General features: G+C 60.0%; 41 protein-coding genes and 1 tRNA gene (1 of these 42 running past the window's edge). 30 read left to right on the plus strand and 12 right to left on the minus strand.

What is annotated here, in order from left to right; all coding sequences use genetic code 11:
• Positions 1-191 precede the first annotated feature (191 nt).
• Positions 192-659, minus strand: coding sequence for a hypothetical protein (locus I1M21_RS05305; RefSeq protein WP_195192728.1), 468 nt, complete (start codon positions 657-659; stop codon positions 192-194).
• A 277-nt stretch (positions 660-936) separates the two neighbouring features.
• On the opposite strand from I1M21_RS05305, the gene I1M21_RS05310 reads away from it, so the two are divergent.
• Complete coding sequence (locus I1M21_RS05310; protein ID WP_195192729.1) at positions 937-1,368, plus strand: Hsp20/alpha crystallin family protein; 432 nt, start codon at positions 937-939, stop codon at positions 1,366-1,368.
• Between the two features lie 82 nt (positions 1,369-1,450).
• Here I1M21_RS05310 and I1M21_RS05315 read toward each other — a convergent pair whose 3' ends face one another.
• Positions 1,451-2,260, minus strand: coding sequence for an MBL fold metallo-hydrolase (locus I1M21_RS05315; protein ID WP_195192730.1), 810 nt, complete (start codon positions 2,258-2,260; stop codon positions 1,451-1,453).
• Positions 2,261-2,308: 48 nt separating this feature from the next.
• Here I1M21_RS05315 and tilS point away from each other — a divergent pair, with 48 nt between their 5' ends.
• The 5 genes from tilS to I1M21_RS05340 all read left to right on the plus strand — a co-directional run bounded on the left by tilS (position 2,309) and on the right by I1M21_RS05340 (position 9,032).
• Positions 2,309-3,850, plus strand: coding sequence for a tRNA lysidine(34) synthetase TilS (gene tilS, locus I1M21_RS05320; protein WP_195192731.1), 1,542 nt, complete (start codon positions 2,309-2,311; stop codon positions 3,848-3,850).
• Between the two features lie 147 nt (positions 3,851-3,997).
• The gene (gene hpt / locus I1M21_RS05325; RefSeq protein WP_117774133.1) at positions 3,998-4,546 is read left to right on the plus strand and encodes a hypoxanthine phosphoribosyltransferase; all 549 of its coding nucleotides are present in this window, start codon (positions 3,998-4,000) and stop codon (positions 4,544-4,546) included.
• 61 nt (positions 4,547-4,607) lie between these two features.
• Positions 4,608-6,671, plus strand: coding sequence for an ATP-dependent zinc metalloprotease FtsH (gene ftsH, locus I1M21_RS05330; RefSeq protein ID WP_271762926.1), 2,064 nt, complete (start codon positions 4,608-4,610; stop codon positions 6,669-6,671).
• 189 nt (positions 6,672-6,860) lie between these two features.
• Positions 6,861-8,045 (plus strand): pyridoxal phosphate-dependent aminotransferase, encoded by a 1,185-nt coding sequence (locus tag I1M21_RS05335; protein WP_195192733.1) that lies wholly within the window; start codon positions 6,861-6,863, stop codon positions 8,043-8,045.
• Positions 8,046-8,210: 165 nt separating this feature from the next.
• Positions 8,211-9,032, plus strand: coding sequence for a phosphatase (locus I1M21_RS05340; RefSeq protein ID WP_195192734.1), 822 nt, complete (start codon positions 8,211-8,213; stop codon positions 9,030-9,032).
• A 78-nt stretch (positions 9,033-9,110) separates the two neighbouring features.
• Here the strand turns inward: I1M21_RS05340 and rlmD are convergent, their stop codons facing one another.
• Complete coding sequence (gene rlmD / locus I1M21_RS05345; RefSeq protein WP_195192735.1) at positions 9,111-10,559, minus strand: 23S rRNA (uracil(1939)-C(5))-methyltransferase RlmD; 1,449 nt, start codon at positions 10,557-10,559, stop codon at positions 9,111-9,113.
• A 434-nt stretch (positions 10,560-10,993) separates the two neighbouring features.
• Between rlmD and I1M21_RS05350 the strand changes: the two genes are divergently transcribed.
• The 4 genes from I1M21_RS05350 (at position 10,994) to I1M21_RS05365 (ending at position 15,650) form a co-directional block, all read left to right on the plus strand.
• A complete protein-coding gene (locus tag I1M21_RS05350; RefSeq protein WP_195192736.1) occupies positions 10,994-11,854 on the plus strand; it encodes a transporter substrate-binding domain-containing protein in 861 nt (286 codons plus the stop codon).
• On the plus strand, positions 11,854-12,507 hold the full coding sequence (locus I1M21_RS05355) for an amino acid ABC transporter permease (RefSeq protein WP_006235606.1): 654 nt from the start codon (positions 11,854-11,856) through the stop codon (positions 12,505-12,507). The genes I1M21_RS05350 and I1M21_RS05355 overlap by 1 nt, the downstream gene beginning before the upstream one ends.
• On the plus strand, positions 12,500-13,264 hold the full coding sequence (locus I1M21_RS05360) for an amino acid ABC transporter ATP-binding protein (protein ID WP_229025627.1): 765 nt from the start codon (positions 12,500-12,502) through the stop codon (positions 13,262-13,264). Before I1M21_RS05355 ends, I1M21_RS05360 begins: the two co-directional genes overlap by 8 nt.
• A gap of 310 nt (positions 13,265-13,574) precedes the next feature.
• On the plus strand, positions 13,575-15,650 hold the full coding sequence (locus I1M21_RS05365) for an elongation factor G (RefSeq protein ID WP_195192737.1): 2,076 nt from the start codon (positions 13,575-13,577) through the stop codon (positions 15,648-15,650).
• 114 nt (positions 15,651-15,764) lie between these two features.
• Here I1M21_RS05365 and I1M21_RS05370 read toward each other — a convergent pair whose 3' ends face one another.
• Both I1M21_RS05370 and I1M21_RS05375 read right to left on the minus strand, forming a co-directional pair.
• The gene (locus I1M21_RS05370) at positions 15,765-16,730 is read right to left on the minus strand and encodes a DNA/RNA non-specific endonuclease (protein WP_195192738.1); all 966 of its coding nucleotides are present in this window, start codon (positions 16,728-16,730) and stop codon (positions 15,765-15,767) included.
• 119 nt (positions 16,731-16,849) lie between these two features.
• Positions 16,850-17,860: a LacI family DNA-binding transcriptional regulator gene (locus I1M21_RS05375; protein ID WP_271759525.1), complete on the minus strand. Its 1,011-nt coding sequence runs from the start codon at positions 17,858-17,860 to the stop codon at positions 16,850-16,852.
• Between the two features lie 415 nt (positions 17,861-18,275).
• On the opposite strand from I1M21_RS05375, the gene I1M21_RS05380 reads away from it, so the two are divergent.
• The 6 genes from I1M21_RS05380 to I1M21_RS05405 all read left to right on the plus strand — a co-directional run bounded on the left by I1M21_RS05380 (position 18,276) and on the right by I1M21_RS05405 (position 24,271).
• The gene (locus I1M21_RS05380; RefSeq protein ID WP_006235614.1) at positions 18,276-19,748 is read left to right on the plus strand and encodes a PTS fructose transporter subunit IIC; all 1,473 of its coding nucleotides are present in this window, start codon (positions 18,276-18,278) and stop codon (positions 19,746-19,748) included.
• Positions 19,749-19,892: 144 nt separating this feature from the next.
• Positions 19,893-21,167 carry a class II D-tagatose-bisphosphate aldolase non-catalytic subunit gene (locus I1M21_RS05385; protein ID WP_195192740.1) on the plus strand — a complete coding sequence of 425 codons (1,275 nt, stop codon included), beginning with the start codon at positions 19,893-19,895 and terminating at the stop codon, positions 21,165-21,167.
• Positions 21,168-21,291: 124 nt separating this feature from the next.
• A complete protein-coding gene (gene fsa, locus I1M21_RS05390) occupies positions 21,292-21,975 on the plus strand; it encodes a fructose-6-phosphate aldolase (RefSeq protein ID WP_006235616.1) in 684 nt (227 codons plus the stop codon).
• Positions 21,976-22,038: 63 nt separating this feature from the next.
• Positions 22,039-22,869, plus strand: coding sequence for a transketolase (locus tag I1M21_RS05395; RefSeq protein ID WP_117746489.1), 831 nt, complete (start codon positions 22,039-22,041; stop codon positions 22,867-22,869).
• On the plus strand, positions 22,869-23,807 hold the full coding sequence (locus I1M21_RS05400) for a transketolase family protein (RefSeq protein WP_195192741.1): 939 nt from the start codon (positions 22,869-22,871) through the stop codon (positions 23,805-23,807). Before I1M21_RS05395 ends, I1M21_RS05400 begins: the two co-directional genes overlap by 1 nt.
• Positions 23,808-23,818: 11 nt before the next feature.
• Entirely contained in the window at positions 23,819-24,271 is a 453-nt protein-coding gene (locus I1M21_RS05405) for a PTS sugar transporter subunit IIA (protein ID WP_195192742.1), read from the plus strand.
• Between the two features lie 307 nt (positions 24,272-24,578).
• Here I1M21_RS05405 and larE read toward each other — a convergent pair whose 3' ends face one another.
• A complete protein-coding gene (gene larE, locus I1M21_RS05410; protein WP_195192743.1) occupies positions 24,579-25,457 on the minus strand; it encodes an ATP-dependent sacrificial sulfur transferase LarE in 879 nt (292 codons plus the stop codon).
• A gap of 172 nt (positions 25,458-25,629) precedes the next feature.
• Here larE and I1M21_RS05415 point away from each other — a divergent pair, with 172 nt between their 5' ends.
• Positions 25,630-26,280, plus strand: a complete 651-nt coding sequence (locus I1M21_RS05415; protein WP_195192744.1) for an HAD family hydrolase — start codon at positions 25,630-25,632, stop codon at positions 26,278-26,280.
• Between the two features lie 113 nt (positions 26,281-26,393).
• Here the strand turns inward: I1M21_RS05415 and I1M21_RS05420 are convergent, their stop codons facing one another.
• Positions 26,394-27,506, minus strand: coding sequence for a LacI family DNA-binding transcriptional regulator (locus I1M21_RS05420; RefSeq protein WP_229025628.1), 1,113 nt, complete (start codon positions 27,504-27,506; stop codon positions 26,394-26,396).
• Positions 27,507-27,818: 312 nt separating this feature from the next.
• Between I1M21_RS05420 and glmS the strand changes: the two genes are divergently transcribed.
• Entirely contained in the window at positions 27,819-29,666 is a 1,848-nt protein-coding gene (gene glmS, locus I1M21_RS05425; RefSeq protein ID WP_195192746.1) for a glutamine--fructose-6-phosphate transaminase (isomerizing), read from the plus strand.
• Between the two features lie 115 nt (positions 29,667-29,781).
• Here glmS and I1M21_RS05430 read toward each other — a convergent pair whose 3' ends face one another.
• Positions 29,782-30,483: a GntR family transcriptional regulator gene (locus tag I1M21_RS05430; protein ID WP_226790702.1), complete on the minus strand. Its 702-nt coding sequence runs from the start codon at positions 30,481-30,483 to the stop codon at positions 29,782-29,784.
• A 193-nt stretch (positions 30,484-30,676) separates the two neighbouring features.
• Here I1M21_RS05430 and I1M21_RS05435 point away from each other — a divergent pair, with 193 nt between their 5' ends.
• The 3 genes from I1M21_RS05435 to I1M21_RS05445 all read left to right on the plus strand — a co-directional run bounded on the left by I1M21_RS05435 (position 30,677) and on the right by I1M21_RS05445 (position 33,862).
• On the plus strand, positions 30,677-31,711 hold the full coding sequence (locus tag I1M21_RS05435; protein WP_195192747.1) for a YeiH family protein: 1,035 nt from the start codon (positions 30,677-30,679) through the stop codon (positions 31,709-31,711).
• Positions 31,712-31,984: 273 nt separating this feature from the next.
• Complete coding sequence (locus I1M21_RS05440) at positions 31,985-33,202, plus strand: helix-turn-helix domain-containing protein (protein WP_195192748.1); 1,218 nt, start codon at positions 31,985-31,987, stop codon at positions 33,200-33,202.
• A gap of 84 nt (positions 33,203-33,286) precedes the next feature.
• Positions 33,287-33,862, plus strand: a complete 576-nt coding sequence (locus I1M21_RS05445) for a hypothetical protein (protein ID WP_195192749.1) — start codon at positions 33,287-33,289, stop codon at positions 33,860-33,862.
• A 128-nt stretch (positions 33,863-33,990) separates the two neighbouring features.
• Here the strand turns inward: I1M21_RS05445 and I1M21_RS05450 are convergent, their stop codons facing one another.
• On the minus strand, positions 33,991-34,512 hold the full coding sequence (locus tag I1M21_RS05450) for a nitroreductase family protein (protein ID WP_195192750.1): 522 nt from the start codon (positions 34,510-34,512) through the stop codon (positions 33,991-33,993).
• Between the two features lie 294 nt (positions 34,513-34,806).
• Here I1M21_RS05450 and I1M21_RS05455 point away from each other — a divergent pair, with 294 nt between their 5' ends.
• The 4 genes from I1M21_RS05455 (at position 34,807) to I1M21_RS05470 (ending at position 39,510) form a co-directional block, all read left to right on the plus strand.
• Entirely contained in the window at positions 34,807-35,097 is a 291-nt protein-coding gene (locus tag I1M21_RS05455) for a hypothetical protein (protein ID WP_006235631.1), read from the plus strand.
• Positions 35,098-35,277: 180 nt separating this feature from the next.
• Positions 35,278-35,781 (plus strand): MarR family winged helix-turn-helix transcriptional regulator, encoded by a 504-nt coding sequence (locus I1M21_RS05460; RefSeq protein WP_195192751.1) that lies wholly within the window; start codon positions 35,278-35,280, stop codon positions 35,779-35,781.
• Entirely contained in the window at positions 35,781-37,505 is a 1,725-nt protein-coding gene (locus tag I1M21_RS05465) for an ABC transporter ATP-binding protein (protein ID WP_195192752.1), read from the plus strand. Before I1M21_RS05460 ends, I1M21_RS05465 begins: the two co-directional genes overlap by 1 nt.
• Before the next feature lies 1 nt (position 37,506).
• Entirely contained in the window at positions 37,507-39,510 is a 2,004-nt protein-coding gene (locus I1M21_RS05470) for an ABC transporter ATP-binding protein (RefSeq protein ID WP_195192753.1), read from the plus strand.
• A gap of 110 nt (positions 39,511-39,620) precedes the next feature.
• Here I1M21_RS05470 and cysE read toward each other — a convergent pair whose 3' ends face one another.
• On the minus strand, positions 39,621-40,325 hold the full coding sequence (gene cysE / locus I1M21_RS05475; protein WP_195192754.1) for a serine O-acetyltransferase: 705 nt from the start codon (positions 40,323-40,325) through the stop codon (positions 39,621-39,623).
• Positions 40,326-40,548: 223 nt separating this feature from the next.
• Between cysE and I1M21_RS05480 the strand changes: the two genes are divergently transcribed.
• Positions 40,549-41,196, plus strand: coding sequence for a VTT domain-containing protein (locus I1M21_RS05480; protein ID WP_195192755.1), 648 nt, complete (start codon positions 40,549-40,551; stop codon positions 41,194-41,196).
• 290 nt (positions 41,197-41,486) lie between these two features.
• A complete protein-coding gene (locus I1M21_RS05485; protein ID WP_195192756.1) occupies positions 41,487-42,539 on the plus strand; it encodes a branched-chain amino acid aminotransferase in 1,053 nt (350 codons plus the stop codon).
• 300 nt (positions 42,540-42,839) lie between these two features.
• On the opposite strand, the gene I1M21_RS05490 is transcribed toward I1M21_RS05485, so the two are convergent.
• On the minus strand, positions 42,840-43,391 hold the full coding sequence (locus tag I1M21_RS05490; RefSeq protein WP_082421874.1) for a LemA family protein: 552 nt from the start codon (positions 43,389-43,391) through the stop codon (positions 42,840-42,842).
• Positions 43,392-43,602: 211 nt separating this feature from the next.
• Between I1M21_RS05490 and I1M21_RS05495 the strand changes: the two genes are divergently transcribed.
• Positions 43,603-44,187: a TetR/AcrR family transcriptional regulator gene (locus tag I1M21_RS05495; protein ID WP_055286259.1), complete on the plus strand. Its 585-nt coding sequence runs from the start codon at positions 43,603-43,605 to the stop codon at positions 44,185-44,187.
• Positions 44,188-44,189: 2 nt separating this feature from the next.
• On the opposite strand, the gene I1M21_RS05500 is transcribed toward I1M21_RS05495, so the two are convergent.
• Positions 44,190-44,279, minus strand: a tRNA-Ser gene (locus I1M21_RS05500).
• A 51-nt stretch (positions 44,280-44,330) separates the two neighbouring features.
• Here I1M21_RS05500 and tadA point away from each other — a divergent pair.
• Together tadA and I1M21_RS05510 are read left to right on the plus strand one after the other, a co-directional pair.
• The gene (tadA, locus tag I1M21_RS05505) at positions 44,331-46,112 is read left to right on the plus strand and encodes a tRNA adenosine(34) deaminase TadA (RefSeq protein ID WP_195192757.1); all 1,782 of its coding nucleotides are present in this window, start codon (positions 44,331-44,333) and stop codon (positions 46,110-46,112) included.
• A 462-nt stretch (positions 46,113-46,574) separates the two neighbouring features.
• Positions 46,575-57,671, plus strand: the 5' portion of a protein-coding gene (locus tag I1M21_RS05510) for a Spy0128 family protein (RefSeq protein WP_229025630.1). The gene runs 2,226 nt beyond the window's last position; the window shows 11,097 of its 13,323 coding nt (coding positions 1-11,097); its start codon is at positions 46,575-46,577; the stop codon falls past the right edge of the window.

The raw sequence follows: 57,671 nt of genomic DNA on the forward strand, positions 1-57,671 counted from the left end.
CCATCGCGCCGAGAGTACTGCGGGGTCAGCCCGTGGGAGGCCAGGGCGCCGCTGACCGGTGGACGGCACCGAGCCGTCGCAACGGACTGAAGAAGGGGGAGGCCTCGCGGCCTCCCCCTTTTTTGCGTTTACACTTCACAATGTCGTTGCATTTCACCTGTAACCCGGTTGGGCTTATGTGTAATGAGCTTTTATTTAAAGACAATAAATCGAATCACAAGTGCAACTGCTATGACCACAATGATCAAAAGCAGGATTGTCAGTCGATGCTGCTTGCGTCGTTTATTTGACGAAACGAAGATTGATTTTCCCTGTTTTGGCGTTTCGAGATAACGAGCCGAATGCGTTAAGGTTTGCTTAGGTCGGGGACCTCTTTGCTGCCGAGTTATGGGCGTTTTCGTCGGGTCGTCATTGATTGCGCTGTTTTTTGATAACGGTGCATCTTTTAGATATACGGGATCGCCCGATGCGACGCCCATATGCTTACGTCCCGTTTGGGCATCCTCGAGCGTTTGATATCGATTTCTCGTCACATATTCGGGCTCTGCATCATTAATGGGCTCTTGCGAGATGTGGGGTCGATGGAACCGTGGCGGCTGCGTGGAAATATCTTCCCCCTGCGTCGGCATAAACATATTGTTCTGGTTTTGGTCGTCCATGATGCCCTTTAGCTCGTTACCAACAACGTGTACGCGCTCATTGTAAGCCCCTTGTTATTTGTAGCTGTGGACATACTCGTTATTTAAGCTCTGGTTCAAAGAACCTTAACCTTCCTAAAACCTTAGTGCTACACACTTAGATATGCTTATAGTACTGGACTCAAAAAACTTTATAGTCGATGTATATATGAGTATCGGGTGGGCATATATAAGAGCGTCAAAAGAAGTCCCAGTCACCTAGAAGATGACTCGGCAGTCCTATAAAGGAGTGGTAAACATGGCAAGCATGGTTCCTTATCGTTCGGTTTTTGGCGTTCGTCCCTCTGCAAGCTCGCTGTTCGATCTGTTTGATGATATGAGTGACCTAGCGAACGGCTCGATTGCCTCTAAGGCGTTCCCCGTTGACGTTGAGGATAAGGGCGATGGCTATGAGGTCAAGGCTTATCTTACCGGCGTCGCCAAGGACGATATCGATGTCGAGCTTAACGAGGGCCGTCTCTCCATTAGCGTGAATGTCGAGGAAGACGAGGAGAACGAGGGCAAGAACTTCCTGCAGAAGGAGTTCAGCTCGTACAGCGCGACGCGCGGTGTGTATCTCAAGGATGCTTCGAGCGAGGGGCTCTCGGCTAAGTACGCCGACGGCATCCTTACCGTTACGGTTCCCAAGATCGTCGAGAAGAAGAACGTTACGAAGATCTCCATCGACTAACTTCGTTGGTGTTCTGCGCTATTAAAAGATAACAAAAGGGGCTGGGAAGCGATTCCCGGCCCCTTTTGCTGTCTAGGACAGTCTATTGAATGCTTGCTGGCCGATACTGGCTTGCGGGGCGTATCGAGAGTTTTCGCAATCCTTGGAGAAGGGTGGCGGAGCTGCCGACCTCGTCATCTAGGGTTGCGGCTAGAGCTTTGGCATAGCTTTTGACGGTAAGGCTCGGACGATTGTTGTCTTGGCTGATATGCATGGCAATGAGCTGTTCGGTGCGATCGGTAACAAGTTCGCGCGCGGCTTCGGCGGCCTGATCGTTGGACAGATGCCCTTTTGTAGATAGGATGCGCTCCTGAAGAAAGCGGGGATATTCTCCCTCGCGCAGCATGGTCACATCGTGGTTGCTTTCGAGCGCGAGGACTCGACAATCTTTGAGGGTGTTCATAGCCTGGCTCGATAGCTCTCCGGTGTCGGTGGCAAAGCCAATGGAATCTTCGGGGGCGTCGAATCGAAAGCCGACTGGATTGATGACATCGTGTGATGTTGAGTAGGTTTGCACGTGGATGCCGGCAATGGATAGGGTGTCACCGGGATCGAATTCCTCGACAGGCATATGCGAAAGATTTTCTTTGCTCGAAAGTGTGCCCCTGCTGGCAAAGAGGGGGCCGTGCCAATGCTTGCACCAGACATCGAGACCTTTGATGTGATCGCTATGCTCATGCGTAATGAGAAGAGCCGAGACGTTGTCTGCCGAGAGTCCCAGTTCTGCCATGCGCTTTAATGTCTCGCGGCGAGAAAGACCGTCGTCAATCATGATGAGCCCCCGGGGGCCTTCGATGAGCGCGCAGTTGCCTTTTGAGCCGCTGCCAAGGATATGAAGGTGCAGACGAGACATAAGATTCCAAAGGATACAATGGGTGCGAACGAATAGAGGAGGAAGCAAATGCCAACGGTATCTCAGCATTATGGACACCATGCTGCATCGCGGGCTGATGATAAGGCCCTGGCAACGCGGCAGACGGCTGCCCCCGTGGTGCTCATGGTATCAGGTGGTGCGGACTCGACGGCTTTGCTCCTTATGGCGTGCACATCAAAGTTGGATATTCAGGATGGGCGTGGTGTAGCTCCCATCGCGCGCGAGCGACTGCACGTGCTGCATGTGAACCATCATCTGCGCGGTGAGGCATCCGATGGCGACGAGGCCTTTGTGCGCGGCCTATGCGCACAATATGGCTTGCCGCTGTGTGTTGAGCATGCCTATTTTGATGATGAATCGGGCAATATCGAGGCGGCTGCCCGCGAGGTGCGCTATGCCGCGGCGCGGAGGTATGTCCGCGAGCTCTGCGCCCAGACGGGGGCACCGCGAACGGCGGCTCGTATCTGCACCGCGCACACGTCTTCGGATCGCGCGGAAACGTTTTTGATGAACGCGATTAAGGGTTCGGGGCCCGCTGGTCTATCGAGCATTCCTCGCCGGAGGAATATCGTGGTGCGTCCCTTGCTCGACCTGACTCATGATGAGCTCGTGGGCTATCTGCAGGTGCATGGTCAGCCGTGGCGAGAGGACGAGAGCAACGAGGACGTGTCGTACTTGCGTAACTACGTGCGCCATCGGGTGATGCCGGTGGTGGCGCAGCGCAACGCGAGCGTCTGTAAGACGATTGGCGCCGCCTGCGAGATCTTAGGCGATGAGGACGCCTTTCTTTCCCAGCTTTCCGCGCAGGCGTTTCGAAGCTGCCTGCGTAAGGAGGCGGCGGGTGCACTGGTCCTTGACGCTCGCCGACTGGCCGCGGCCGAGGTGGTGATTGCTCGGCGCATGGTGCGACTGGCAATTAAGCGTATCGACCCCGACGCTCGCCCGGAGATGCGGCATGTGGAGCGCGTGCTCGCCTGTGTCGCCGAAGGCTCGGGTTCGGTCACGCTGCCGGCGGGAATCGATGCGCGCGTGGAGTTTGGCATGCTGTCATTCAAGGCCCCGGCGGCGCGCGAGGGGTTAGTTGCCGATTGGGTCACCATTCCCGGTCGATTGCCGCTGGGGGCGGGCCGCATCCTGGTGGCAGAGACGATGGCCGTCGAGCCGGGGTGCGATATTGTGCGCCGTGCCCGTGAACTCGCGGGTGCCGGAGGGGTGGCCGCTATGGTGGATGCCGCGACGCTGGGCTTTGCCGATCGCGATAGCGAACGGATGCTCGCCGGCTCGCGCGGGGAGATTCCCGCCGAGGCGCGTTTGGCGCGTCTGTGGGTAGACGGTCCCGCGCCGGGGGATGTGATGTGTCCGTTGGGCATGAGTGGGCGAAGCAAGAAGGTATCCGACCTGCTCAATGAGGCCCGTATTCCCGTTTCTGAGCGCGCAGGCGTTCCTGTGGTGAGAACGGCTCCGGGAGGTGCCGTGGTATGGGTCGCAGGCGTTCGCACGGACGAGCGTTTTAAATGCACGGCCGCAACGCGCGTGGCGTATCTGCTTCGTGTGGTCGATGCGGAATAGCGTCCCACGCCAGCTATTCTGTGCGACGTTGACGGTATTCCCGCGCTGATGGCGTACGGGCTGGAAAATATACCCCGTGCGCTGCTAGAATGTGAAGTTCGCGTCCATACGGCGGTGTGTGGGCGATAAGCACAAGAAAGGGTTGTCATGGCTTCTCAACATCCGGATATCGAGAAGGTTCTGTTTACGCAGGAGGATATCGACGGTATCGTCTCTCGCCTAGGCGAGCAGATTACTCGCGACTACGCGGGTAAGGATCTGGTGCTGATTGCGGTCCTGCGCGGCGCCGTGGTCTTTATGGGCGACCTGATGCGCAAGATCGAGCTGCCGACCAACATCGATTTCATGGCTGTTTCGAGCTATGGCGACGGCGTGAAGTCCTCGGGTATCGTGCGTATCATTAAGGACCTGGATATCGACATCCGCGGTCGCGACGTGCTGATCGTCGAGGACATTCTGGACTCGGGCCTGACGCTCAAGTATCTGATGAAGAACCTCGAGAGCCGCAAGCCCGCTTCTCTGGAGGTCGCCGCCTTCCTGTGGAAGGACGTTGAGGACCGTACCTCGGCCATCACGCCCAAGTATGTTGGAACCCATTGCCCCGATGCCTTTGTGGTGGGCTACGGCCTCGACTATGCCGAGCGCTATCGTAACCTTCCGTATCTGGGCATTTTGAAACCGGAGGTTTATTCGTAAGATGCCCGACGACCGTAACGATAACAATTCCCAGACTCCCCGGGAGCCTAAGATCCCGGGGATGCCCGGAGGCAAGAAGCCCACGCGTACGGGCTGGCTGTATTTTATTTTGGCTTGCGCGCTCCTGGGCTACGCCTTCTTTAACATGGGCTCCGGCTTTGCCAATTCCAGCAATACCGTTAAGCTCGCGACGAGCGAGATGGTGAGTGCCATCAAGCAGGATCGCGTCGAGGATCTGACCTATACGGTTCAAGACGGAAGCGTGACGGGGCATTACTGGAAGACGAAGAAGGACAAGGGCGATACGAGCGAGCTCAAGAGCTTCTCCTCGACCTATGTCGGCTCCGATTCGCTTGCCGACCTTATGGCGGAGCACCCCGATACCAAGTACATCGTCAACACCAACGATCCCGATTTTTGGGGCGACCTGGCGATGAGCGTGCTGCCGACGATTGCCCTGATTGCCATCATGTTCTACTTTATGCGCCAGATGATGGGCGCCAACAACAGGAACATGCAGTTTGGCAAGACCAACGCCAAGACCAACGAGGCCACGCGCCCCAAGGTCAAGTTTGAAGACGTTGCCGGCGTGGACGAGGCCGTCGAGGAGCTCGAGGAGATCCGTGACTTTTTGAGCGATCCGGATCGCTATCGCAAGCTGGGCGCCAAGATCCCGCGCGGCGTGTTGCTGGTGGGCCCTCCGGGCACCGGTAAAACGCTGTTGGCCAAGGCCGTTGCCGGCGAGGCGGGCGTGCCGTTCTTTAGCATCTCGGGTTCCGACTTTGTCGAGATGTTCGTGGGTGTCGGCGCCAGCCGTGTGCGTGACCTCTTTAAGGAGGCCAAGTCCCAGGCTCCGTCGATTATCTTCATCGATGAGATCGATGCCGTGGGACGTCAGCGCGGAGCCGGCCTGGGCGGCGGCCACGACGAGCGCGAGCAGACGCTCAACCAGCTGCTGGTCGAGATGGACGGTTTTGAGGAGAGCGAGTCGGTCATCCTGATCGCTGCGACCAACCGTCCTGACATCTTGGATCCGGCATTACTGCGTCCCGGTCGTTTTGACCGTCAGGTCACGGTCGACCGTCCGGATGTGAAGGGCCGCGAGCAGATCTTGCGCGTGCATGCCGAGAACAAGCCGATGGACGAGGACGTGAAGTTTGAGAAGCTCGCCCAGATGACCGTTGGCTTCACCGGCGCCGATCTGGCAAATCTGCTCAACGAGTCTGCGCTGCTGGCTGCCCGCCGCCATCGTTCCGTGATCTCGATGGACGAGGTCGAGGAATCGATGGAACGCGTGATTGCCGGTCCGCAGCGCAAGGGTCGCGTGATGACCGAGGCCGAGCGCACCACGATTGCCTACCACGAGAGCGGTCACGCCCTGGTGGGTCACATCCTGGAGCATTCCGATCCGGTTCACAAGATCTCGATTGTCAGCCGCGGCCAGGCGCTGGGCTACACGCTGCAGCTTCCGCAGGAGGACCACTTCCTCAAGACCAAGAATGAGATGCTCGACGAGCTCGCCGTGTTCTTGGGTGGTCGCGTTGCCGAGGAACTCATGTGCGACGACATCACGTCGGGCGCGAGCAACGACCTGGAGCGCGCGACCAAGATGGCGCGCGAGATGGTCACGCGCCTTGGCATGAGCGAGGAGCTTGGAACGCAGGTGTTTGGTGAGGCGCAGCATCAGGTATTCCTGGGCCGCGATTACGCCGATCACCAGGATTACTCTGAGGAGACGGCGCGTCGCATCGACATTGAGGTCCAGCGCATTATGCGTGAGGCCCATCGTCGTGCGGTCGAGATTTTGGATGCCCGTCGCGATCAGCTCGACCTGATGGCCAAGGTGCTGCTTGAGCGCGAGACCGTCGAAGGCGACGCCGTGAACGCCCTGCTCGACAACGAGTGGGATGCCTACCTTGAGCGCGAGGGCGATATCCTGGCAGCCAAGGAGGAGCGCAATGCCAAGGCAGCCGGCATGCCGACCAAGAAGCGCGCGCCTCGTATGAGCGAGGAGGAGCTGGCGGCTGATGCCGCAGCCTTTGCGCAGGCGGCTATGCAGGAGGATGCAGAAGCCGCATCCGAGACTGCCGATGATGCCGGTGCCGACACCGACGCCGACAAATAGTCTTTGTGGTGAAAGCCTCCGCGGGGAAACCTGCGGAGGCTTTTTCTTTTGAGCGATATGGGGCCGTCTGTTGATTGGGGACAGACTTAAATGAGCGTTTTCACGCATTTAAGTCTGTCCCCAATCAACATTGCTGCGGCACTTTGCTCGGCTAAAGCGTACAATAGCGCCTATGCGAAAGGGGAACAGATGATCAACGAAACTATGTATGCTCGCGGTGCGGAAAGCTCCATCATCCGCGAGATCTTTAGCTATGGTCTTGAGCGCAAGGCACAGATCGGTGCGGAGAACGTATTCGATTTTTCGCTGGGCAATCCGAGCGTTCCGGCGCCCGCTGCTGTGGCTGAGTCGATTAAGAAGGCCTTGGGGCTGCCGAGTGACCAGTTGCACGGCTACACCCCCGCTCCGGGCCTGCCGCAATGTCGAGCAGCCGTCGCCGAATCGCTCAACCGCCGCTTTGGAACGAACTATGAGGGCAAAGACGTCTTTATGACGGTGGGTGCCGCGGCTTCGCTCACCTGCACGCTCAACGCCGTTACGAACCCGGGCGACGAGGTTATTGTTATCGCCCCATACTTTCCGGAGTATCGCGTTTGGATTGAGAAGGCCGGCTGCACGTGTGTTGAGTCGCCTGCTGATGAAGACACGTTCCAGCTGAGCGTGGACAACGTGCTCAAGGCGATCACCGACAAGACGGCAGCCGTCATTATCGACTCGCCCAACAACCCGACCGGTGCCGTATATACGCGCGACACGCTGACGCGACTGGCCAATGTTCTGCGCGAGGCCAACGCTCAGCGCGATCCTGAGAATCCGATTATGCTCATCTCGGATGAGCCGTACCGCGAGATCGTGTACGGTGCCGAGGTGCCTTGGGTGCCCTCGATCTACGAGCACACCATCGTGTGCTACTCGTATTCCAAGTCGCTGTCGCTGCCTGGTGAGCGCGTGGGTTGGATCTTGGTTCCCAACACCAATCCGCAGGCTGCCCGTCTGATGCCGGCTGTTGCGGGTGCTGCCCGCACGCTGGGCTTCGTGTGCGCGCCGGCGCTCTTTCAGCGCGTAATTATCGACTGCATCGATGAGCCGAGTGACGTTGAGGCCTATGCACGTAACCGCACCGCGCTTACCGACGCACTAGCGGAGTATGGCTACACCTATGTTGAGCCGGATGGCGCGTTCTACCTATGGGTGAAAGCGTTGGAGTCCGATGCGAATGCGTTTTGCGAGCGCGCAAAGAAGTATGAGTTGCTTGCGGTTCCCTCGGACAGCTTTGGTATGCCGGGTTGGTTCCGCCTGGGCTATTGCGTGAGCTACGAAACGATTGTCAATTCGCTACCCGCTTGGAAACAGTTGGCGGACGAGTATCGTTAAAAGTAAAGCGCTCTGCCTACAATGTTTTACGTGAAACGGGGTTTGGTGTTAAGCCGGACCCCGTTGTCATGGACGTTGTGTCTTTGGGATGGAGTGGTTTTACGACTATCGAAGGCTATGCGTACAATGAATATAAGCGACGGCCGTGCCAGATAAGGAGACCTGATGCCCTACCTGCTTTCTTGTGACATTCATACCCATACGATGTTCTCTGCGCATGCATATTCGACCATTGAGGAGAATGTGTACTGGGCGGCAGAGCGTGGTCTGCAGGTGCTCGGATCTGCCGACCATTTGAGCTCTATGGTTACGGCTTGCCCCAATGACCTGCGCAGTTACCAGTTCTTTATCAACCAGGATATCTGGCCGCGCATTTGGAGCGGCGTGCTGGTGCTGCGTGGTGCCGAGGCCGATATCGTTTCGCTGGACGGAAGCCTGTTTGGCGAGGACACTCCTGTCACGCTCGATATTGCCGGCGATTCGTACAGCCGTCAGCATTCGCTGTTCGATTTGGTTACGCGTAATTTGGATTATTTGGTTGCGAGCGTGCATAATCCGCAGATTGCTGAAGGCGCGACGCTGGCCCAGACGACCGAGATGTATATCAATGCCCTGGAGCACCCCAAGGTGTTCATGCTGGGTCACACGGGGCGTTCGGGCGTGCCGTTCGATATCGACGAGGTGCTGTTGGCGGCTAAGGCCAAGCACAAGATTATCGAGATCAACAACCATAGTCTTGAACACGGTGTCGACACTGAGCATTGGGTCGTATGCCGCAAGATCGCCGAGCGCTGCGCCGAGCTGGGCGTGGGCATTGGCGTTTCGACCGATGCGCACATTGGCATGGCAATTGGTAAGCTCGATTACGCTCGCAAGATGCTCGACGAGATTCACTTCCCGTTGGATCTGATCGTGACGCGCGATCGCGAGACGCTGCTGCGCGAGATGGCGGCAGCCGGCGTGTGCGACCTGCGCAAGGGGATATAGCGGAATTTTTAAACCAAGCGAAGGGGGCGGCCCAGACGGGTCGCCCCCTTTCTTGTCCCAAAAATCTACTGAGGTTGGTTAGCGGCGTTCGAGGACCGCTACGGTTTCGGTGTGGTCGGTATGGGGGAACATGTCGACTGGCGTGATCTTGAGCAGGCGATAGCCTCCGTCGAGGAGCTGGTGCAGGTCGCGCTCTTGGGTCACGGGGTTGCAGCTGATATAGGTGATGCGGCGCGGCTTAAGTGCGCAGGCAGCTTCGAGGAACTCGGGGGTGGAGCCGGCACGCGGCGGGTCGATGGAAAGGACATCGATCTGCTCGTTGTTGTCGGCGGCATCTAGGATGTAATCGGTGGCATCGTCGGCCATAAACCAAGCGCTGCGGGTGAGGCCGTTGAGCTCGGCATTGCGGCGTGCGTCGGCAATGCCCGCCGGGTTGCGCTCCACGCCGAGCAGCATAATGCCGATCCCCTTGTTCTGGGCATCTTTAGCTGCGCAAAGACCGATGGTACCGCTACCGCAGTAAGCATCCATAAGCACATCGCCCTGCTGCAGGTCCATGCCGTCAATCGCGAGCTGATAGAGCTGCTCGGTCTGCTGCGGATTGGTCTGATAGAACGCGGTGGGGGAGATATCGAATTCGCAACCGAGCAGCTGGTCGCGCATGCACTCGGCGCCATAGACGATACGAGTCTCCTCGCCCAAGATGGCGTTACCGGGACGGCCATTGATATTTTGGGCAACGGTGACGATATGCGGATCGAGTGCCGCCACGGCTTCAAAGAACTCCTGTGCATGCGGTAAGTCACGCTGGGCGGTCACGAGCGTAACCATGACCTGGTCGGTACGCCAACCGCAGCGGACGACGGCATAGCGGAGCAAGCCCAGATGCTTGTCCTCGTTAAAGGCGGGAATGTGCAGGCGCTCAGCTTCACGCGCGATGCCGTTAAGAATTTGTCGGGCGCCCGGTGCCTCGACGGGGCATTCGGGTACGGCAACGATCTTGTGCGTGCCGCGCTCAAAGAAACCGCAACGGACGGCGCCCTCCTTACCGGGAGCAAAGGGAGTGGCAGCCTTATGACGAAAGCCACGCGGCGCAGGATATTTGCCCGGGTCGCCCAGGGTGACGCCCATACCGCGAATGGGGTCGACGCTAATACCCTCACGCTCGCAAAGAGCAGCAAAAAGCTCCTCCATAGCAGCCTGCTTGGCGGCGAGCTGCTTCTTATAAGGACGATTGAGCGCCGTACACCCACCGCAAGCTTTCATGATCGAACAGGGAGACTTGGGGTCCACAGCCTTACGCGCAGACGAAACCTGATCTTTATGCGAGCGCTTGGAGCGAGTCTGAGATGCCTTATCCTCGTTCCGACGAGAGCCGGGACGCTTGGCCTTAGCCTTGCCCTTGGCCGACTTACCCTTTGCGCCCTGAGACGACTTGGATTTCTTAGAAGATTTTTTCTCTTCCGACCCCTCAGCTGCCTCGATCAAAGCACGACGAGCCTTACGCTCCGCACGAGATTCTGCCATGAATTAACTCCACTATTAAATAAAAGAAAAGTCCGAAGTAATTGTACCGTGCATTCAACGTGCCCGATTGGAGGGGACGCCTATTTAAGTCCCGAGCACGTTGTCTCCCGGAATGCCGGCAGCCGTCACGGTATTTTATTTGTCGCGAGTTCCGCACGAACAGGAGGCCACTTAATGTGGCCTCCGTCGTGAGCAGGACTGTAGAGCAGCAAATTAAATACCGTGACGGCTGCCGGCATTCCGGGTGCACCAACCTTGTGCTCCATGCGTGCTTTCCGTCTTGCGCAGGACTGTAGAGCAGGAAACTTAATTACGCGCCGCTCCCCGCCCACGCCGGGCAACCTCTCCCTTGTACTTTATCAAGGTAGAGTGTATGATTCTGAACGTTACATGACTCACTTTACCTAACTAAAGTACCATCAAGGGGGAATGCCATGAATACCGATATGTCTCGTCGTCAGTTTGTTGGTCTAGCCGGTTCGCTCGCTACGGTTCTAGGCCTTGGCCTGGTAGGCTGCGGTGGTGGTGCCGGTAAGGGTTCCGCTGCCGGTTCTGCTGCAGCCAAGGACATGAAGGGCGCTGCGGAGTCCAAGAAGCTCGTGGTGGGCTTTGATAAGTCCTATCCTCCGTACGGCTTTGTGGGCGACGATGGCGAGTACACCGGCTTTGATCTCGATCTGGCCAAGGCTGTTGCCGATAAGCAGGGCTGGGAGGTCAAATACGAGGCCATCGACTGGGACGCCAAGGATACGCTGCTCAACTCCGGCGCCATCAACTGCATCTGGAACGGCTTTACCATGGAGGGCCGTGAGGACGACTACACGTTCTCCGAGCCGTACATGCTCAACGAGCAGGTGCTGGTGGTCAAGAAGGATGCGGGCATCAAGGGCTGGGACGATCTTGCCGGCAAGACTGTGATTACCCAGACTGATTCCGCTGCGCAGGACGTGCTTGAGGGTGACCAGAAGGATCTGGCGGCGACGTTTGCCACGCTCGACACGATCGGCGAGTACAACACGGCCTTTATGCAGCTCGAGAGCGGCGCGGTCGATGCCGTGGCTTGCGACCTTTCGATTGCCCAGTATCAGCTTGCCGCCAAGCCCGATGCCTATACGCAGCTTGATGAGCCGCTGTCCAGCGAGCACTACGCCGTCGGCTTTAAGAAGGGCGACACCAAGTCGGCCGACGCCGTGACCGAGTCGCTCAAGGCGCTCTACGAGGACGGCACGGTTAAGGACCTGTGCGACAAGTATTCAAGCTATGGTCTATCTTTCGATAATTGGGTGCTCAAGTAATGTCTATTCAGGTCATGATGCAGATGCTTGGCCAGGGTTTCTTGGTCAGTTTGCAGTTGTTTGTGCTGACGCTGTTGGGGTCGATTCCGCTGGGAATCCCCGTGGCGTTTATGCGCATGAGCAAAATTGCGCCGCTCCGCTGGATTGCGCGCATCTATATCTCGGTCATGCGCGGTACGCCGCTCATGCTGCAGATGTTTGCCATCTACTTTGCCCCGTATTACGTGTTTGGTATTTCGCTCACGCCCGATTCCAAGTGGACGGCGTGCGTTGTGGCGTTCATCATCAACTACGCCGGTTACTTTGCCGAGATCTATCGCTCGGGCCTGCAGTCAATTCCGCGCGGTCAATACGAGGCTGCCGAGGTGCTGGGCTACTCGCGCGTGCAGACGTTTCTGTATATCGTGATGCCGCAGGTCGCCAAGCGTATTCTGCCGGCGATGGGCAACGAGATCATCACGCTGGTCAAGGACACGTCGCTGGCGTTTGCCATTGGCGTGGGCGAGATGTTCTCGACGGCCAAGGCGCTGGTCGCCTCGCAGGTGAGCATGGTGCCGTTTGCGATCGCGGCGCTGATTTACTGGGTCTTTAACTTTGTGGTCGAGATGCTGCTGGGCGCCGCCGAAAAGAAGCTGGACTATTATCATGACTAACTCAGTGATGAAAATCGAAAGCGCACGTAAGGCGTTTGGCGGCAATGAGGTGCTCAAGGATATCTCGCTTGAGGTGAAGCGTGGCGAGGTTGTGGCGATTATCGGACCTTCGGGTGGCGGTAAGTCCACGCTGCTGCGCTGCGCCACGCTGCTCGAGACACTCGACGGAGGCTCACTCTCGTTTGGCGACCTTGCCGTTGCGACGGATGCGGGTTCGGGCGCGGTCTATGCGAAGGGCGATGTGCCCAAGCAAACGCGCTCGCGATTCGGCCTGGTGTTCCAAAATTACAACCTGTTCCCGCACTATACCGTGATGAAAAACATCACCGATGCTCCGATTCGCGTGCTCAAGCGTCCGCGCGAGCAGGCGGAAGCCCGCGCTCACGAGCTGATTGCGCAAATGGGGCTGACGGGAAACGAGAACAAGGTGCCGTGTGAGCTTTCGGGCGGTCAGCAGCAGCGCGTGAGTATTGCCCGCGCCTTGGCGCTCGACCCGGAGATCCTGTTCTTTGACGAGCCGACCTCGGCACTCGATCCCGAGCTGACGGCCGAGGTGCTGCGTGTCATTAAGGACCTTGCCGCGCAGAATATGACGATGGTGATTGTGACCCACGCAATGCAGTTTGCGCGCGATGTTGCCGACCGCGTGGTCTTTATGGATGGCGGTCGTATTGTCGAGGAGGGTCCTGCCGAGCAGGTCATCGACCATCCGCGCGAGCAGCGCACCCGTGAGTTCTTGAGCCGTATCGAGGGATAGGCTCAGGTATTTACTCAACTATTAATTGAGGCGAAGCCGCCGCAGGTCTTACGGTCTGTGGCGGCTTTTTGTTTGCATCGACGGGGTTCAATAATCGCCTCACAAGCTTGTCTCTTCCTCTCGCCGCCTGTATTCATACGTGCGCCGAAAGGTATGCATGGACAGCCGCCCGTGAGGGTAGGGTGGTGGCATAGGACATTTGGAGGGTGAGTCGGCTCGGCTGCCGACCATGCTGCTCCCGGGACGGCACCGACCGCGAACTCTCCCCGTTGGCGTCGCGCAATGCGCGCGGCCCTGCAAGGAGGTCATCATGGGTGCTCCCAAGACCGGTAACGTAAGGAACGTGGTGCTCGTAGGCCAAGGCGGGGTGGGCAAGACTTCACTCGCCGAGGCCATGCTCCACCTTTCCGGCAAGACCGCCCGCCTGGGCGGCCACGACGGCACCAAGCCCACGCTCGACTATGACCCCGAAGAGGTCAAGCGTTCATTTTCTATCTCGACGACCATCGCGCCGATCGATTGGAAGGGCGCCCGCATCAACGTGCTCGATGCCCCGTGCTACCCCGATTTTATCGGCGACGCCTTTGCCGCGATGAGCGTCTGCGAGACGGCGCTGTTCGTGGTCGACGCCGAGGCCGGCCCGCAGCCGACGACGGTTAAGCTTTGGTACGCCGCCGAGGACCTGCGCCTGGCGCGCGCGGTGTTCGTAAACCGCCTGTCGCGTCCCGAGGCCAGCTTTACGACCACGATGGGCCTGCTGCAGGAACGTTTTGGTACGCGTTTGGGTGCCGTGACCCTCCCCTGGGGCGAGGGCGAGGACTTTGACGGCATTATCGACCTGGTGCGTATGAAGGCGCGCCACTGCAACGGCGCCGAGGCAGTTGAGTCGGAGATTCCCGAGGAGTATCGTGCCCAGGCCGAGGAAGCCCACGACCATCTGTGCGAGCTGGTGGCCGAGGCTGACGACGAACTGATGATGAAGTACCTGGAAGGCGAGGAGACGCTGACGCAGGAGGAGCTTGAAGGCCTGCTGTCGAAGGCGATCGCCGAGCGCATCTTTGTGCCGGTTTTTGCGGGCGATTGCATTAAGGAGCAGGGCGTCAACTCGCTGATGGACGACATCGCCACGTACTTCCCGGCGCCGACGGACTACGGCGAGATGCCGCTCATCGACGGCGATTCGCTTAAGATCTCGAGTGACGATGACCGTCCGGTGGCATTTGTGTTTAAGACGCTGGCCGATCCGCAGCAGGGTCGCATCAGCTTTATCAAGGTGCTGACGGGCACGCTTGAGCCGGGTCTTGAGCTGATCAACGCGCGTACCCGCAAGGGCGACCGTCTGGCTCACCTGTATGTGATGTGCGGCCGCGACATGACCGAGGTCGGTCACGCCTATGCCGGCGACATTATCGTGGCACCCAAGCTGGCGGCCGAGACGGGCGATACGCTCTCGATTACCGGCAAGGTCGAGGCTGCGGCGTTTAAGTTCCCCAACTCGCAGTACCGCATTGCCATCGAGGCCGAGAATCGCGGCGACGAAGAGAAGCTCTACACGTTTATCGAGAAGGCCTGCAAGGCCGATCCGACCATGAGCATCGACCGCGACGAGGAGACGGGCCAGACTATCATCTCCGCCGTGGGTGAGGCACAGGTTTCGGTGCTGCTCAACCGTCTGGAGGACCGCACCAAGGTTGCCGCCAAGAGCGTGCCGATCCGTATTCCGTATCGTGAGACCATTCGCCGCACGGCAAGTGCCCAGGGCCGCCACAAGAAGCAGACAGGCGGTGCCGGTCAGTACGGCGACTGCTGGCTGCGCGTGGAGCCGCTCATTGGGCCCGACGGCACGAGCGACGGCTATGAGTTTGTGGACGAGGTCGTGGGCGGCCGCATTCCGCGCTCGCTGATTCCCGCCGTGGACAAGGGCGTCCAGGAGACCATGAAGGACGGTATTATTGCCGGCTATCCGCTCACGGGCATTCGTGTCGCGGTGTATGACGGCTCGTATCACAGCGTCGACTCCAACGAGATGGCGTTCCGCGCGGCGGCTCGCATCGGCCTGCGCAAGGCATGCGCCGATGCCGACCCGGTGGTGCTGGAGCCCATCGAGGAAATCACGGTGACTATCCCCGAGAGCTACGCCGGCGCCGTGATGGGCGACATCTCGGCATCGCGCGGTCGCGTGACGGGCATGGAGACCGATGAGCGCGGCGACACCGTGGTCATCGCCCAGGCACCTCTCGCCGAGCTGACGGATTACTCGACGCGCCTGCGCTCTATCACGCGCGGCACAGGCGACTTTACCATGAAGCCCGCCGGCTACGAGCAGGTACCTTATGACGTTCAGGCCAAGCTGGTCGAGCGCTATGAGGAGGGCCGCGCCAAGTAGCGTGTGGCTTTGCCTGCAACATGCATGCCGATGCAAGGGCTGCTCTGGGCAATCCAGGGCGGCCCTTTTTGGTCCCCGGTGGGGTTGCAAATCGGTTCTTGTCGTGGCTTGGGGCTAGTTCCCCGAGGCCTGGTTGCGGCCGGTGACGTAGTCGATCCGAACGTGCGGCTGTAGGTTATAGCAGTACACGTGGAAGCACAGGGTCTTGCCGTGGTCCTCGACCGATTGCGCCTCAAGGCGCACACCGCGGCAGACAAGTTCCTCTTCGTTATACATGGGCGTGACGCGGTAGAGCACATGGTTGCCCGTGTCGCGGATGTAGCCGAGAATCTGCTCCTCAAACGGCAGCATGCTCGTTTCGTTGAGATAGCGCGTGCCGGTGAGGAGATTTTTGCGGTTGGCGTTTTCGCCGCAGAGCGACCAGGCGATAAGGTGGCAGCGGTTGTAGAGGCTCTGGCCCGGAATAAAGTCGTAGCGCTGCTGGTGCCAACCGGCAGGATGGATACGCGAGATATCGCCGCGCTCGCCTTGACCGAGTGATTCGGGGCCCACGCAGGCGAGTGCTTTGCGGGTGCGGCCCAGGCTGTCGAGCTTGGAGAACTTCTTAAAGCAGCCCTCTTCTGTAGCGCGCTCGTATTCATCGAGCGTGAATGATGGTGTGCCGAGCGGGTGCGTGCTGTCGGCGCGAAGGGCAACGTAGGGGTTGCCGGCATAGTCGGGAATGCTGCTGAGATAAACACCGCGGGCGCGGTTGAGGTCGGGGTTTTCGACCTCGTCGATGGGGGTGGCGGCGCTGTTCTCGGCAACGTTGCCGTTGGTGTTGGTCGTGGTGGATTCGGAGCCATCGCCGGAGTCCTCGGAGCTCGCTGTTCCCGATTCGAGCCGGGCGACCAAGTCCGCTTCGTCGTCGGTGCGGTTGGGGCTCTCGCTTTGCTTCTCGGCCAGAGCCACCGCCTGTTCATCGCTTTGCGGCGACAGCAGCTTGGGCGCTCCGTCGAGTGATCCCGTAAACAGCGCAAACCCCAGCACCACGGCGGTGCCGATGGAAAGTACTTGCTTGTAGGTGGACTTGCGCGACATTGAGGCTCCTGGATGGACGGTTGGGAATCTACCAGTCTAGCAGGAGCCGGCAGGGGTCGTTCTATCGAACAAATACTCAAGATTTGGGATAGACGCTACTGATTCATTTGTCCCGCAGCCTAGATCGAGGTGGAGCCGAGCCAGTTGAGCTTGCACTCGAGAATGCGCTGCTCGCCGGGTTCGCCGCTGCCGTCAAGTAGGGCGAGCAGCATCTCGGCTGCTTCGCGACCTTCCTGGTCGACGGGCTCGATGATGGTGGAGACGGTCGGCGTGGTGAGATTAGTCCAGTCTTCGCAGTTGAGTCCCAAAAGGCCGATTTGCTGCGGAAGCAGATGGGCCATGGGCTGAAGCGCCTTGTAGACGCGGGGGAGCGCCCATTGGTTTTGGACAAAGATGAGCGTACGCTTGGCGGGATTGAACTTGAATTTAAAGTACTCGGTAAGCTCGTTGATTGACGGCTTGTTGTGATCGATGGGAATCGCTTTGTAGAGCTGCCCATTCGCGGCCAGCGCCTCGGCATACCCCTGAAAACGCTCCATGCGGGTGCGCATCTCGGTCATGTTGGCGGCAATGGAAAAGAAATCTTCGTAGCCGGCGTCGAGGAGTGCCTGTGTGGCGTTGTACACGCCGTCGTAAAGGTTGGTTTTGATCCAGCTGGTACCTGGGCTATAGATGGCCGCATCGAAAAAGACGACCGGCTTGCCGGCTCGTCTAATGCGGTCGTGCACGGCTTTGAAGTTTGCCGTGGGCTGGATGATAAAGCCATCGACGCCCAGCGAGAGCATTTTGTCGACGTACATGAGCTCGGTCTCGGGGTTAAAGTTGCTCGTGCAAACGACCGTCTGGTAGCCCGCGGGGAGCATGACCTGCTCCATGCCATTGAGAACGAGCCCCGCCCATTTGTTGGTGTTATCCAAAATGATGATGGCGATGACGTGGGTTTGCTTGCCGGTGAGCGTCTGCGCTTGGGCGTTGGGAACGTATCCGAGTTCCTTAATGACGCGCGCGATTTTGTTCTGCGTCTTCTCGCTAAGCTTTTCTCGTTTGTCGTTGAGGTAATACGAGACGCTTGCCGTCGAGGTTCCCGCCTCTCGAGCGACGTCTGCGATCGTAACGCGCTGTTTTGCCACAGCGACTCCTTCCGACAGATGAGCATTTTCCAACATGATGACTTTGAGTCTTGGTGAGGGATGCGCTTCGGTGAGCGGTTTTATCCTTTCATATGAGTATGCAACAAATGCGGCATACGGGTGGGGTCGAAATTTGTGACCGGCATGCGCATCTGCCGTCTACCGAGAAAATCAAATACTTCTTGACTTTTGAAATCGAGGGTAAAATCGCAGGATTCATTTTTGGTTAAACGCATAACTAAATCGCATAACCAACGCTCTGACCTGCGCGTTTACCGAAATAAGCTGGCATTAAGAAAAACGAGCACCTATATTGGTCTTGTCGAAAAGACAGCAAGTCCAAACGGCAGGGGATGCTCCGGAGGCCTCCGCAAACGGTGTCTTGCGCACGCAACTCTATGAAAAGAGGGAAGCAATGAAGATCGTAGGCGTTGCCGCCTGTACTGTGGGTATCGCCCACACGTATATGGCCCAGAAGGCGATTCAGGATGAATGCGCCGCCCGTGGCATCGAGTGCAAGGTCGAGGCTCAGGGTGGCCTGGGTATCGAGAATGAGCTCACGCAGGAAGACGTGGACTCCGCCGACCTGGTCCTGGAGTCCGTCGACGTGGGTGTCGAGAACGAGGACCGTTTTGAGCAGAAGATGGCCGAGGGCAAGTTCCTGAAGGTCGGCACCTCGGATGTAATCGCCGATCCGGTAAAGATCATCGACCAGGCCATTGAGATCATCAAGGCGACGGGTGGCGCCGTTGACGCGCCCAAGGCCGAGGCCAAGGCAGAGAAGAAGGCCGTCTCCGCTGCCCCGCAGGCCCCGACACCGGCGTCCAAGCAGTCTATCTTTGCCGATCCTGGCAAGACGCTGCTCAATGCATTCAATACCGGCGTTTCCTATTTTATCCCCATCGTCGTTATCGGCGGCGTGTTTCTTGCCTTCTCGCTGGCATCCGGTACCGCCGGCGCCAACGGCATGGAGGTTACGAACCCGCTGATGGTGAGCCTTAACACCATCGGCATGGCCGGCATCTCCATGATGATCCCGGTGCTTGCGGCATACATCTCCTACTCGATGGCCGGCAAGCCCGCGCTCGCCCCCGGTTTTGTCCTGGGCTACCTGGTCAACAACGCTGTCGTTACCCCTAACGGCAACAGCGTTTCGACCGGCTTCTTGGGCGCCATGATCATGGCGGTCATCTGCGGCTACTTTGTCCGCTGGATGAAGACCTGGAAGGTCAACAACACCATCCAGACCATCATGCCCATCCTGATCATCCCGATTCTGACCTCGCTTGTCCTGGGCATGGCCTATATCTACATCCTGGCCACGCCGCTTGGCTTTGTGATGGACTGGCTCACCGGCGTGCTCGGCAGCCTGCAGGGCGGTTCCGCAGTTGTCCTGGGTCTGGTCATTGGCGTTATGACCGCCTTCGATATGGGTGGCCCCATCAACAAGACCGCCTCGACCTTCACCATGGCCATCATGGCCTCCGGTATCTACGGTCCTAACGGTATGTTCCGCGTCGCCGTCGCCGTTCCCCCGATCGCCTGTGGCCTCGCTGCGCTCATCGCCAAGAACAAGTTCGATGACGCTGACCGCCAGATGGGCATCTCCGCGCTGTTCATGGGCTGCATCGGTATTACCGAGGGCGCTATCCCCTTCGCGGTCAAGGACCTCGGTCACACCCTGCCCGGCATTTGCATCGGCTCTGCCGTGGGTGCGGCACTTGCCGCCTTCCAGGGCATCGACTGCTACGTCCCGCACGGTGGCTTTATCGTCGCCCTTGCCACCAACAACGTCGCGCTGTTCTGCCTGGACATCGTGATTGGCGCCGTGGTCGCCGCTGCAATCCTGATTGCCATGAAGCCCACGCTCGATAAGCAGGCCAAGTAAACCTTTAAGGACTCCGGTTGTGCGGAGGGATGGATTTGACTCCGCACAACCGCCCCTACACAACAAAATCCATCCGTACTGATAGGGCCCACATCTGGGTCCCAGGGAACTTTTGTCAAAAATCCTCTGGAGAAGGAGAACAAAATGTCCAACCTCACCATCCGCCAGGCCGTTCAGGGCATGCTCAAGCTGCAGGATAGCGGCGATCACGCAACCATGGTCGGCATTGGCCCCATGAGCCCCAACCTGATTCAGGCCGTGTTCGAGCTTGCCAAGGACGAGGATTTCCCGCCCATGTTTATCGCCAGCCGCAACCAGGTCGATATGGACGAGATGGGCGCCGGCTACGTCAACGGTTGGGACCAGACGCGCTTTGCCGCCGACATCAAGAAGGTTGCCGACGAGGTGGGTTACACCGGCCCGTACTACCTGTGCCGCGATCACGGCGGTCCGTGGCAGCGCGACGAGGAGCGTAACGCCCACCTGCCCGAGGACGAGGCCATGGAGCTCGCTCGCAAGTCCTTCGTCGCCGACATGGAGGCAGGCTTTGACCTGCTGATGGTCGACCCCACCAAGGACCCCTATCAGATCGGCAAGGTTATTCCGCTCGACGTGGTGCTTCGCCGCACGATCGATCTTATCGACTACCTTGAGCAGTACCGTCGCGAGCATAACCTGCCCGAGGTCGCCTATGAGGTCGGTACCGAGGAGACCAATGGCGGCTTGACCTCTACCGATAAGTACGAGGAGTTCATTTCTCAGCTGCAGCCCGAGCTCGAGAAGCGCGGCTGCCCCATGCCCACCTTTATCGTCGGTCAGACCGGTACGCTCACCCGTTGGACCGAGCAGGTTGGCCATTACAACTTTAAGAACGCCCGCGAGCTCGCCGACATGGCAAAGCGCTACGGCGTGGGCCTGAAGGAGCACAACGCCGACTACCTGGACGACGCGACGCTGCTCGAGCACATCCCGGCTCACGTGACGGCCTCCAATGTCGCCCCTCAGTACGGCACCGAGGAGACCCGCGCCTACCTCAAGCTCTGCGCTACCGAGCAGATCCTGGTCGACAACGGCCTGTGTGACGATCCCTCCGACCTGTATCACACGCTGTTGGTCAAGGCCATCAAGACCGAGCGCTGGCGCAAGTGGATGACTGGCGACGACGTCAACCTGCAGGTCGACGACATTCTTGCCGACGATGAGCTCAGCCTGAAGATCCTGGATGTCTCCGGTCACTATGCGTTCAACGATCCTGAGGTCAAGGAGCAGGTCGAGAAGCTCTACCGCAACCTCGCCGCTCAGGACATCGACGGCAAGCGCTTTGTCATCGAGCACATCAAGCGCCCGATCAAGCAGTACGTCGTCGGTCTTAACCTCAAGGGCGTCACGACCCGCATCGAGGCCGCTCTTGCCGAGTAAGTAGCTTTTCCTACGCGACGCCGGGCCTGGGGCATGTCCCAGCTGCAGGCCCGGTACATGGGACAAAGGGGCAGTCCCTTTGTCCCATTCTTTTGAGTTTTAGCTTCCTTTGAAGGGGTTCACCATGAAGTTCTTTATCGATACCGCCAATCTGGACGAGATTGCCGAGGCCAAGAGCTGGGGCTGCCTGGCCGGTGTTACCACCAACCCGTCCCTGTACGCCAAGACCGGCGGCAAGCTTGCCGACTTTGAGCCGCATATGCTCAAGATTGCCGAGCTCTGCGAGGGCCTGCCCGTGTCCGCCGAGTCTACCGCGACCACTGCCGAGGGTATGATCGAGGAGGGCAAGCGCCTTGCCGCCCTCGCCCCCAACATCGTGGTCAAGCTTCCCGTGTGCGAGGCCGGCCTTGCCGCCTGCCGTGCGCTGGCCGATGCTGGCGTGCGCGTCAACATGACGCTCGTCTTCTCGCCGACGCAGGCCCTTATGGCCGCCAACGCCGGTGCTCGCTACATCAGCCCGTTTGTCGGTCGTTTCGACGACATCGCCGAGGACGGTATCTCGCAGCTCGACAACGTCGTGACCTGCATTAAGAACTACGACTGGACGGGCAAGAACGTCGACGACACCGTCGAGATCATCACCGCCTCGGTTCGTACGCCCAACCACGTAACCCAGGCCGCGCTGCTTGGCGCCGATATCGCGACCGTGCCCATGGCAGCCCTTAAGAAGTGCCTGCACCATCCGCTGACCGATCAGGGCCTTGCCTCGTTCGAGGCCGACTGGCAGAAGGTCGTCGCTCAGGCTTAACGAGTGGATTGCCCCGGCATCGTGTCATCCGGTGCCGGGGTTGTTCTCAAGAGAGGAATTCGTATGACCAACCAGGAGCTGGCGAAGGTCGCCAATGAGGTCAGGAAGGGTGTCGTGACTGCGGTTCACGCGGCCAAGTCGGGACACCCGGGTGGATCGCTCGGTGCTGCCGACATCATGACGTATCTGTACTTTGAGGAAATGAATATCGATCCTGCCGACCCTCACAAGGCCGATCGCGATCGCTTTGTGCTCTCCAAGGGTCACGCGGCGCCGGGCCTGTATTCGGTGTTGGCAAATCGCGGCTATTTTCCCGTCGAAGAGCTCGAGACGCTCCGCCATATTGGCAGCCGACTGCAGGGCCATCCCAACATGAACGACGCCCCTGGCATCGATATGTCCACCGGATCGCTCGGTCAGGGCATCTCTGCTGCAGTTGGAATGGCGCTTGCCGCTAAGCACTGGGGCGACGGCTACCGTGTCTACACGTTGCTGGGCGACGGTGAGTGCGAGGAAGGCCAGGTGTGGGAGGCGGCCATGTTCGCCGGCAACCATGCACTCGACAATCTTGTTGCCGTCGTCGACCACAACGGCTTGCAGATTGACGGCACGATCGATGAGGTCAACTCGGCCATGCCGCTCGCTGACAAGTTCCGCGCCTTTAAGTGGCATGTGATCGAGCTCGCCGACGGTAACGACATGGCGCAGATTGCCGCCGCCTTTGCCGAGGCCCGCAAAGTGAGCGACTCGCCCGTGGCCATTATCGCCGAGACGGTGAAGGGCAAGGGCGTCTCCTTTATGGAAAACCAGGTGGGCTGGCACGGCAAGGCACCCAACGATGAACAGTTTGAGCAGGCCATGGCCGAGCTCGCAGCAGCAGGGGAGGAGCTCTAATGGCAGACGTCAAGAAAGTCGCCACGCGCGTTAGCTATGGCGAGGCACTTGTCGAGCTGGGCAATGAGCGCGATGACTTTGTGGTTCTCGATGCCGACCTGGCCGCCGCCACGCAGACCGGTAAGTTTAAGGCTGCGCACCCTGAGCGCTTCTACGACGCCGGCATCGCCGAGAGCAACCTGATGGGTCTTGCCGCCGGCATCGCGACCACGGGCCGCGTTGCTTTTGCGAGCACCTTTGCGATGTTTGCCGCCGGTCGCGCCTACGAGCAGGTCCGCAATTCCATTGGCTACCCGCACCTCAACGTCAAGATTGGCGCTACCCATGCCGGCATTTCGGTGGGCGAGGACGGCGCCACGCACCAGTGCTGCGAGGATATCGCACTCATGCGCACGATTCCGGGTATGACGGTGGTCGTTCCCGCCGACGACGTCGAGGCTCGTGCCTGTGTGCGCGCCGCCTATGAGTTTGAGGGCCCGGTTTACATGCGCTTCGGCCGCCTGGCAACACCGGTCATTAACGATCGCGAGGACTATGAGTTCAAGATTGGTCGCGGCGTGGTCGTGCGCGAGGGGTCCGATGTGACCATCATCGCTTGTGGCCTTATGGTCGCCGAGGCGCTTGAGGCTGCCGAGGCGCTCGCTGCCGATGGCATCGAAGCCGAGGTCATCAATATGCATACGATCAAGCCGCTCGATGAACGCCTGGTTGTAGCCAGCGCCAAGAAGACCGGTCGCGTGGTTACCGCCGAGGAGCATTCGATTATCGGCGGTCTTGGCGAGGCAGTTGCCGGCGTGCTCGCGGAGCAGCATCCAGTGCCGATGCGTCGCGTCGGCGTGCGCGATGTGTACGGTGAATCCGGCCCTGCGGTTGATCTGCTGCACAAGTACGGTTTGGACGCCGGCGGCATCGAAGCTGCGGTCAGGTCCGTGTTGTAAGGAAGGTTTTCATGGGATTTGTATCTGCCAACCAAGTGACGATAGGGTATACCGCCGCCTCGCGCGAGGACGCCCTGCATTATTTGTCCGAGCAGGCAATCGAACTCGGCTTTGCCGATGACGCATCTGCCGTAGAGGCTGCCTTTATTGCTCGCGAGAACGAGGCCGAGACCGGGCTTGTCGCCGGTTTTGCCGTTCCGCATGCCAAGAGCGATGCGATCCATACGCCGGGTGTGGCCGTGCTCAAGCTGTCCGAGCCTGTTGAGTGGCCGAGCTTTGATGGCGTACCCGTCGATGTGGCGCTCGCGCTGTACGTGCCCGCCGGCGAGGCCGGAACCACGCATCTGCGCCTGCTCTCCAAAGCTGCCGTGATGCTGATGGACGCAGGCTTCCGTGACAAAGTGCGTGCGAGCACCGATCCTGTTGAGATTGCGGAGCTCATCAATAGCGGACTCGAAGACTAGAACAGTCATCCCGTTCAATCAATTGATCCTTCTCCAAGGAAAAGGGCCGCGACGCCGTATGGGTGTCACGGCCCTATTTGCGTTTCCCCAGATAAAACCTGCCAAAATAAACCTGTCCCTTATTGACAGGTCAGTTAACGCAGTCCAGGTTGAGCATATGCGAGCGAGCGGGCTCCGGGTGCGGTAAGGTGACGTGAAACAAGCGGGCGCTGACCTTTTGGTCGCGCCCGTGAAGTTGAACGTCAGATTGCCGTGCCCGGAGCCCGCGCAGCGCCGAGCAGTTACGCCGTTTGTAAAACGGCGTAACCTAAAGGTTCATGTTGCCGTGGATGTAGGGGGTGACCTCGGGGGAGATATGGCCGCAGCCCAGCTCGCGCAGCGCGGACTCGATAATGGCGGGCAGCGGGGTCTTGCCCTTGTCGTCGACGGCGGCACCGCCGAGGGTGGCAATCTTGGCAACATCTGCGGGTGCGGCCTCGATATGCATGCAGCCGCCGACCAGGCGTGCGCGTACCTGTGCCAGATCAAGATCGTGCAGGTAATCCTCGCAGGCGCGGATTAAATCGACTTTCTCGCGCGTAAGCTCCTCGCCCGTGGGGACGCGGGTGGCAAGACATGCTCCCGCCGGTAGGTTCCAAACGGGATAGCCCCATGCGCGCAGCAGCTCGCGCTCTTCGTCCTTGGTAAAGCCGACCTCCATAAGGGGTGAGCGTACGCCGAGCTCTTCTGCCGCACGCATGCCGGGGCGGTAGTCACCGCGATCGCTTGCATTGCTGCCATCGATGACGGTGGGAAAGCCGAGCGACTTGGCGTGGTTGACGATGGCGGTAAAGCCGGCGTGCTTGCAGTGGTAGCAGCGATTGGCATCGTTGCAGGCTACTTGGGGGAGCTGCAACTGATCCACCGAAAGATTGAGCACGGGGAGCTTAAAATGCGGCCCCTCATTGGCCTGCCCATCAACGGACTGCTCAAACGAAGCCTGCTCGGGCGTGCCGATGAGCGGCGTGGTGAGATGGACGAGGAGGGTATTGGTAGGCATGATGCGGGCGCATACGGCGGCCAAAAAGCTGCTGTCAACGCCGCCGGAAAACCCGATAGCCACGCGTCCGTATGCCAAAAGCAGCTGTTCGAGCGCCGATAGCTTGTCTTGAAGCTCCTCTGCGGGTGCCGTGGTGTCTAAAATCATGAAACGATCCTTATCGTTGAGTACTCGATCGAAAACTATAATCCTAATGCGTTACTTGTCATAAGACTTCTATCTGTGTACGAAAGTGCAATATGGTATATACGTTATATACAAGTTGCCAAATGCGGTAGAGTTGCAGCAACGTGACAGCGAGAGTCGATGGGGGACCGATATGATCAAGGCTGTTATTTTTGACATGGATGGAACGCTGGTCGATACCGAGCGTTTGGGGATTAAGGCCTGGAAGGCAGGCGCCGCTGAGCTGGGGCTCGCGATTGATGAAGCGCTGATCCATCAGTTTATCGGCCGCACGCTGCCCGATGTTATGGATATCCTCGATAAGCATTATGGCAGCCACGAAACCACCGAGGCGATCTATCGTCGCCACAAGGAGATTCGCGACGAGATGGTCAAGACCGAACTGGAACTTAAGGCCGGCGCCGCCGAGTGCCTAGACGAGCTGCTGGCTGCGGGCTATCACGTTGGTCTAGCGACGTCGTCGCGCCTCGTTACGGCCGAGCGCAACCTTAAGATGGTTGGCCTCTTTGACAAGTTTGAAACGGTAACGTGTGGCGAGGACGTCGTGCACGGCAAGCCCGACCCCGAGATGTATCTGCTCGCCTGCGAGCGCGCGGGCTTTGCTCCCGAGGAATGTGCCGTGGTCGAGGATTCGCGCAACGGCTGCGTCTCGGGCATTACGGCCGGCTGCCATGTCTTTGCCGTCCCCGATATCGTGCCGCTGCCGCAGGACGTGGTGGATGGCTGCGAGGCCGTGCTCGATACGCTGTTCGATCTGGCGGCGGCAATCAAGGCTGTGCGCTAGAAAATTGCGGCGTTAAAACGAGCGATTGCTCACGTTTGCGCTTAAGCAAAAGGGGCCCGGCAATGGTCGGGCCCCTTTTGCTTGAGCGGCGACTTAGCATACTTGCGGGCGTGCTATAGATACGCACCGAGGTTGATGGCCGTGGCGTCGGTCTGGCTGCTTGCCTGGGTGCTGGCGCGTTCCAGCAGGAACGGCCGCACGAGTTCTTGGCGGTTGATGTCCTCGATGGCCGTGACCGCGGTGACGGTGCGCGCGGCAGAGCCGATGTGGACGTGCTTGGTCTTTGCCGGGGCCTTGTTCTCAATTTGCTCCATGAGCAATTGAACGCCCTTGCGGCCAATCTCGTAGCCCGGGGGCGCTACCGTAGTGAGCGGGACCGATCCGCTCCAAGCGAGTGGGTTGCCATCGCAGCCTGCTACGCGTACTTGCCCGGGGACAGAGATGCCCTTGTCGACCAGTGCCGAAACGACGCCCGAGGCCAGCACATCGGTCAGGCCGACGACAAAATCGGGACGTTCGTCCGCGGGGCGCTCGGCGATTTGGGCACCGATGCCGTAGCCGTCGGCAGCGGTATTCCATTCGCCGGCGTCGATGACTTCGATCTTGATATCGGGGTGCAGGGCGAGCGCCTTATGAATGCCAAGGACGCGCAGGGTGAGTTGCATAAATGCTGCTCGGCCGACGACGGCAATATGGTGCGCGCCGCGGGCGATGGCAAGTTCGGCAATGATGCGACCCTGGGCCTCGTTGTCGGCCGCTACGTAGTAGCCGGGCTCGGAGCAATGGATGTCCAGATGGACGATCGGCACGGGCATCTTGGCCATGGCGGGGTGCCAGTCGGGGGACGCCATGGACTGAACCATGACGCCGGACATCTGCGTGCCCATAAAATAGCGCAGGTAATGGTCCTCGAGAATGTCGTCGTTATCGGCGTTGGCGATGAGCAGGTCGTAGCCGTGCTTGCGGGCCTCGTTGTGGGCGCCGCTGGCGATTTGGAGCGAAAAGCCGTGGTCGAGACGGGGGAGCACCAGGCCAAAGGACTTGGTGGCGCCGCCCGCGAGCTGACGGGCGCTTTGGTTGGGCAGGTAGCCAAGGCGATTGATGGTCTCGTCGATGAGCTTGAGGGTCTCGGGGCGCAGCTTTTCGGGGTGGTTGAGCGCGTTGGAGACCGTGCCCAACGAAACTCCGGCCTCGCGCGCGACGTCGCTGATTTTTACCTTTGCCATAGCGGCCCCTTTGATGCGTTTCAAGTACAAGCCAGATTGTAGCATCCCAAACCTACCAAAAAGGGACAGGTTTATTTTGGCAGGTTTTATCTGGGGAAACGCTGTTGCCAACGCGACCACCACGAAGGGGACGGGCACCTTTGTGGTGGTTTGGACCGGCTGGACGTGTGTACATCGGGTGGTATCTAAGTTGAGATACCACTTCTGGTATATCAGCTTGTGCTTGCGTGAGTACAATACTCGAACGTTATACGTCTCAGCGCCCCTTGAGCGTGGACGTCTTGCAGTCACGCGAACGAAGGGATTTATCCTATGTGTGGAATTGTCGGCTACACCGGCTCTGATATTGCAAAGAACATCCTGGTCACAGGCCTTAAGCGCATGGAGTATCGCGGCTATGACTCCTCGGGCGTCGCACTCGAGGTGGGCGAGGGCGCTGCAGCGCACCTCGACGTCATCCGCCGCGTGGGCAAGGTTGCAGGCCTGGAGAGCGAGCTTTCCAATATCGACAGCGACGCTACCTGCGGTATCGGCCACACCCGCTGGGCTACCCACGGCAAGCCTTCCGTCGTTAACGCTCACCCCCACACCAGCTGCGATGGCCGCATCGCCATCGTCCACAACGGCATCATCGAGAACTTCGCCGAGCTGCGCGAGGAGCTGGAGGGCCGCGGCCATCACTTTAAGAGCGAGACCGATACCGAGGTCTTCGCGCATCTGATCGAAGAGGCCTATGCCGAGACGCACGACCTGATGGCCTCCGTGCGCGAGGCCTGCACCCACGTGGTGGGCGCCTATGGCCTGGCTGCCGTGTGCGCCGACGAGCCCGGCGTGATCGCTGTTGCCCGCAAGGATTCCCCGATCGTGGTCGGCGCGGGCGAGACCGGCGCCTATGTCGCCTCCGATGTCATCGCGCTCATCGATGCAACCCGCGACGTGGTAGTGCTCGAGGACGGTCAGTTTGCCAAGCTCGCGCCCGCGGGCGTCGAGTACACCGACGAGGCCGGCAACGTGATCGAGCCCAAGGTCACCCATATCGACTGGGATCTGGACATGGCCGAAAAGGGCGGTTATCCCGACTTTATGCTCAAGGAGATCCACGAGCAGCCGCGCGTCGTGCGTGACACGCTGGTTGGCCGTATGACGCCTGCCGGCGAGCTCGACATCGATGAGCTGGGTCTGTCCCTCGAGGAGCTCAACGACATCGACCGCGTCTACGTGATCGCCTGCGGTACCAGCTATCACGCCGGCCTTATTGCCAAGAACCTTATTGAGGGCTGGTCTCGCATCCCCACCGAGGTCGAGGCGGCCAGCGAGTTTCGCTACCGCAACCCCATCATCACGCCGACGACGCTCGTCGTGGCCGTGTCCCAGTCGGGTGAGACGGCCGACACGCTGGCGGCCATCCGCGATGCGCGCATCAAGGGCGCCAAGGTCTTCGGCATCACCAACGTGGTGGGCAGCCCCGTGGCGCGTGAAAGCGACGGCGTCATCTACACCAAAGCCAACAAGGAGATCGCAGTCGCCTCGACCAAGAGCTTTATCGGCCAGGTTGTGAGCCTGACGCTTTTGGCCCTGCTGCTGGCACAGGTCAAGTACCGCCTGACCACTAAGCAGACGCGCATGATGTTCCGCGAGCTTTCCGACACCGCCGAGCAGATCCAGTGGATTTTGGACACGCAGACCGATGCCGTGCACGAGGCCGCCCTGCTGTGCAAGGACGCACAGTCGGCACTGTTCGTCGGCCGCGGTATGGGCGCTGCTATTTCCTACGAGGGTGCGCTCAAGCTCAAGGAGGTCAGCTATCTGCATGCCGAGGCCTACGCTGCCGGCGAGATGAAGCACGGCCCCATCGCTCTGATCGATCCGGGTTTCCCCGTTATCGCCGTGGCCACCAAGAGCGCCACCTATGACAAGACGGTGTCGAACCTTATGGAGTGCAAGGCCCGCGGTGCCAAGGTGATCGTCGTTGCCACCGAGGGCGACGAGGAGATCAACAAGATCGCCGATTGCGTCATCCGCGTGCCTGCCGTCCGCGACGTGTTCAGCCCCATTACGGCGAGCGTCCCGCTGCAGCTGCTCGCCCGTGAGGTGGCAATCCTGCGCGGCTGCGACGTCGACCAGCCCCGAAACCTCGCCAAGAGCGTGACCGTGGAATAACTAATATTCCGCCGTCCTAACGACTAAGGCCCGGCTCCGCATCAAGACGGAGCCGGGCCTTGTTGCATTTGCCCGGATAAAACCTGCCAAAATGAACCTGTCCCTTTTTGGCAGGTTAGCGGAGCTTGCTGGTCTCGAAGTACTCGGGGAACTGGTCCAGAACCTCGGTTTGGTTGCGGAACATCATGTGCAGGTGCTTGCTGACCAAAAAGCTCGCTTCGATGGGGTCGCGACCGGCGATAGCGCGGCGAATCTGCTTGTGCTCGTTCACGATGTCCTGATTGTCGAGAACCTGCGTGGCAGCGCGCAGCCAGCGGAAGCGCTCCAAGTCGGCATTGGTCTCTTCGAGCCACGACCACACGGTGCTGCGACATGCGATGCTAAAAATCATGTGGTGCATGAGGTTGTCGCTCAAAAAGAAGCCGATGCGATCCTCTTCGGCCATGGCCTTTTCCTGCAGCGCGATGGCGCGGTCGAGCTGCTCGATGCCGGCCGACGTGGCGCGCGCACAGCATTCCACGATCACCTGCTTTTCCAGATGTTCGCGGATGTAACAGGCACTCTCGGCAAGGGTGAGGTTGATGGGTGAGACGTAGGTGCCGCTCTGGGGCACGGTGCGCACCAGGCCCTCTTGCGCCAGACGCACCAGTGCCTCGCGCACAGGGGTGCGCCCCATATCCAGGTCGTCGCAAAGTTGCTTGACGCCCAGCTTTTCGCCCGGCTTGTAGTCCAGGTAGACGATTTTGCGTCGAATGGTGTGGTAGGACTGGTCCTGTAGGCTCGTTTCCTGCTCGCCGACGTGCATCGATTCTTCCATAGCGCCTCGCAACTGTTCTATCAAACTCATATGTCAGTTGTTAATTATGCCGCGAATCAGCTCTCCACGGTGGGTAATTCGGCTGTTGCCTGAGAACTATTGCGGCATCTTAGTCTGTGTTTGCGCAAGGCTGCGCTCAATGTTGCCGTATCATAAGCCGTCGAAAACGTGAAATAGAAAGAAGGAATCCCATATGCAACTGGCAAATATCGTACGCGAGCGCTGGAAAGGCGTTTTGTTCTGCCTGATCATCGCCATTCCCGCGACGTTGCTCGGCAAACAAATTGAGGTGGTCGGCGGTCCGGTATTTGCCATCCTCTTTGGCATGGTCCTGGCGCTCGTCTTTCCCAAGAATCGTCGCGAACAGCTCGCCGCCGGCGTTACCTATACGTCCAAAAAAGTCTTGCAGTACGCGGTTATCCTGCTTGGCTTTGGCATGAACCTCTCCCAGATCCTGTCCAAGGGCGCCCAGTCGCTGCCCATTATCGTGGCGACAATCTCGACCTCGCTTGTCATCGCCTTTGTGCTCTGCCGCGTCATGAATGTGCCGGGTAAGATCGCGACGCTTGTGGGTGTGGGTTCGTCGATTTGCGGCGGTTCTGCTATCGCCGCGACCGCACCCGTCATCGATGCCGACGATCGCGAGATTGCCCAGGCCATTTCGGTCATCTTCCTGTTTAACGTTATCGCGGCGCTCGTGTTTCCAACGCTCGGCGGCATGCTCGGGCTGACCAACGAGGGCTTTGGCCTGCTTGCCGGCACCGCCATCAACGACACCTCGTCCGTAACGGCTGCGGCGAGCGCCTGGGACAGCATGCATCCCGGCGCCAATGTGCTCGAGAGCGCCACAGTGGTCAAGCTCACCAGGACGCTGGCCATCATTCCCATCACGCTGGCGCTTGCTTGCTGGCAGATGCATCTGGCGCGCAAGGCCGGCGGCGACGCCAAAAGCACGTTCTCCCTCAAACGCGCGTTTCCCCTGTTTGTGCTGTTCTTTGTGCTGGCGAGCGTGATCACTACGGTGTTTCAGCTTCCCGCGTCCTTTACGGCGCCCATCAAGGAGCTGTCGAAGTTCTTTATTGTGATGGCCATGGCGGCTATTGGTTTTAATACCGATATCGTCGAGCTGGTCAAAAAGGGCGGCAAGCCCATCGCATTGGGCTTTTGCTGCTGGATTGGCATCGCGTGCATGAGTTTGGGAATGCAGCACGTACTGGGAATCTGGTAGAGAAGTAGCTTGTTTGCGTGCTGCGTGCTGCGTGCTGGCGAGCGCAAGCCTGCGGTGGAGCGATAGGAGCTCTTGCGGGTATGGCTTGTCCGCAGGTTTATAAGTCCCGAAGAGCTCTTATCGCCCCGCCAGGATGGCGATGCGGGGCAACACCTATACTCGCAGGACGGCGCTTTCTGCCCTATAGTGTTTGGTGAGCAATATCGTTCAATTTTGAAACACTCGGTCGTGCGACCGTCGGCGGCTGCATGTCGCCGCGGACAGGGGCAAATCATGGATAGCGATGCCAAGCTGAACATCTTGACCGAGGCCCTGGCTGCTGCCGGGGCCTCGGCATTGGCAATCGATGCGCGTGGGGACGTCGCGATCTCGACCATGAATGACGCGGCTCTTGAGCGGGATGTGGCGGCTTTTGTTGCCGAGCGCCTCGACCGTATAGGAGACGGCGCGCGTCTGGTTATGGGGCGTGCGGGTACGCGCCTGAGCCTGACCGTTCGCCCCACCGACAAAGAGGGCGGGGGCCTTTGGGTCGTCGTGGTCCGCGAGGTGCGCGGCGCCGCGGCGCATGCGGGCATCGAGTGGCTCAACGCCGACGAAGTTGAGGCCCGCTATGAATCGAGCGCGTACGGCATCGTTGAGGGTGCCGCTGCGGTAGCTGCACCGGTTTCCGAGAGCTATGTGCGCGGCGTGCCCCTTATGCTCGAGGGCGAATTGGGCGCGGGGCAGGCCGAGATTGCCAAGCGCCTCTACTTGGACGGCCCGTTTGTCGACCAGCCCTTTGTTTCCATTGCGCTCGATGAGCTCGCGGATCGTGGCTGGCGCCATGTGCTCAAAAGCTCCGAATCGCCGTTGTTCCAAACGGGGCTGACCCTTTGCATTGAGGGCTGGAACGCGGTTGGTCCCCAGCGCCTCCGCGAGCTCGTTTCCACGATGTCCGACACCGCGTTGGCGACGCGCTGCCACGTGGTGCTGACAGCAAATGATATGCCGGGCGGTAGTGAAAGCGATCAGGCTGCCTTTGTGTCCGATCGTTTTGCCTGCGCGGTGAGCGTGGCGCCGGCGATTGCCGAGCAGGGCGGCACATCGACAAAGGTCGCGCGCTATCTGGAGTATCTCGCTGATGCGTTTGGAACGGCAGCGCCCACGCTGTCCGCCGCGGCGGCGAAGATGCTCGATGCTTACCGCTGGCCGCGCAACTATCTGCAGCTTCGCGAGGTCTCGGAACGACTCTATATATTGGTGGGGGCAGGCGTGGTCGAACGTGCCGCGGCGGAGGAAGTGCTCGCCCAAGAGGACGTGATCAAAACCGCGACCTTTGGCGCTCCGACGCTCGACAGCGATCTGTATATCCTGCGACCCCTGGCCGATACCGAACGAGATGTCGCACGGCTGGTCGTAGACCATCTCCACGGCAACCGAACCCGTGCGGCGGAGGTGCTGGGCATAAGCCGTACAACGCTGTGGCGCTTGCTGAAGGACGGTGACCGTTGAGCGAGGCGCCCGTGACCGCGCGCGATGCGTGTGCTACAGTCCAAAGCGTTATTGTTTCGATTTGGTTACGGCGTGCGGGGGCGTATGGCTGAGACTACAAAACCGAGCCGCAGAAGGCAGAGTGCCGCGCCGGTCAACCGACGCACAACATCGGTGACGTGGGGCAAGCATGCCTCTGGGTTCGATGGCTCATTTAAGCGTACGAAATATGGTTATCCTTCGGCAAGCGCCCGCTTGGCCATGCAGGCCGAGTCGTCGCTGTGGGGCCGTAAGCGCGTGGTGGGCTCCAAGCTCAAACACGACGGCACGCTCGGCTACATCAGCCGCGGGGCGGCCCGCCGCAGCGGGCTCAATCCGGCTGGCTGGCATCGTTATGTTCCGATCGCGGTCGTCGTTGCAGCGATTGTCATCGCGCTCGCTGCGCTCGGCTACGCCGGTGGCGGCGCCAACTTGGACGCAGTGTTTAAATCGCCCGAGCTCGCGCATGCAGGTGCAGAAGTTGTCGAGGGCGCACAGACCCAGACGGGCGTCGCGCCCCAGCGCGGTATCGTCGCGGCGGCCTCCACCATCGCCGATGCTCAAAAGGACGAAGACAAGCAAGGCGACGACGCCGAAACGGCCCAGACGAACGAAACGACGACAACTCCATCGGCGGGATAAGTTGCGAGTGGGGCAGCTAATTTGGGACGGGGCCTTTCAGCTGCCCAAGTGCCGAATGCCAACAGTAACTCATCCGATGTCAGTCGCCAGCAGCGAGCGGCCGCCGTTCGGTAGAACGGCGGAACTGTCTACTTCACGTACACCACGTTGTCGCGGCGCGGCTTTGCCTCGGGTAGCGTGTCCTCGGCATAGCCCAGAATGCAGTGACCGACACCGCGCAGACTGCCGTCGGCGGGCAGGCCCCAGCTGGCCAACAGCTCCAGGCCCTCGGGCGAGTCAAAGACCTCATGCGCGCGGTGAATCCAGCACGAATCGACACCCAGTGCATAGGCGGCGTTGAGCAGGTTGCCCATGGCGAGCGAGCCGTCTTCCAGATGTGTGGGCACGCTGCGGTCAACCAGCACCACCACAACGGTCTTGGCGCCATAGAAGGGGTCGCTGTTGCTGCCCATGACCTGGGCGTTGAGCTGCGAGAGACGCTCGACGGTCGCGGGGTCGGTGACGGCGACAAACGTCACCGGCTGGCGGCCCATGCCGCTCGGTGCATATTGGCCGGCTTCGATAATACGTGCAAGCTTTTCGGCCTCGACGGGACGATTGCTGTAGTTGCGGCAGCTGCGGCGGTGAATGAGTGCTTCGATAGTCTCCATGGTGTCTCCTTGCGGTGGCGTTGCAGATGCCCCGTTCATACCCGTCGGGCTTAAACGATAGACGGTCAATTGCCCGGCCAAAAGGATAGATTCCAATTGGGAAAGTAGGTTTGCATAAAAGTACCTTCAGAATGTGACAAACAAATGGGATGGTTAAACGTTTTATCCCGTCTACCCTGCGGTTTTTTACCACTTGCCTAAATGACGAACGCATAACCTCTGATAAAGGTTTTACTAAAGGAGTGCCAACGTTTATCAATGCGCCGTGGTGGCGCCGGGCCAGGAGGTAACATCATGTTCCAGGCTGGAGATGTCGTCGAGACCGACTTCGAAGGATTTCTGAAGCTGCTGCGTTCCAAGACGCGCGCTTTCGTGTCGATCAACGATCACGAGTACTACATCACGCACACCGATGGCTATTGGCGTGTTCAGGATTGCGAGGCCCTCAACGACAAGGGCCACTTTACTGACTGCTCCGAGCTGGTCAACACGGTCTGCGAGGTCGTCGAGCTGCCGTGGATTGCCGGCAAGAGCCTGCATGACAGCTTCTCGGGCGCTACGGTCTATGAGGCCGTCGCCGCTTAACAGGCAATAAAACTCGATTTTCACGTGACCGCTGGCGCCGCCCCCGCGCCGGTGGTCTTTTTCTGCCGATAGGCCATAAAAGTGCACGCATTTGCGGAGAGCCTGTTGACGATAGTCAAAACTCGGACTAATCTAGAGACACAAAATTGGTCAAAAATCGGACAATGAATGGTGGGATAGATGAATAGTGCGGTTGCGCTGGTCGACTTCGACCGGTTGCTCAATGGACTCGACCATATCTATTCGGAGTTCTCGCGCGCCTGCGGCCTTTCGGACTGCGCTTACTGGATGCTCGTCGATACCAGCACGGCGGGCGGCAGTATTGCCGTAAGCCGTCTGACAAGCGAATGGTTCTACAGCAAGCAGACCATCAACTCGGCAATTAAAACCTTGACGGCGCGGGGCTTCGCAACGTTGGAGTTTGCCGAAGGCAGCCGTAAGAACAAGGTTGTGAGCCTGACCGAAGAGGGCAGGCGATTTGCCGAGCGGCGTTATGCGCTGCCGGCACTCAAGGCCGAGCAGCGAGCCTTTGGCGCGCTTGAGCCGTGTGAGCAACGCGAGATTATGCGCTTGATCGGCAAATTCTCTCAGGTGCTCGGCGAGGAGTGCAATGCCTTTAAGCAGCATATCGCTGCCGAGAGCCAAGCCGAGAATCAAGGTGAGGGGGAGTCGTGCGACTGCTAATGAGGTTTTTGAAGCCCTATCGAGGGCTTGTCGCAGTGACGCTGCTGGTGCTGCTGGTGGATAACGTCGGTACGCTGCTGGTTCCCACGATGCTGGCGAACATGGTCAACACCGGTATTACCACGGGCGATGTCGACTACATTTTACGCAACGGCCTATACATGTTTATCGCGACCAGCATGTCTAGCGGCGGCACGGTGCTGGGCTGCTATCTTTCGGCGCGCCTGGCCGCCAACGTGGCTTGCGATATCCGCAATGCCGTGTACGACAAATCGCTCGAGCTCGCGGCCAGCGATTTTGAGCGCTTTGGCACCGGATCGATGATCACGCGCTCGCTCAACGACATCAACGTGATTCAGCAGGCGATTCTGCAGACGATTCAGCTGGTGCTGCCCGTGCCGTTTTTGGCTGTGGCGGGCATCATCTTTGCCTGGTTTATCGATCCTGCCATGGGCACGCTTCTGGGCGTAGTCGTTGCGATTGTGCTGGTGGCGGCGGTCTTTACGGTTGCCAACGCGGCTCCGATCTTTATGCGCTTGCAGAGCTTTATCGACCGCATGAACGTGGTGCTGCGCGAAAACATCGTGGGCGTGCGCGTCATCCGTGCGTTTAACAAGGAGCGCCACGAGGAACGGCGTCTGGACGAGGTGTTTAGCGAATACGCCGCCAACGCCATCAAAGTCAACCACCTGTTTGTGGGCCTCGACAGCTCAAGCTTCTTTTTGATGAACATCGCCGAGGTGGCGGTGCTGTGGGTGGGCGGCAACCGCGTAGGCGCCCACGCCATGCAGATTGCGAGTATCTCGGCGGTGCTGGAGTATGCAATTCTGATCCTGTTCTTTGTGATGATGGCCCAGATGGTGGTGCTGACGCTTCCGCGTGCTGCCGCGTGCCTGAACCGTGCGCAGCAGGTGCTGGAGATTGAGCCGAGCATCGTCGATGGCGGGCGTACGCTTGATGCGGCCGCGTCCGACTCAAAGGACGGGGCCGATGTGGTCGCCGTGTTCGATCATATGTCGTTTCGCTTTGACGACGCCGACGAGGACACCCTGTGCGACCTGAGCTTTGCCTGCCGTCGCGGTCAGACGACTGCGATCGTTGGCTCGACAGGCTCGGGCAAATCGACGGTGGCAAAGCTTCTGCTGCGCTTCCACGATGCCACCAAGGGCTCCATTCGCCTGAATGGTGTGGACCTGCGCGAGCTTACGCAAGACGAAATCCGCGGGCGCATTGCCTATGTGCCGCAGAAGGCGTGGCTGTTCTCGGGCACGGTGGCGAGCAACCTTCGCTTTGGTAACGAAGGCGCGACCGAGGGCGACATGCTTCACGCGCTTGAGGTTGCCCAGAGCACCTTTGTACTCGACCAACCGCAGGGGCTCGATACCCCGGTGGCGCAGGGCGGTACGAACTTCTCGGGCGGTCAGCGCCAGCGCCTGGCCATCGCCCGTGCGCTCATGAAGCACGCTGATCTGTATATCTTCGACGATAGCTTTTCGGCCCTGGACTTTAAGACCGATGCCGCCCTGCGCCATGCACTGCAGGACGAAACGCGCGATGCCGCGGTGCTCATCATCGCGCAGCGTATCTCGACCATTCTGCATGCCGACCAGATCGTGGTGCTCAAGGATGGCGAGGCCGTGGGCTTGGGCACGCACGACGAGTTGATGGAGACCTGCGAGGTGTATCGCGCCATCGCGGAATCGCAGATGAAGGGAGGTGAGTAGCATGACCGAGGAGCTCAAGAAGCAGGGCGTCGTTGATGACGTCGTAGCAGCAGGGACGGCTGAGGAGACGGCGGTCGCGCCCGGTCTGGACGATGCCGCCAAGGCTGCAGCCGAACGCGAGGCTCGCCGTCAAGCGCTCTACGAGGAAAACGAGCGCGCCGAGGACGAGCGCGCCCGCGCTGAGGCAGAGCGCATGCGCGATGTGGACGACGAGGACGAGGACGAGAAACCCCGTGACACCTGGGCGACGGTACGCCGTCTGTGGAGTGAGGCTGCCGGCGACCATTGGCGCTTCTATATCGTGTTCGCGAGCATTGTGTTCTATGTCATCTTTAACACCGCGGCGCCGGCGTACAGCGCCCGCGTCATCGATGAGTTGTGGGGACATGTAAAGCTGGCGTTTGCCAACGACGCTACCTTCAGCATCACCTGGGAGAACTGCGGCAGGACTATCTTCATCTACTTTATGATCTGGACGGCCGCTACCTCGTTCTACGCGCTCCAGAGCTTTTTGATGTCGAGCGTGGCCGAACGCCTCAACCTGCGTCTGCGTAACCGCATCGCGCAAAAGCTCAACCGTCTGCCGCTTGCCTACTTTGACGCGCATCGTCCCGGCGAGGTCGTTAGCCGCGCGACCAACGACCTGGACAAGATGTCCGAAAGCATGCAGCGCGGACTGCTGCAGCTGCTGGTGTCGATCGGCACCGTGGTGGGCGCCGTGGGCGTGATGTTCGTGTTTAGCGTGCCGCTCACGCTGGTCTTTTTGTTCTTTACGGCGTTGTCGCTGCTGGTGACCAAAGTGGTCTCGCGCCGCACACATGACGTGACCGGCGAGCGCCAGGAGTGGGTGTCCAAGATTACGAGCGCGGTCGAGGAAGGCTACTCGGGACGTCTGGTGATTCGCGCGTTCAATCGCGAGCGTCAGAGCTCTGCCGAAGTGCATGAGGCCTCGAGGGAGCTAGCGCGCGTGAGTACCAAGGCCGACTTTATGATCAATGCCGTCGGCCCTGCGGTGCGCTTTATCGGCCGTTTGGCGCAGATCGTGATCGCGCTGGTTGGCTGCAGCATGCTGGTCGCCGGTCACATGACCGTCGGCGTGTTCCAGGCGTTCTTCCAGTTTATCTACGAGGCGTCCGAACCCATGACGCAACTGTCGTTTACCTTTAACTCGCTGCAGAGCGCGCTGGCGAGTGCGGAGCGTGTGTTCGACCTGCTCGACGAGCCCGAGATGGAGGCCGATCCGCTGCCGGACGAGGCTGTCAAGCTGCCGGGTCGCGTTGAGGGCCGCGTCGCTTTTGAGCACGTGCGCTTTGGTTATTCGCCCGACAAGCCGCTTATGCGCGACGTGTCGTTTACCGCCGAGCCGGGTCAGAAGATTGCGGTGGTGGGAACCACGGGTGCGGGCAAGACCACGCTCATCAACCTGCTCATGCGCTTTTACGAGATTGACGGCGGGCGCATTACGCTCGACGGTGTGGACACGAGCCGCATGGACCGTGGCGAGCTGCGCCAGCAGTTTGGCATGGTGTTGCAGGACGCCTGGTTGTTCGATGGCACCATTGCCGAGAACATTGCCTATGGCTGTCCCGAGGCGACGCGCGAGGAGATCGTGGCAGCCGCACGCGCCGCGCAGGTCGACTTCTTTGTGCGCACCATGCCGCAGGGTTATGACACGCGGGTGGCCAACGATGCCGAGAGCATTAGCCAGGGCCAGCGCCAGCTGCTGACCATTGCGCGCGTGCTGCTCAACAACCCGGCGATTCTCATCCTGGACGAGGCGACCTCAAGCGTGGACACGCGCACCGAGCTTGCTATCGGCCGCGCCATGGACGCGCTCATGCGCGGGCGCACCAGCTTTGTGATCGCGCATCGCCTGTCGACGATTGTGGATGCCGACCTGATCTTGGTCATGGATCATGGCAATATCATCGAGCAGGGTACGCACAAGGAGCTGCTGGCTGCCGAGGGCGTTTATGCCGACCTCTACCTAAGCCAGTTCGCATAAGGTGGCAAAGGGACAGTCCCGCATGTCACATCGAAAAGAAGGCGCGCCGGGAGCGGATTCCCTGGCGCGCCTTTTGTGCTGGCGTTAAAGTTGTCGGTGGCCGTCCGCTTCTAGCGTTCGTCCACAAGTTTGGCGACGAGGGCCTTGAGCTCGGCCACCTCTTGCTCGAGTTCCTTGACGCGGCGGGCGTTCTCGGTGATGCCTTGACGGTTGAGCGCGGACTGCTCGGCGGCGGCGTCAGGCATGTACTCGCGATGCTGCTTGGCGTCGAAGCTCTCCTCGAACACGCGGCAGCCGTTGCGCTTGATGATGCGTCCCGGCACGCCAACGACGGTGCAGTTGTCGGGCACGTCCTTAACGACGACCGAGTTGCCGCCAATCTTGACGTTGTTGCCGATGCGAATGTTGCCGAGCACCTTGGCGCCCGTGCCCACGGTGACGTTGTTGCCCAGGGTGGGGTGGCGCTTGCCGGTCTCGTTGCCGGTGCCGCCGAGCGTGACACCCTGGTAGAGCACGCAGTTGTCGCCCACGATGGTGGTTTCGCCGATGACGACGCCCATGGCGTGGTCGATAAAGAAGTGCTTGCCAATCTGCGCGGCAGGATGAATTTCGACGCCGGTGATGTGGCGGGTGATTTGCGAGAGCACGCGGGCGAGCGAGCGATGACCGTGCTCCCAGAGCCAGTGCTCGGGCACGTGGTTCCACTTGGCGTGCAGGCCAGGATAGGAAAGGAAGATGACCAGACCGTTTTGCGCGGCGGGGTCCTGCGCCTGGACGGTCTTGATGTCCTCGCGAATGGTGTTGATGAAGCTCACCGGCTGCCCTCCCTTAGCGCCATGGCAATGCGATTCAGTAAAGTATAGCGATTCGCTAGGGATTAGGAAGGACAATCTTGGCGGCTTTGCACGACAAGTGTCAGTTATGCAAACTTGCTGGTAATGGAGTCATGCTTTTGTGGGGTTGCGCACGAGGGAGCACCGCAACCGTATACTGGTCAACTTGGACGTATCCGCGCCCACAACTGAGAGGTTTTACTTCATGGGTTTCATCAATTTTATCGCCGAGCTGCTCAAAGACCCGCGCACCGCGATTGCCAGCTGGATCGCCGCCGGCCCACTTATGGCCTACGGCTGCGTGTTCCTCATTATCTTCATTGAGACAGGCGTGGTGTTCTTCCCGTTTCTCCCTGGCGATTCACTACTCTTTGCTTCGGGCTTCTTTGCCCATAACGGTGGCTTTAACATCGTGGCCCTGCTGGCCGTCGCATGGGCTGCTGCCATCCTGGGCGATCAGTGCAACTTTATGATCGGTCACTTCTTTGGCAAAAAGATTATCGCTTCGGGCAAGGTCAAGGCCATGACGCCCGAGCGCATCGAGAAGTCCGAGGCGTTTCTCGATAAATGGGGCCACCTGGCCATCTTCCTGGGCCGCTTCTTCCCGTTTATCCGCACCTTTGTGCCCTTCATCGCCGGCATGGGTGGCATGCACTGGCGCAACTTTGTCATCTTTAACGTACTGGGTGGCATTACCTGGTCGACGCTCTTTACGCTGCTGGGCTACTTCTTTGGCGGTATCCCCTTTGTGCAGGAGCACTTTGAGCTGCTGATCGTCGGCATCGTTGCCGTATCGATCATCCCGACCGTGGTCGGTTTGGTCAAGGCCAAGCTGGGCAAAAAGAACGCCTAACTCGAGCCGGCGCGAATAATAGTGTCGTTGAGGTCCGTCACCGCTTACGGTGGCGGACCTCTTTAGTTTCGGGCAAATGAAAATACTTTACTTAGTTAAAGAAAAGCGTTTTATCAGACGCGTGCGGGGAGTACAATCTCCTGCATGCGAATCGACGTGCCATGGGCTTTGGTGTTGCCCGCGTGTCCCGTCCGGCTCTACGCTCCGGGCGTGCGACGTTGCGACGCGGTCGGCCTCGGTCCTTGCGTGCGAGTTCGCGAGTATGCAACTGTGTATGTAAGGAGCGACATATGACTGTCGAGAAGAAGGATATCGATTGGGGTAGCCTCGGCTTTGGCTACATGAAGACCGACTACAGCTACGAGGCCCATTGGAAGGACGGCGAGTGGGACGAGGGCGGCCTGACCACCGACCACACCCTGCATGTCTCCGAGTGCGGCGGCATCTTCCATTACTGCCAGGAGGTCTTTGAGGGCCTGAAGGCCTACACTGCCGAGGACGGCAGCATCGTCTGCTTCCGCCCCGACATGAACGCCGAGCGCATGTATAACTCCGCCCAGCGCCTCGAGATGCCCCCGTTCCCCAAGGATAAGTTTGTCGAGGCCGTCAAGCAGGTCGTTTCTGCCAACGCCGCATGGGTTCCGCCCTTCGGCTCCGGCGCGACCCTGTACGTGCGTCCGTTTATGATCGGCTCCGGTGACGTGATCGGCGTGGCTCCCGCTCCTGAGTACACGTTCCGCATTCTCGTGACCCCGGTCGGTCCGTACTTTAAGGGTGGCCTCAAGCCCGTCAAGCTGCGCGTTTCCGAGTATGACCGCGCCGCACCGCACGGCACCGGCAACATCAAGGCCGGCCTCAACTACGCCATGTCCCTCAAGCCCACGATGGAGGCTCACCGCGAGGGCTATGCCGAGAACCTGTATCTCGACTCCGAGTCCCGCACCTATGTCGAGGAGACCGGCGGCGCGAACGTCCTGTTCGTGAAGGAGGACGGCATCCTCGTCGTTCCCCAGTCGCACACCGACTCCATCCTGCCCTCCATCACCCGTCGTTCGCTCGTTCAGGTCGCCCAGGACCTGGGCATGACCGTTGACCAGCGTCCCGTCGAGTGGGCCGAGGTCAAGGCCGGCACCTTCGTTGAGTGCGGCCTGTGCGGCACCGCTGCCGTCATCTCCCCGGTTGGCGAGATCGACAACAAGGTCTACGGCGCCGACGAGACCGTGACCTTCCCGGCTGGCTGCACTGAGATCGGCCCTGTGATGAAGAAGCTCCGCGAGACCCTGACTGGTATCCAGTCCGGTGCTGTCGAGGATAAGCACAACTGGGTTTACACCGTCGCGTAATCTGCTTTTACCTGTCCGGGCGGAGAGCAAGTTCCCTCCCGGCGCGTCCTCGGACATGCAAGAAGCCCTCGCTGCGCACTTCGTGCGACGAGGGCTTCTTGCGTCCTGCGGAGTGCGCCGGGAGGGAACTTGCTCCCCGCCCTGCGTGAACTCGGCATTGCCGTACGGGCAATTATTAATCTGAATAAAAGATGGTGCGCGGCCTTTTGGCCGCGCGTTTTTAAGGAAAAGGAGGTCCAAGGCGTGTGCCTTGGACCCCCTTAAAGGAATGATGTGCTGGCGGAAGCTCGGCCGTGCCTATTAGAACTTGACGGTCGGGGCCTGGCGGGCTGCTTCGGCGGCCTCGAAGCCCTGGCGCTCCTTAAACTGAAAGATGCCGGCAAAGATGACAGCCGGGAACGTCTGAATGGCGTTGTTGTAGCTGAGCACGCAATCGTTGTAGCTCTGGCGTGCATAGCTAATCTTGTTCTCGGTATCCTCGAGCGATGCCTGCAGCTGCGTAAAGTTGGTGTTTGCCTTAAGATCGGGATAGGCCTCGGCCACGGCGAAGAGCTGGCGCAACGCACCGGTCAGCACGTTGTCGGCTTCCATCTTGGCCTCGGGCGTGGTGGCCTTGACGGCGGTGTTACGCGCGCTGATCACGGCGGAGAGCGTCTCCTGCTCGTGCTTGGCGTAGCCCTTGACGGTCTCGACCAGGTTGGGGATCAGGTCGTTGCGGCGCTGCAGCTGCGTATCGATGTTCTGCCAGGCGTTATCGATGCGGTTACGCTTGGTGACCATGTTGTTGTAGATGCCGGCGATGGCGCAGACAATCACAATGACAACAACGATGCCGATGATGACGGTAATCATGATGTCTCCGTTTCGAATGGCCGCGGCGGCATGCGCCAGCTGCCGTTGGTATAACGCTACTAGTATACCCGCAACGTTTTGCCGTGCCGAACTTTCCGGCAAGCGTTATGTTTTCGGCGGGGTCGGCACCGGGGCAAAGCGCGCGAGGTACAGGTGTAAGATATGCGACAGATTGACGAGTGTTGTCTTTGCCCTGAGGATGGCGATACCAGTGGACCTTCGCATTAAGAAAACCTACCGCGCCCTGTTCGATGCCTTCACCGAGCTTCTCGAGGAGCATCGTTTTGAGGACCTGACGGTTGCCATGCTGTGCGACCGCGCCATGATTCGCCGCACGACGTTCTACAAGCACTTTCGCGACAAGAACGATTACTTTGCCTTTTATATCGATGAGCTCATGTCGGGCTTGCCGCAAAAACAGCCCGATGAGGCCGGCGCGGTATCTGCCGAGGACGTGCGCGCGCTTCGGCACGCGATTTTGGACGATGCTATGGATTTGATTCTGACGCACGAGCGGCTCATGGATAACATTTTGGCAAGCAGCATGTCGGGCATGTTGACCAACGTTATTTGCGACCGCATTGCTCGCTCCATCCGCGAGCGTGTGATGAACGTGCTTGCCGAGGATGCCCTGGCCCCCGTGTCACTTGAGACGACGTCTGAGTTTGTCGCCGGCGGTATTATTCGACTTTTCACGATATGGTGGGAATCGGGCCACGATCTTGAGCGTCGACCCGAGATAGCCGACGTGGTCGATGCGCTGTTTGAGCGGACCATGACACCGGTGAATCACTAAAGTGGCGGAGAGAGGGGGATTCGAACCCCCGGAACGCTCTCGCGCTCAACGGTTTTCAAGACCGCCGCATTCAACCGCTCTGCCATCTCTCCGTGAGTCGTAATGATAGCATCGTTTTGAATTTGCAACAGGGAAGGCGAACGATGACGATCACCGAAATCGACGAGAAGTTCATGCGCGAGGCGCTGGCGGAGGCGCGCGCCGCCGCGGCGGTGGGCGAGGTGCCCATCGGTGCCATAGTGGTGCGCGACGGCGAGATCGTCGCGAGGGCGCACAATCGGCGCGAGCTCGATCAGGATCCTTCGGCTCATGCAGAGTTCGCGGCCCTGTGCGCTGCCGCTCGGTCGCTCGGTCGCTGGCGCCTTTCCGATTGCACGGTCTACGTGACGCTCGAGCCCTGCTGCATGTGTGCGGGGCTTATGGTCAACGCGCGCGTGGGGCGCTGCGTGTATGGCGCGGCTGATGCCAAGGCGGGCGCGCTGGGATCCCTATACGATTTGAATGCCGACTCGCGCCTGAATCATCGGTTTAACGTGACGGCTGGGGTCCTGGCGGACGAATGCCGCGAGCTGCTGAGTAACTATTTTGGCGGTCTGCGCGGAGCGGGCGGCGCTGATTGCGGTTGTGGGGCCGATCTTGACGCACACGCCGCTCACGCCGCAGCGCTTGCAGGTGCCGGTGAGGATGCTGACACGGCGGTTGACTTTGGTCCTGCGTGCCGCCGACCCCGCCGTGTGCTGTTGGCGATTGACTCCTTTAAGGGCAGCGTGTCGAGCGCGCAGGCGGAGGCGGCGGTTGCCGAAGGCGTGCGCCGCGTTTGGCCCGATGCCGAGGTGCGCGCATTGCCGCTGGCAGATGGTGGCGAGGGAACGCTTGATGCCATCGCCGCATGCGGTGGCGAGCTCTCAACCTGTGATGTCGCAGGCCCCTTGGGCGACCGCGTGTCTGCCCGGATGCTGGTGGACGGCGAGCACGAGTCGGCTGTAATTGAGATGGCCGAGGCGGCCGGCATTGGGTATTCGCCTTGCACGGAGTCGGCGGCGTTGGCGGCCACAACCTATGGCGTGGGCGAGCTTATGCTTCGCGCAGTTCGCACGGGCGCAAGGACACTCTATATTGGCTTGGGCGGCAGCGCCACCAACGACGGTGGCGCCGGCATGCTGCGGGCGCTGGGCGCGCGTGTGGTCGATGATCAGGGCTGCGAGGTCGTCCCCGGTCTTGCCGGCCTTGAGCGGGTGACGAGCGTTGATTTGGCGCCAGCGCTACAGGCTTTGGATGGCGCTCGTATCGTTGTGCTTTCGGATGTCGAGAATCCACTCGTGGGGCGTCGCGGCGCGCTGACAGTGTTTGGTGGGCAGAAGGGTCTGCCGAGAGATGACGCCGAGGCACTTCACAGGTACGATAGTTGGATGGTCGGCTACGGCCGCCTGCTCGATACGGCGATTGCTAGGGCGCGGGTTCAGGGGTTGCTGCGCGTGTCCGAGGGTGCACGGACATTTGGCTCGGTGCTCGGCGTGCCCGGCGCGGGCGCTGCCGGTGGCTTGGGCGCGGCGTTACTGGCGCTCGGTGCGGAGCTGCGCTCGGGCGTGGAGACGGTGCTCGATCTGATTGGCTTTGACGAGCGCGTGCGCGATGTCGATCTGGTCATAACGGGTGAGGGCAATATGGATGAGCAATCCGCCGCTGGAAAGGCGCCGGTTGGTGTGGCTCGCCGCGCCAAGCGATATGGCAAGCCGGTGGTCGCCGTTGTGGGCGGTCGCGCCGTCAACCTGGATGCGGTGTGTGAGCATGGCATCGACTTGGTGCTTCCGATCTGCCGCAAGCCCATGCCCCTCGACCAGGCGCTCAACCCTCAGGAAGCCACAACCAACCTCATCTGCGCCGGCGAAGCAGCCGCCCAATCCTACGACCTCGCTCGCCTCTAGAACTTATTTCCCCGGGAGTCCGGTTTGGCCGAGTAGTCAAAATAGCCCCGTCCCAAACTAGCTACTTTGTGGGATGTGGGGGGATATAGATTGCCGGTCGATTTGTCCTACTGGGGTATGTCGATGGCGCGAATGGTTCGATTTGGTACCTGAGTGGTAATCCGAAGAGAAATTTCGGGTCACCCAAATTGCTACAATTTTAAGTATATAGCGATGCTCCGCCTTGCGTTTCTGCGCGGGGGGGGGCGTATATTTGCATCGATGGGGACGACGACACATATATAATGAGCCGCTGCTTGCCGTCCTCATGGATTGGGGAGGGCCTTCATGAATCGCGTATATGCGAAAGCTCGAGAAATGCTGAAGCCTTTGGGCACAAAAACCAATACAGCCAAGCGTGCTCTAAAGGTTTTGACCGTCCCGCTGGCGGCGTGTGCGCTCTTGTTTGGTGCAACGAGTGCGTTGGCCGAGCAGACGGTTCCCTTCAGCAACCATATCGTGAAGACGGTAAACCCTACCGGCACCACGGTCAACCTGTTTGACTACTGGGTCGTGAATGGCGATAACGACAATTCTGCCAACATAAACAACGACAACAGCAATAACAACACCGGCATCAATAAAGACCACCAGCTCAAATTCAATGGTGGTGCCGGTACGGGCATTAACAAATGGACGGGCAAGAGTACCACCGGTGGCTTTGGACGCCTTCCATTTGTGAAGAACACGCTGGTAAAGGGCTATCCGGAGATCAAAAATGGCACCTACCAGGGCGTTAACTACAACGATGAGTCGCTCGATTACCTCTTTAACAATGACAGCCAGGCAAATAAAAAGCAGAACGGTAAAGCCGTTTACAACAGCGTGCAGGGCCTCTTCCAGCTCAAGGATGGCTATTACGTTTACGACTCCTACGGCTCCAAAGAAGGCAACTATGCCGTGTATAACTCCACGACGAACTCCTTTGACGTCTACGATAAGGCGGGCGTATATAAGGAGAGCGTGTCAGAAGAGAATCGGGGTCAGTTCTTTCCCTTTGACTCGGCTAAAAAGGTTTTTACCGAGTCGGGTAAAAACCTCTCCCCTATAGGAATAAAGGACGGAGAGAACGATAAGCTCAACCATCACTTTGGCATGTCCATGACCACGGAGTTTGTCCAGCCCGCAAACGGCAAGACCAACAAGAACGAGGACATGATCTTTGAGTTCTCGGGCGACGATGACGTCTGGGTGTATATCGATGGCGTGCTCGTGGGCGATCTGGGCGGCATCCACGAGAAGGCAACGCTTGATATTAACTTTGCTACCGGCGAAGTGAAAGTCGGTCATATTGATGGCGCGAATGGAACCGAGAGGGAAATCGAAAAAACCACTATCAAGGCGAAGTTCGACGCCGCCGGCGCGGACACCACCAACTTCTCCGGTGATACATTCAATTCTAGCACCAAGCACAAGCTGAGCTTCTTCTATCTGGAGCGCGGTGCGGGTGCATCGAACATGTCACTTAAGTTCAACCTCACCACCCTGCCGTCATCCGAGGTCCAGAAGGTCGACCAGAACGGCGAGGCGGTCCAGGGCGCCACGTTTGCGCTGTATCAGTCCGGTGAAAGCTGGAAGACGCAGGGCGATCCCATCGCTCAAGGCACGACGGACGATAAGGGTCAGCTGGTGCTTTTGGAGTCGGACGGCTCTGTCCTTTCGTTCGATAACCAGCATGCCGCGGGGCATGACTTCTTTGTACTCAAGGAGATGGGCCTGCCCGAGGGATATCGTTCGAGTCTGACTTCATCGACTTCCGCAACGCCAGGCGAGCTGCATCTGCAGTACAAGCCAGCTGCGGCGAGTGGCACGGGCGGCGTGGTCGTCGCACCGCAAACGACGGTCAAAACAGCGGATGATAGCACATGGAAGGGCAGCCGCATGTGGCTGAACGGCGGCTATCTGGCCGCCAAGGAGACCATCTTCTTGTCCAAAGACATAAAAGACAACAAGGACAACCCCATTAGCTCGGGTACGACCTTTGCCGTCGTGCTCAAACGCACCAATGAGAACTTGGACCAGGCAAAAGAAGACGCCTGGACGGCAGTCACGGGCAATCCGCTCGATGGCTACAAACTGTGCTCCGCGCACGGCATTGCCGGTGCCGTCGAGGCTGCCAAATCGGCGGACACGAGCGTTTTTGCCGTTAACACCAAGGGCGACTATGAGGTAACGGTTAGGTCGCTGCCCGGCGATATCGAGAAGTACGCTGCCATGATGGAGGACAAGTCGAATGCCGACTATACCGTGGCGGTGTATCACACCACGGCGTCGTCTCTGGCAGAGGCAACCATGGAGAACACCTCCATGGTTGAATACCTGTCGACAAACAGGCAGTTCTCAACCGTGATCCACCTCACGAACGTACAGAACCGTCTGTTTGTACAGAAGGTCGATGACTTGGGCGAGCCTGTGAACGGCGCGACGTTTGATCTGTACAAGGCCGAGGACGTTACCGGCAATAGCCCCAGCACGTATGCCATCAAGTCCGGCGCCACGCCGTATGACACCGTGCAGGCAAATGGCATGACCTATCCGTATGAGATTAAGGGTGCAGCATGCTTCCCGCTCAATTCCGCAAAGCATGCGCCCCTTATCAAGGGCACGTACTACCTGCGTGAATCGATGAGCCCGGATGGCTACGAGATAAATTCCACCATCACCAAGGTGATCGTGGACGATTCGGGCGTGTACGTAGACGCCGGCATAGAGAGCGACGGCGTGCGCAGTATGAGCGGCCCGGGCTCGCTCATTGCCTCCCTTGCGCAGTTTGGCTCTCCCGACTCCATCGATAACACGCTTACGCACATCAAGGGCAAACTGCAGAGCGCGACTGGTGCAGATGCCAAGGGTAACCTGACGTGGGGCCAGGAGTGCACCGCCGATGGCGTGACGCCTTCTCTGACGGACCACCTGATGCACATGCGCTATGACAAGACACCGCAAAGTGCCAAGACCGTCTTGCGCTATGTCGAGGACGGTGGCACCCGCAACGGCCAGCTGGCGATTATCTATGCCGATACGGGTATCAACCGTATGGCTCTTTACCAAGACGGTCGGCCCACCAATGGCACCGACCTCGGCACGCTCCAGCTCAACCATCTCTTTACCACGGCAACGGCCGTGCAGTATACCGATCGTCGCGTGGCGCGCCTGCAGGTGACTAAGACCGTGACGGCGGACAGTGGCCTTACCGCGCCTACCAAGGATGCGAACGGCAAGGACCTGACCTTTACGTTTAAGTTCACCCTGCCGAATTCCGAGAAGGGCTACGAGGCGCACGTGTTCGATGCGAACGGCGAGGCCGTGGGCGATTCCTTTACGCTCAAGAACGGCTATACCCATTCCATCAAGGCTGGCGAGACCATCCGCGTGTACGACCTTAAGAAGGGCGACAGCTATAGCGTGAGCGAGCTCACCACCAAGGGTGAGTCGGCGAGTGGCAATGTGCTGGCGAACATCGTCAATACCGTGACCGGTTCTGCCGATGAGTCGGTGCTTCCGGCCGGCTTTAGCCTCGTGAGCCGCAAGGCCGGCGGTCAGGAGCAGTCGGGAACCGGCAACGCGATCGCGGGTTCGATCGCCGCACTCGTGGACGGAAAGATTCCCGATAGCAACACGCTCGTGTTCACCAACAAATACAGCGCCAGCTCCGTGACGCTCGATGCCCAGAATCGTCTGAGCGCCACGAAGGTGCTCGAGGGCCGTGGCTGGACTGATGACGACACCTTTACCGCGCAGCTTACGGCCGAGGACGGCGTCCCCATGCCCAATGGCGCCAAGAGCAAAGTGTCTACGGTCGAGCTCACCAAGAAAGCCCCGAAGGCAACGTTTGGAGATATCACCTATACCAAGCCCGGCACGTACACCTATACCATCTCTGAGGTCATCCCCGGCTCCGATGCCGGGGCAGACGGCATAAGCTATTCTGCCGCCTCTTATACCGCGACGGTCGTGGTGGAGGACAACCATGCCGGTGCTCTGGTCGTTAAGAGCGTGAAGATGACGCAGGTACGCGACGATGCGGGCAAACCGGCTACAGCTGAGGTTGCCGTCGAGACCGCGACCTTCACCAATCACTACGACGAGTGTGAGAAGGACATCATCATCCATGCCCAAAAGAACCTGACCGACAACGCGGGGACCTTCACGCTTGCCCAGAACGCCTTTAGCTTTAAGCTCGAGGGCGTGGGCGGATATGCGGATGCTAGCGCAGTGTTTAGTCCCGATACGGTCGACGCAAACGTGACGGCTCCCATGCCCGAGGGTACCGAGGACAACACCGCCACCGTGGGCAACAACGCCGACGGCACGGTGACGTGGCCGGCAATCTCCTATACCGCCAAGGCGGATGCGGGGCGTGCCTACGTATACAAGTTTGCCGAGAAGTTGCCCGAGAAACCCGACAGGGTCGCGGGCATGACCTACGACGGGTCGGTCTATTACGCCGTGGTTCGCAACGCCAAGAATGGCGCCGGCATCCTGACCTCGATCGAGTACTACAAGGTCGCAGAAGACGGCTCGGTAAGGCAACTGGACAACAAGGCCACGCCTTCCTTTACCAATAAATATAGCGTGGAGCCCACGAGCGTGGCCCTGCAAGGTCAGAAGGCCGTGAGCGGTCGCGACTGGAACCAGGGCGAGAGCTACACCTTTAACCTTGCCGCCGCTGCGGATGATGCCAGCACGACCGGTTTGAGCAAGACCACAAAGCAGGCGGTGAAGGATGGGGCAGTTGCCATTGGCACCAACCAGGCCGTCGCCAGCGCACCCGAGTCGGGACGCGTGGCATCCTTCGCCTTTGGCGCCGAGGCCGCCCCGACCGTGACGTTCAACCGCGCGGGCACCTTTAGCTTCAATATCACTGAGAACGCCGCGCAAGATGGCCAGGCGGGCATGTCCATGGACAAGCACACCGCGCGTGCGACCGTTGTGGCGACCGATCTGGACAAGTCGGGCAACCACACGGGCAAGCTGCACGTGTCGAGTGTGACCTACGCCAACGCCGGCGCGTCCGATGCGGACAAGGCCATAACCGATAAGGCTGCCTTCACCAATGCATACCATGCGTCGGGCACCTTTGGCGGCGTGACGGTGAGCAAGACCCTTGAGGGTCGCGCCTCTACCGCGGGGCAGTTTACCTTTGCCGTGACGGGTCTTTGGTACGACGGAATTCAGGCTTCGGTCGATGGCGCCGAGGCTACCCTGTCCAACAAGGCGGCGAAGGCCGGCGTGTCCGGTGCCGTGGTGGGCGCGAGCGGGAAAAAGGAGCTCTTTGTCCGTAAGCTCACGGAACAGGACCTGGGTCGTACGTTTGCCTATCGCATTCACGAGAACCAGCCTGCTGCTGCCGGCTACACCTATGACACCGGCTACACTGGTGACGCTGAGAACCAGCCTGCTGCTGCCGGCTACACCTATGACACCGGCTACACTGGTGACGCTATCGTGCTCGTCAAGGTTCTTGCACACAAGGACGACCCCGCTAAGCTCTATACCGTGACGACCGTGCTCAAGGGTGCGGGTGTGACGGAGCTGCTGGGCGACGGCGCCGACGCGAGCGCGCTGACGGACGAAAAGATCGTCCAGCTCAAGCAAGATTCGACTACCTACGTGCAGCAGTACGATGCAAGTGAGGTCGGCGCCACGCCTGCCGTCTCGTTTGTGAACCGTTACACGGCAAGTCTCGACTATGGCGCTGCTGGCGGTTTGCAGATTGAGAAGACGTTGACGTATCCCAAGGACGCGACCATTTTTGGCTCGCCTAAGAGCACGTTCCGTTATATCGTCAAGCCTGCTGACGAGACATCTGCCAGCAAGGTCGGCATTTCCACGGACGGCAAAGTCTTTGAGACCGCAAATGTCGAGGCCAATGCTCTCAAGACCGTGAGTTTGATACCTGCGGGTGGGTTGACCTTCACTCAGGATGATGCCGGCAAGACGTTCACCTATACGGTGAGTGAGATTGACGACAAGGCGACGGGCTATACGTACGACAAGACGGTCCATACGGTTAAGGCTGTCGTGGCGGATAACGGCGACGGTACGCTTAGAGTCACGACAGCGGTAAGCAAGCAGGTCGATGGCAAGGACGAGCTCGAGGGCCAGTGGATCTATCCGTCGGGTGCAACGTCCACCGGTGTCGCGACGGTCAAATTCAAGAACACCTATACGGTCACCGAGGCGGCAACCTACACCCCGTCCGTGACGAAGGTGGTTGCCGGTGCCGATGCTCCGGGCAAGTTCACCTTTGCTATGACCGCGGCTGACGATGCTACCAAGACTGCCATCGATGGCAAGCTCATCACGGGCTCTTCGATGAGCGCGGAGAACGGCTACGCTGAGGAGAAGCAAACGACGACGGCCCTCAAGGACGGGGAGCACGAAAAGATTGACTTTTCGAAGCTCACCTTCAACAAGCCGGGCACGTATAAGTTCGCTATTAACGAGCTGGCCCCGAATGGCGGCCTCGGCGAGTGGACGTATGACGCGCACATCTATACCTTGACCATTACCGTAACCGATGAGGGCGGCAAGCTTGTGACCCGCGCCGATGGCGCGACCGGCTCGGAAGGCTTCATCTTCACCAATAGGTATCGCACCTCGACGAGCTACGAGCTCCAGGGCGGTCTGGAGATCGTCAAGACGCTCAACGGGCACGACCTGCATGCCGGCATGTTTGGCTTTACGGTAACGGGCGAAGACGCCGCCTCCACCGATAAGCTCAACAAGCTGCTGCGCGCAGATGAGGGCAAGCTCACCGTGACAAACGATGAGCCGCAGGCCGATGGCACGTCCCATACCGGCATTTTGGGTGGCCTGACCTTTGCGACGGAAGATGCGGGTAAGACGTTTACTTACAAGGTTGTCGAGAATGGCGGCGGCAAGGGCGGCTATACATACGACTCCACCTATTGGATGGTAGAGATTGCGGTTAAGAAGCGCGATAACGGTTCGCTCTATACCGTGACCACGGCCAAGCACTATGACGCCAAGAACGTCGAGCTTTCCGCGAAGACCTTTAGCTCCGAGAGCGGTACCGCCAAGGCCCAGGTGTCCTTCACCAACAGCTATGTCGCGACTGGAACATTCGACGGTCTTGCTGCCGAGAAGGTAATGGACTCCGGCGACAAGATCGAGGCTGGCCAGTATACGTTTGACCTGTATGCCGAGAAGGCCGATGGCTCGCTCGAAAAGATGGATGAGGGTAAGACCAAGACGGGTGAGAACGGCACCGCTACGGTCGACTTCGGTAAGGTTCACTTTAAGCTTGGCAATGCTACCAGTGGAACTCAAGAGCAGACGATTGACCTTGCCGGTGCCGTCAACGATGGCGTTGCCACCAAGCGGCACAATGCCGACCACACCACTACCTACAGCTTTAACCTGGTGGCAAAGGAGCGCTTGGCCAACCTGCCCGAGGGCGTCCGCCCCGTGGATACATCCGCGACGTGCCGCGTGCTGCTCGAGGTGACCGACAACAACGATGGCACGCTGACGCCTAAGGTGACCTATCGCGATGGTACCGAGAACGGCAAGATCGTCTTCCACAATACGCGTGATAGGGTCAAGACGATTGGCGCGGTCGCGAAGCCCGACGTGGACATCGACGGGCAGCTGCTCTCCGTGGGCGACTCCTACGTCTACACCATTAACTGGGTCAACACCGAGGCCGATGCCAATGGCAACTTGGTCCCGGCCAGCGTGACCGTGACCGACGAGCTTCCTGCCGGCGTTGTGTTCGAGGCCTTTGAGGGCGAGTATGCCGATAAGGGCGCTGCGAGCGGTCAGTCGCTTTCCTGGAATCTGGGTGAGCAGCCCGCAGGCAGCCACGGTTCGGTGCGCGTGCGCGTCAAGATTACCGAGGACGCTGTGAAGGACGCCCAAAGCGCTGTCGACACCATCAATAACACAGCCACCGTTTGGGTTGGCAACAAGAGCTATACCGGTACCACGACCAACTACGTGCCCAAGAAGTCCGAGAGTGATGCTCAGGATTCGAGTGGCTCGGGCATTAAGCTGGGCGATGAGCTCACCTACACCATCGGCTACAAGAACACCGAGGGCGCGTCTGCCACGGTGAAGATCACCGATGCCGTTCCCGCGGGAACCGAGTTCGTGGAGTTCGCGGGTGACCATGCGAATGTCGCATCCAAGGACAACGACGGCAATCTCACCTGGACGCTGGCGGGCGTTCCCGCAGGCAAGGAGGGCACGGTTCAGTTTAAGGTTCGCGTGACCGAGGACGCGTTTAAGAGCGGTGGCGCTTCGGGCGACATCTCCAATCAGGCGTCGGTGGCGGTCGGCAATAACCCTGCCGTCAAGACCAACACCACCACCGATCAGGTTTCTGACGGGCGCCTGACGTTGAGCAAGACGGTCACGGCCGCCGAAGGCATCACCGCGCCCAACAAGGCATTTACCTTTAAGGTGCTGCTCTACCAGGCCGATGGCACAACGCCTCTGGCCGGCACCTTTGCGTACGCCGGTCGCCCCGATGGCACCAACGGCACTTATGTAAGCGGACAGATCAAGAGCGGTGACACCATCGCGCTTAAGGCCGGCGGCTCCGTTACGGTTACCTTGCCCATAGGTGCGCACTACGAGGTGCAGGAGCTCGACTCCAAGGGTGAGCTCATGACGAGCGAGGACGGCTTTGCGGTTGTCGATAAGGCGAACCCCCAGAAGGGTACCGTCGGACAGGCGACGAAGGTGGGCTTCACCAACGTCTACAGCGTGGAGTCCACAAAGGTGGAGAACGCTTTTAAGGTTCAAAAGAAGATCTCCGGTCGCAACTGGACTAAGGCGGATGCCTTTACCATGATGCTGACTGCCCAGGGTGAGGCACCCATGCCCAAGGGCGCCAAGGAGGGCGTGTCGACGATTGAGTTGCACAAGGATGCCCAGGTCGGCAACTTCGGTACCATCGAGTACACCAAGCCCGGTACCTATACCTATGTGATTACCGAGCCGTCGGGTGACGAGACGTCGCTCATCTTCTCGAAGGCCACCTATCGTGCCACCGTCACGGTGGCCGACGATGGCGCCGGTAAGCTGTCTGCCAAGACCAAGATTGCACAGCTGACCGACGATGCGGGCGACGCTGCTGAGCGCACGGTCGAGGCGGCGGTCTTTACCAACACCGCCAAGACCGGCAGCCTCACCGTCAAGAAGACGGTCGTCGGCGGTGACAGCCAGCGCGAGTTCGGCTTCACGGTCGCGCTGACCGACGGGGACGGCGAGCCCGTCTCCGGCACCTTCGGCAAGGGCAAGAACGCCGTGACGTTCGCGGACGGCAAGGCGACCTTCACGCTCAGGGACGGCGGGGAGAAGACCATCGCCGGCCTGCCCGTGGGCGTGCACTACACCGTGACCGAGGACGCCGCCGAGGGCTACACGACTGCGGTCAACGGGGCTGACGGCTCCAAGGCCGAAGGCGCCGTGACCGAGGACGGCGCGACCGTCGCGTTCACCAACACCGTGAAGACGGGCGAGCTCGACGTCTCCAAGACCGTCGTGGCGCGCGAGGGCCTGGCGGTCGATGCGGACAAGACATTTGAGTTTGCGGTCGAGGCCACCGATGCCGCGGGCCACGGCGTGTCCGGCGCCTACGGTGACGCGACGTTCGAGGACGGCAAGGCGGCCCTCAGGCTCAAAGATGGCCAGACGGCGAGGATCACGGGGCTGCCCGCGGGAACCGCCTACACGGTGACCGAACGTGCCGCCGATGGCTACAAGGCCGCGGTGAACGGAGCCGAGGGATCCAAGGCCGATGGCTCCATCGCGGCAGACCAGGTCTCCTCCGCCGCCTTCACCAACACCTTCGACCCCGCCCCCGCCACGGCGTCCGTCCCCGAGTTCACCAAGGTGCTCGCGGGCGGCCGCAAGCCCGGCCTCCAGGAGGGGGAGTTCGCCTTTGAGCTCTCCCTCGCCGACGGCGCGGGCATTGTGCTCGAGGGCTACCCGATCGAGGCGAAGAATGACAAGGATGGCAAGGTTTCCTTTGGCGAGCTCAGCTTCACCAATCCGGGTACCTACCACGCGACCGTGACCGAGAAAGCAAGCGGCGATGTCCTGATTGAGGACGATGCGCATGTCTACACCTTCGACATCACAGTGGCTCAGGCTGGCGCCGGCCTTAAGGCCGAGATCTCCAACGAGCGGGGCAAGAAGACTTTCACCAACACCTTCACGCCGCACGACAACACAAAGACCGTCACCAAGGCGGGCGCCTCGGGCGCCAAGGTCGATGTGGACGGTAAGCCCGTGAGTGTGGGCGATACCCTCACCTACACCATTAACTGGGCCAACAACAGCGTCGACGACAGGGGTGCCGCGCGGGCAGCCGACGTGACGGTGACCGATGCGCTGCCCAAGGGCGTTGGCTACGTCGAGGGCTCTGCCGACGGCGCCGCCTACGACGCCGCGACGCGCACCCTTACCTGGTCGCTCGGCGAGCAGGCTGCGGGCGCCACGGGCACGCTCAGCTTCGACGTGAAGGTCTCCGCCGATGCCGCCACGGTCGATGACATCGCCAATACCGCAACGGTCAAGGTGGGCGAGAACCGGGCCCAGACCAACACGACCCACAACAGCGTGTCCCGCGAGGGCAGCCTCACCGTCAAGAAGACGGTCGTCGGCGGCGACAGCCAGCGCGAGTTCGGCTTCACGGTCGCGCTGACCGACGGGGACGGCGAGTCCGTCTCCGGCACCTTCGGCAAGGGCGAGCACGCCGTGACGTTCGCGGGCGGCAAGGCGACCTTCACGCTCAGGGACGGCGGGGAGAAGACCGTCGCCGGCCTGCCCGTGGGCGCGCACTACACCGTGACCGAGGACGCCGCCGAGGGCTACACGACCACGGCCGAGGGGGCCGAGGGCACCGTGACCGATGCCGGCGCGACCGCAGCGTTCACCAACACGTACGGAACGGCCACCGAGGGCAGGGACGTCTCCACCGCGGGGCTCTTCACCAAGACACTCAAGGGCCGCGACTGGGCAGAGGGCGACAGCTTCCAGTTCACGCTCACGGCCGAGGGCGGCGCGCCCATGCCCGAGGGTTCCGCCGGCGGCTCCAAGACCGTCAGCGTGACGGCCGCCGCCGGCACCAAGGCGGGCACTAAGGTCGCCTTCGACTTCGGCTCTATCCGCTACACGCTTAACGACATCAAGGACGCCGGGTTCGCGGAGGTCGGCGGCAAGCGCGTGCGCGCCAAGACCTTCACCTACGCGGTGAGCGAGGTCAGGCCCGATGACGGCCCGGCTATCGCCGGCGTGTCCTACGACGGCCACGTCGCCACGATGACGGTGACCGTGACCGACGACGGCTCCGGCAACCTCACGGCCTCGACGCCCGCGATCGCGCAGGCGAGCGGCGGCGACTTCGTCAACACCTACACGACCGGGCTCGACTACTCGGCCCGCGCAGGCGTGCTCCTGTCCAAGACGCTCTCCGGCCGCGCGATGGAGGCAGGGCAGTTCGCCTTCACCGTGACCGCCGACGCCGAGACGGCCGCCAAGCTC

Origin of the sequence: Collinsella aerofaciens (genome assembly GCF_015546965.1) — a bacterium.
Lineage (GTDB): Bacteria > Actinomycetota > Coriobacteriia > Coriobacteriales > Coriobacteriaceae > Collinsella > Collinsella aerofaciens_X.

Excerpts from the sequence above, each read along its gene's own strand:
- I1M21_RS05450 (WP_195192750.1), bottom strand. The coding sequence starts at position 34,512 with ATGGAGACTATCGAAGCACTCATTCACCGCCGCAGCTGCCGCAACTAC.
- I1M21_RS05305 (WP_195192728.1), bottom strand. The coding sequence starts at position 659 with ATGGACGACCAAAACCAGAACAATATGTTTATGCCGACGCAGGGGGAA.
- I1M21_RS05440 (WP_195192748.1), top strand. The coding sequence starts at position 31,985 with ATGGATAGCGATGCCAAGCTGAACATCTTGACCGAGGCCCTGGCTGCT.
- tadA (WP_195192757.1), top strand. The coding sequence starts at position 44,331 with ATGACGATCACCGAAATCGACGAGAAGTTCATGCGCGAGGCGCTGGCG.
- I1M21_RS05470 (WP_195192753.1), top strand. The coding sequence starts at position 37,507 with ATGACCGAGGAGCTCAAGAAGCAGGGCGTCGTTGATGACGTCGTAGCA.
- I1M21_RS05435 (WP_195192747.1), top strand. The coding sequence starts at position 30,677 with ATGCAACTGGCAAATATCGTACGCGAGCGCTGGAAAGGCGTTTTGTTC.
- ftsH (WP_271762926.1), top strand. The coding sequence starts at position 4,608 with ATGCCCGGAGGCAAGAAGCCCACGCGTACGGGCTGGCTGTATTTTATT.
- I1M21_RS05310 (WP_195192729.1), top strand. The coding sequence starts at position 937 with ATGGCAAGCATGGTTCCTTATCGTTCGGTTTTTGGCGTTCGTCCCTCT.
- I1M21_RS05415 (WP_195192744.1), top strand. The coding sequence starts at position 25,630 with ATGATCAAGGCTGTTATTTTTGACATGGATGGAACGCTGGTCGATACC.
- I1M21_RS05455 (WP_006235631.1), top strand. The coding sequence starts at position 34,807 with ATGTTCCAGGCTGGAGATGTCGTCGAGACCGACTTCGAAGGATTTCTG.
- I1M21_RS05485 (WP_195192756.1), top strand. The coding sequence starts at position 41,487 with ATGACTGTCGAGAAGAAGGATATCGATTGGGGTAGCCTCGGCTTTGGC.
- I1M21_RS05480 (WP_195192755.1), top strand. The coding sequence starts at position 40,549 with ATGGGTTTCATCAATTTTATCGCCGAGCTGCTCAAAGACCCGCGCACC.
- I1M21_RS05465 (WP_195192752.1), top strand. The coding sequence starts at position 35,781 with ATGAGGTTTTTGAAGCCCTATCGAGGGCTTGTCGCAGTGACGCTGCTG.
- I1M21_RS05445 (WP_195192749.1), top strand. The coding sequence starts at position 33,287 with ATGGCTGAGACTACAAAACCGAGCCGCAGAAGGCAGAGTGCCGCGCCG.
- larE (WP_195192743.1), bottom strand. The coding sequence starts at position 25,457 with ATGATTTTAGACACCACGGCACCCGCAGAGGAGCTTCAAGACAAGCTA.
- I1M21_RS05460 (WP_195192751.1), top strand. The coding sequence starts at position 35,278 with ATGAATAGTGCGGTTGCGCTGGTCGACTTCGACCGGTTGCTCAATGGA.
- I1M21_RS05370 (WP_195192738.1), bottom strand. The coding sequence starts at position 16,730 with ATGTCGCGCAAGTCCACCTACAAGCAAGTACTTTCCATCGGCACCGCC.
- fsa (WP_006235616.1), top strand. The coding sequence starts at position 21,292 with ATGAAGTTCTTTATCGATACCGCCAATCTGGACGAGATTGCCGAGGCC.
- I1M21_RS05315 (WP_195192730.1), bottom strand. The coding sequence starts at position 2,260 with ATGTCTCGTCTGCACCTTCATATCCTTGGCAGCGGCTCAAAAGGCAAC.
- I1M21_RS05420 (WP_229025628.1), bottom strand. The coding sequence starts at position 27,506 with ATGGCAAAGGTAAAAATCAGCGACGTCGCGCGCGAGGCCGGAGTTTCG.
- hpt (WP_117774133.1), top strand. The coding sequence starts at position 3,998 with ATGGCTTCTCAACATCCGGATATCGAGAAGGTTCTGTTTACGCAGGAG.
- rlmD (WP_195192735.1), bottom strand. The coding sequence starts at position 10,559 with ATGGCAGAATCTCGTGCGGAGCGTAAGGCTCGTCGTGCTTTGATCGAG.
- I1M21_RS05430 (WP_226790702.1), bottom strand. The coding sequence starts at position 30,483 with ATGGAAGAATCGATGCACGTCGGCGAGCAGGAAACGAGCCTACAGGAC.
- I1M21_RS05395 (WP_117746489.1), top strand. The coding sequence starts at position 22,039 with ATGACCAACCAGGAGCTGGCGAAGGTCGCCAATGAGGTCAGGAAGGGT.
- I1M21_RS05340 (WP_195192734.1), top strand. The coding sequence starts at position 8,211 with ATGCCCTACCTGCTTTCTTGTGACATTCATACCCATACGATGTTCTCT.
- I1M21_RS05380 (WP_006235614.1), top strand. The coding sequence starts at position 18,276 with ATGAAGATCGTAGGCGTTGCCGCCTGTACTGTGGGTATCGCCCACACG.
- I1M21_RS05490 (WP_082421874.1), bottom strand. The coding sequence starts at position 43,391 with ATGATTACCGTCATCATCGGCATCGTTGTTGTCATTGTGATTGTCTGC.
- I1M21_RS05405 (WP_195192742.1), top strand. The coding sequence starts at position 23,819 with ATGGGATTTGTATCTGCCAACCAAGTGACGATAGGGTATACCGCCGCC.
- I1M21_RS05385 (WP_195192740.1), top strand. The coding sequence starts at position 19,893 with ATGTCCAACCTCACCATCCGCCAGGCCGTTCAGGGCATGCTCAAGCTG.
- I1M21_RS05335 (WP_195192733.1), top strand. The coding sequence starts at position 6,861 with ATGATCAACGAAACTATGTATGCTCGCGGTGCGGAAAGCTCCATCATC.
- I1M21_RS05365 (WP_195192737.1), top strand. The coding sequence starts at position 13,575 with ATGGGTGCTCCCAAGACCGGTAACGTAAGGAACGTGGTGCTCGTAGGC.
- tilS (WP_195192731.1), top strand. The coding sequence starts at position 2,309 with ATGCCAACGGTATCTCAGCATTATGGACACCATGCTGCATCGCGGGCT.
- glmS (WP_195192746.1), top strand. The coding sequence starts at position 27,819 with ATGTGTGGAATTGTCGGCTACACCGGCTCTGATATTGCAAAGAACATC.
- I1M21_RS05400 (WP_195192741.1), top strand. The coding sequence starts at position 22,869 with ATGGCAGACGTCAAGAAAGTCGCCACGCGCGTTAGCTATGGCGAGGCA.
- I1M21_RS05360 (WP_229025627.1), top strand. The coding sequence starts at position 12,500 with ATGACTAACTCAGTGATGAAAATCGAAAGCGCACGTAAGGCGTTTGGC.
- I1M21_RS05350 (WP_195192736.1), top strand. The coding sequence starts at position 10,994 with ATGAATACCGATATGTCTCGTCGTCAGTTTGTTGGTCTAGCCGGTTCG.
- I1M21_RS05355 (WP_006235606.1), top strand. The coding sequence starts at position 11,854 with ATGTCTATTCAGGTCATGATGCAGATGCTTGGCCAGGGTTTCTTGGTC.